The organism is Planktothrix serta PCC 8927, from assembly GCF_900010725.2.
In the GTDB taxonomy this organism is placed as follows: Bacteria; Cyanobacteriota; Cyanobacteriia; order Cyanobacteriales; family Microcoleaceae; genus Planktothrix; species Planktothrix serta.
In genome coordinates this window covers 1-56,029 of the sequence record NZ_LR734826.1, presented here as the reverse complement: position 1 = coordinate 56,029, position 56,029 = coordinate 1, and the positions used below count along the sequence as shown (strand labels likewise).

Here is a 56,029-nt window from a genome sequence, read left to right as displayed (position 1 = left end):
CTGAAGCGCAACAACGGGTTTTTGATATAATTTTGTTAAAGAGGAGATTTAACGATGTTAGCGAGTAAACTGGAAACGTTTCTTAATTCTGAAGAAAATTTACAGGGTTCAGAGGTTCGTTACATTACAGATAAGGTAAGTTGGCAATATTATGAAACCCTATTAACTCAATTACAAGATAGTTTGGAGTTTCGCTTAACTTATTTAGATGGAATTTTAGAAGTTATGTCACCGAGTCGCAATCATGAAAGTATTAAAACCCGAATTGGAACCCTTTTAGAAATCTATTTTTTAGAAACAGATACAGAATATTATCCCACAGGTTCGATGACATTGCGGAACCCAGAACAACGCGGGGGAACTGAACCGGATGAAAGTTATTGTATTGGAATTAATAAAGAAATTCCTGATTTAGCGATAGAAGTTGTGATTACCAGTGGGGGAATTAATCGTTTAGAAGTTTATCAAAGATTGGGAGTGCATGAAGTTTGGTTTTGGCAAAATAATCAGTTTCTAGTTTATCATTTTCGGTCTAAAAATGTAGAACAATTTCAGCAAACATCAGGATATGAATTAATCCATAAAAGTGAAATTCTTCCCCATCTCGATTTAGCTGTATTAGCGGAATCTGTCCAACATCCTAATCCTTTAATAGCTGCAAAAACATTCCGTCAAACATTAAATCAGTAATTATAGCGCTGAAGCGCAACAACGGGTTTTTGATATAATTTTGTTAAAGAGGAGATTTAACGATGTTAGCGAGTAAACTGGAAACGTTTCTTAATTCTGAAGAAAATTTACAAGGTTCAGAGGTTCGTTACATCACAGATAAGGTGAGTTGGCAATATTATGAAACCCTATTAACTCAATTAGAGGATAGTTTGGAGTTTCGTTTAACTTATTTAGATGGAATTTTAGAAGTTATGTCACCGAGTCGCAATCATGAAAGTATTAAAACCCGAATAGGGGATTTATTACTGATTTATTTTTTAGAAACAGATACAGAATATTATCCTACAGGTTCGATGACATTGCGGAACCCCGAACAACGTGGGGGAACTGAACCGGATGAAAGTTATTGTATTGGAATTAATAAAGAAATTCCTGATTTAGCGATAGAAGTTGTGATTACCAGTGGGGGAATTAATCGCTTAGAAGTTTATCAAAGATTGGGAGTGCGTGAGGTTTGGTTTTGGCAAAATAATCAATTTTTGGTTTATCATTTCCGGTCTGAAAATTTTGCACAATTTCAGCAAACATCAGGATATGAATTAATTAACTCTAGCGAACTTCTTCCCCATCTCGATTTAGCTGTATTAGCGGAATCTGTACAACATCCTAATCCTTTAATGGCCGCAAAAACCTTTCGTCAAACCTTAAATCAGCCTAAAAAATGGTAGAGACGCGCCAGGGCGCGTCTCTACGGGGATGGAATGAATCTATTGTTGACTCAATTCAAATTTTAATAACGTTTTACCGTGAATCACGGCTCCAATGGTAACAATGTCGTTTTGAATTTGATAAATGATTCGATAGGTGTAAGCAAATTGTTCACGGATGTTCTCATCGCCAAATTCTTGAACCATGATTCCATCTTCAGGAGATGAACTCAAGTTGCGCGTAACCTCAATGATTCTCTGGACAACCGCCGCCGCATAAGAAATTGAATCCCGTGCAATGTAAGCAGCAATTGCATCAATATCATCAATGGCTTGAGGCGACCAAACTACTTGATAACCCATTTACTTAATAAACCTTCTGCTTCCTCTTGTATGAGATTCCTGGTGTTTTCGTGAATCGTAAGTCCATGACGAACTTTTTCGATTACATAAAGATGGTATTGCACATCTTCCAGAGAACAATTATCTGGTAGGTTCTTCAACAAAGATTCTACTTCCTTTTTGGTTGTACTCATAATTTTTTTGGGTTTTTTTTATAGTTATTATAGTTTTCAATAACTGAAGCACCCGAAAGATACCGTTGACCCCGACTTGATTAGGGGATAAAGTCGTCAAAATAGAATATAAATTAGATTTCCCCCTGGGGACTGCCCAAAGGGACTCGAATGCTTCAGTCATTGTTAAATCCAGCGTATAGTCTTGCCAAACCGATAATATCAGATTTATCGGCTTGGGTGTCACTCTAAACCGTTACTCAATTCAGAAATTGCTGTAACTAGAAATAGCCTGTTGCATCCGTGTAATTACATCCCCAACAGGAATAGCGCCTAACTCTCCATCCGCGCGAGTTCTAATATTCAAGCAATTGGACTCAACTTCCTTGGCTCCGACTACCGCCATCACAGGAATCTTATGTTTCTCAGCATTGCGAATTAATTTCCCTAAGCGTTCATTACTAATATCGGCTTCAGCACGAACCCCAAGCGACCGTAATTTGAGAGCAATCTCTTGAGCAAAGGGTAAGAAATCCTGACTTACAGGTAATAACCGAAACTGCACTGGGGCTAACCAGATGGGGAAATCTCCGGCATATTCCTCGATTAATATTCCCACTAATCGTTCCAAAGAGCCAAAGGGCGCACGATGAATCATCACCGGACGTTGACGAGTCCCATCTTCGGCCACATATTCTAAATCAAAACGTTCCGGTAAATTATAGTCAACCTGAACGGTTCCCAATTGCCATTCCCGTTCTAAAGCATCTTGGAAGATAAAGTCTAATTTCGGGCCATAGAATGCGGCTTCTCCGATACCCTCAAAATAGTTCATTCCCAAGGTTTCCACCGCCTGACGAATAGCCGTTTCTGATTTATCCCAGATGTCATCAGAGCCAATATATTTATCAGAACTAGGGTCACGGAAACTTAATCGGGCCTTAAAGTTCTTCAGTTGTAGACTGTTGAACACTGAAAGAATCAAATCTACAACTTTGATAAATTCATCATTCAACTGTTCCGGGGTGACAAATAAATGGGAATCATCGACTGTAAACCCTCGAACCCGGGTTAACCCGCCTAATTCTCCTGATTGTTCATAACGATAAACTGTCCCAAACTCCGCTAAACGCATGGGAAGTTCTCGATAGGAACGTAATTCACTTTTATAAATTTGGATATGAAAAGGACAGTTCATCGGTTTGAGGACAAACCCCAGTTCATTTTCCTTAGCTTCCTCATCTTCGGCCATCATCGGGAACATATCTTCTTTATATTTCTGCCAATGTCCCGATGTTTTAAATAAATCGACCCGGCCAATATGGGGAGTCGTTACCTCTAAATAACCCCGCTTGAGTTGTTCTTGTTTGAGGAAATTCTCTAAGGTATTCCGTAATAGGGTTCCTTTCGGTGTCCATAAGGGTAATCCTGGCCCGACTAAATCCGAAAAGATAAATAAGCCTAACTCTTTCCCTAAACGGCGATGGTCACGTCGGAGGGCTTCTTCCTTGCGGCGTTTATATTCGGCTAATTGTTCGGGAGTTTCCCAAGCTGTCCCATAAATCCGTTGCAGTTGGGCTTTGGTTTCATCCCCTCGCCAGTAAGCACCCGCTACACTTTCGAGTTCAATCGCATTCGGGTCAATCTCAAGGGTATTCTCAACGTGTGGCCCTGCACACAAATCCCACCATTGATCACCTAGATGATACAAGGTAATCGGTTCCTGTAAGCCTTCGAGGATTTCCAGTTTATAGGATTCTCCTATTTTCTGGATGCGTTGTTGGGCTTCTTCCCGACTGACTTCTTCCCGAATTACGGGGAGTTTCCGCTTGATAATCTTAGCCATTTCCTTGTGGATGGCTTTTAAATCCTTCTCGGTAAAGGGTTCAGGACTATCAAAGTCATAATAAAACCCATTTTCAATCCAGGGGCCTATGGTGACTTGTGCCTTGGGAAACAGTTTCTGTACCGCCATTGCCATAACGTGGGAAGCTGTATGGCGAATCCGCTTTAAGGCTTCAGATTCACTGGTTTTGGGCAAATGGACTTTTTTCTCTAATGGTTCTTGAGAACCATCGGACTCTGCTATAGACATTGATTAAAATTACAACACTACAATAAAAGTTTATTGATCCAATTGTACAGAAGATGGGAATTGTTGGCGGTTCACTTTTAACGGTTGACGGTTGACGGTTGACACCCGACACCCGACACCCCTAAAACTTTTATTAAAAAAAATATTAAGAATTGTAAAGAGTGTTAATATTATCTGAAGTCAAGTTTTAATCAAACAATCCATGCTAAGTCCCAACTTGCCTGAAGAATCCGAACTTCTGAAAACGATATTACAACCGTTGTTAGAGGATTTTGAATACTGGTTTCAACGGTCACGGCATCTTTTGGAAACAGAGGAGATGTCCTTTTTGACTCAGCCACAACAGTCTGACCTCCTAAACCGGATTAGAGAAGCCCAACAGGAAGTCGGTGCTGCTAAAACTCTGTTTCAGGTAACGGAGGGAAAAGTTGGAATTGAAATGACTGTATTAATGCCTTGGCATAAACTCTTAACGGAATGTTGGCAAGTCGCGGCTCGCTTTCGCATCGAACAAGCCAATCAAGTTAAAAATTAAGCTTAGAGGGTAAATCCCCGGAAAAACAAGTTCTATTGGGGCAAATCTAATCTTTATTCCCTCTAAGTTAATATTTGCCAATCCGATAGATATTTTACAGAAGTTTTTCCCCTCAAGCTTGATCATGAGTCAAACATTGATCGAGTTTTTTTAACCAAAAGGTTCGATTCAATCAGAGAGTATGTCAAAATCTAAGTGAAGGAACTTTTCACCTCCCCCCGGCTAAACCTTTAAAATAACAAAACCCTTGCTGGCATGAAAACAGCTTCACATTAACTGCACAACCCCTACCCCTTAAGGAGATAAAAATGTTACACTTGGTTTACATCCTGGCTTTTACCGTTATAGCTTTTCTGGCTGTTCGTAACTTAATTCACAGTCTTTTAACAGTGGGTCTGGAATCCCAGAAACTTCACGAACCTCGCAATTATGGCGGGTCAATGAACTCAGGGCGAACGCAGAAAATGCTCCATCCCGAACTGCTAGATGAAACCGGAAATTTAATTAATGAACCTTTGTTAGTGATGCGATCTTTGTCCGTTCAAGATGCGCGAAATCAATTAGATAATTTATATAAATCCTCTCCGGGTTATGTAGATGATACTCGTGATGAAGAATAAAAACAATTAAAAATTAGGCAGGAAGAATTAAGAATTGCCAGGGTTGACAAGAGATTATTAAGATTGCAATACTTACAATAATTCATCATTGTTAGCCTCTTCAAACCATCTTTTTTACAAATCTTAATCCCCCCTGTTCATAAAAGAAAGATGGGAGTGTGGAAACGAGCGCGTCTTCAGACCTGAGAGGAAACACGACTCAAGGGAATTTATTCCCCTTGAGTCTTATTGAATCATGATACCATAAAGAGAAATTAACAAAGCTGTGATGGTCGAATCAATGGCTAAAGCTAATAAGACAATGGGAGTACAGCAAGTTTTACTTTCTCCCGACCCTGAAACCCGTGCCTTACTAGAATATCTTTGTCAACAATCAGGTAAATTGTACAACACAGGAATTTATTTTGCCCGTCAAACCCTTTTTAAGACAGGTAAATTATTAACAGGAAAGTTTAATTTAGCTTTTGAGCCATCGGTAGCTAAGTCTTTATTAGCACAATCAATGCCATCAACGCCGATGCAACAAACCTTGATGTCGGTAACAGAATCTTTCAAATCTTTTAAAAATTTGAGAGATTTGTATACAAAAGGTCAATTACATTTTCGACCTAAACCCCCCGGCTATCTCAAAGGTTGTAAATTGTTCAAGGTTGCCTATCCTAATTCGGGAGGACAAAGACCAACAATAATTAATGGTCAACTTAGATTCTCTTTAGGATTAACGGTTAAAAGATGGTTTGGAGTATCTGAATTTTTCTTACCTATGCCATCAAATGTTGACTATTCAAAAGTTAAAGAGTTTACTATTCTTCCCAAAAATGGTGCTTTTTATTTGGAAATATCTTATGAAGTAGAAAAACAGAAACATGAATTAGATAGTAATCAAGCCTTGTCTATTGATTTAGGAACTGCTGATAATTTAGCAGCTTGTGTTGATACCTTGGGAAATTCCTTTCTAATTGATGCCAGGGCAATGAAAGCTATGAATCAACTTTGGAATAAAAAAGTATCAACACGCAAAGAAGGTAAATCTCAAGGATATTGGGATAATTGGTTAGACCGTATAACTCGTAAACGCAATCACCAAATGCGTGATGGTGTTAATAAAGCAGCTAAACAAGTGATCAACCATTGCCTCAAATATGGTATTGGAACTTTAGTAATGGGTTGGAATGAAGGGTTTAAAATTAATGCTAATCTAGGTAATTTGAATAATCAAAAATTTGTTCAAATGCCTTTGGGCAAACTAAAATCCCGTGTAAAACAACTTTGTGATTTACACGGGATTAGGTTTANGGGACAGAAGCTCTGCAATTGTCGCCTCCTCCAGTCCCTTTAAATCAGGAATTAGTGGAAAAAGCGATCGCCCAGACTCAAACTCTGATCCAACGTCTGGCCACAGAATCCCCTACTCAGAATAGCCGTTTAGAAGCCCTGCAACAGCAAACGGATCAACTCAACACTCACCTGCAACGAACAGATCTGCGGATCGCCGTTACGGGTAACAAAGGTGTGGGAAAAACGGCTTTGTTACAAAGGTTACAGTCGGACTGGCTGACTCAACACCCTCAGACCTTAAGTTTGACAGAAGTTTCAGTTGCAGAACTAGATTCTTCTCTCCCCAATTTATTAACGGTGGCGGATATAGTTCTATTTATAACTGCCGCCGATTTAACTGACCCCGAATTTAAAATCCTCTCTGGACTGATAGCAAATCATCATCGAGTTATTTTAGTTTGGAATAAGCAAGATCAATATTTAATTGGCGATCAACCTGTAATTTTACAACAGTTAAAAACCACGTTAACTGGGGTGTTATCTTCGGATGATATTGTTGCGATCGCAGCCTCTCCGAATCCGGTGAAAGTCCGTCAACATCAAGAGGATGGGACTGTTCAAGAATGGCTAGAACCGCAATTACCGATCCTGGATTCTTTAACAAAACACCTCGATTCTATTGTAAGTCAAGAACAGCAAGTCTTAGTATTAGCAACAACCTATCGAGAAGCGTTAGGATTGCGACAGGAAGCCAAAGAAATTGTTAATCAAATGCGTCGAGAACAGGCGTTACCTCTGATTGAACAATATCAATGGATTGCAGCAGCCGCAACGGTGGCGAATCCAGTTCCAGCTTTAGATATGTTAGCAACGGCGGCGGTTAATGCCCAATTAGTCATGGATTTAGGGGCGATTTATCAACAAAAATTCTCCCTTCAACAAGGTCAAGAAGTTGCAACAACAATCAGCACTCAGATGTTGAAATTAGGGCTTGTGGAAATCTCCACCCAAACCTTAACCTCGTTATTAAAAAGTAATACTGTAACGTTTATTGCTGGAAGTCTGGTTCAGGGGGTGAGTGCAGCCTATTTAACCCGAATTGCGGGGTTGAGTTTAATTGAGTATTTCCAAGCGCAGGAAATTCAATTAGAAGCCACTGATAATCCCAGTCTGAATTGGGATAATCTCAAGAAAACCCTACAAACGGTCTTTCAGCAAAATCAACAGGCGAGTTTATTACAGTCCTTTGTTAAACAGGCCATCAATTATCTATCGGTACAATTCAAACCGAAGCAAACCGTTGAATCCTCGGCATCTTAGGTCATGTCTGTCTCGTGTTCCCCAGTCCTCAAAAAAAAGTTTGAGAACTGGGTTTACATTTCTGAAGTTTATGCTATAGTTAGAAATCGTGACAGACAACGCGGGTGTAGTTTAGTGGTAAAACTATAGCCTTCCAAGCTATTAATGCGGGTTCGATTCCCGCCACCCGCTTACCAAAACACCACCTATAGGCAAGAACTGAAACCTCTACGCTGTTTAAAGCATAGGGGTTTCTAAGTCCTGAGAGTATAGCTACTTTAATGCCTTTTTTTACCGTTCAAAAATCGTTCAAAAAATTTTTTGCACGGTATAGGGCTACGCGCATACGTTAGGACAATTTCTAAAGGCAGCATCCACGTTTGATTTGATTAGCATCCTGAATCAATCACTAAAACTTCCCGGCCGTAAGTCATAAATTGCAGCATCCCCTAAATAACGCCGTCGGATTTCATCAGAGGATGTATCACACCATTTGGCAACAACACTTTCAGAGCGATTGTGTAAGATAATCTGTTCAGTAATAAAGGTATCTCGTCCACACCGAGGCGTTAAGTTTCGGTCGGGAAATAAAGGGTCAACAACTTTATTCCAAGCTTTATTACTAAAGTTTCCATAGCTAATTTTTAACCCTTTTGGACTAGGAAACACCCAAGCATTAGGGTCTGGATTTTCCGGTTTAATGCTGTTTAATAATTCCTCTAATTCACTGTACAGAGGGAATTTACCATCGCGTCCAGTTTTTGTAATCCGTCCAGGAATGTGTAAAAGACCAGATTTAACCATACTCCATCGGTACTGACAAATCTCTTCCGGTCGTCTACCAATCAAAAATAACCCTTTAACAAACGGGTAGTAATAACTGTATGAGTAACCCGTATAACCTCGTCCGTTCCAGTTGCCTCTGTGGTTTTGGAACGCTTCAAATATTTTCTGTTTTTCCTCTAAAGATAACGCCATCGGTGCTGATTCAGTTTCATAATGATGGGTTAACTCTTGAGGCATTCCCTCAAACGGACTACTGGTTAAACTAATCCTTTTATGTTTAATGGCAAACTTAACAGCCGCGTTGATATGGGTTAAACACCGTTTAGTCATAGACTCTGTAGTGTTGTCTAAGAACCACTGCCGAACTGCTAAAGCGTCAAATTCTGTTACTGAACAGTTGTGAATATAATCTCCTAACTTTTCCATATAATCCATCGTTGATTTAGTCCCATCTTCCCCTTTTTTCCAACTCGGTTTTTTATAGTCAAAATATAAGTCCCAACATTGCTGTAAGGACAATTCAGGTTTTTTTATTGACTGAATAATGGTTAACTGTGGCTGTTGAGCATTAATCATCTTTAGATATCTTTCAAAGCTAAAGTCAAAAATCCCATTAGCAATATCTATTTCAATTTGCTTGACTACGTTTGCAGCTTTAACCCGAAATTCCAGCGAATCAGGACAGCGTAAGTGAATGTATCGTTGTTGGCCGTTATATAAACTTCTTGGCAATGACAATTTTAAACGGCCACGGTCACTGGTAATTCCTACCTGGCCCTTACGACGTTGGGGGTTCTCTTGCATGGTATTTGACTCGCATTTGACTCGTAATGGTAGACAGGATAACAGACTTTTAAATCTTCAACACCAACTGTCAAAAGTTTTTGCGCCAATTATAGTCTAGGCTGGAAGGCTATTAATGCGGGTGGCGGGAATCGAACTCGCTTTTACCAAATGCTAAATATAGACAATTACTGAGACCTCTGCACTACATAATGAAGTGATCAGCTTCTGGTCATGGCTTTCTGATTCTGTGGTTTCGAGGCTTGCACTTGGGTTTAGGGTTAAAATAAACTCGCTATAGCATATTGATTTTTTAACAGTTCTCCATCTTGATTAATCTTAACGACCCCTATCAGGGAATTTTGAACTATGACAAGCCCCACTTTAGGTAGAGACACCGATCAATCTCAATCTCCTTCATCTTGGCCAGATGTCCCGTCCCAGTCATTGCCCTTTTGGGTACGTCGATGGGGAGCGCTGGTTGCGGAAGTTTCCTTAGTGGCAGTGAGTGGGTTAATTCCCTTTACCCTGGGTGTTGTCTCTAACCGCAGTTCTCAACCTGTTCCCCTCAATCCCGTTGTCCGAGTGACATCCCAAACCGTTGCGGCAACTTTGGGGATTCCGGTGCGCGATCGCAGTCCTAAAGTCGCCCCCTTAACCAATCTATTCTGGTCAGGTGCGTTACTTCTGCCGATGGTGGTGGGAGGATGGCAACTCTATCTTTTAGCCAAACGGGGCCAAACCTTGCCCAAATTGTGGTTTGGGGTGCAAGTGGTCAATCCCAATGGTTCTCCCCCTGGATGGGGACGGGCGATCAGTCGAGAATTCATCGGACGTTGGGGGATGACCTTGGGGATCGCTTATGGTCTTTGGCAAGTCACGGGTGCTTATCCGAATTTATTAATTTTAGGGGCTTTATCCGGTGTAACGTTACTGGGAGATGCTCTGATTGCCAAACGATTTCAAGGTCGGACTGGACATGATTTATTAGCAGGAACTTCTGTACAAGAAGCCCCACCTATTTTAGTGTTTAATCCCTTTACAAATTATGATTGGGTCGCAGAAGATGATGGGGTTCATGCCATTGTTATTACCCCAGAAACAGGCAAGCAGGAGTTTAATTTATGGGCGTGGATGCGTCAACATCCGGGTTTAACTCTAATTATTGTTAGTAGTGCTAGTTTAGCGGCAGTATTAGGAACGTTTGTGGGGACTCAAATTTATATTCAAAATCAAGCAAACCGTCGGGAATTTCAACAACAGGATAATGAAGTTTTTCTAGCTTTAGTCAGTAAATTGTCCCCTAACGCTTCTACGGATGTTGCTCAAAAACGAGGGGCAATTTTAGCATTAGGCGCGATTAAAGATCCTCGTGCGATTCCTTTATTAGTAGATTTATTGGCTCAGGAAGGAAACCCTGTATTAATTGATGTTACTCAACAAGCTTTAGTGAGTACAGGCCCGGAAGCTTTACCCCATTTAAGACGATTAAATCAAGCTCTAAAAAATGATTTAGATTCGATGCAATTTGGGGCAGAGAATCAAGAAAAACAGTTAACAGGACGGCGACAACAAGCCACCCAACGAGCGATCGCTAAAATCCTTAAAGTCTATGGAGGATTTATTCATAATACCGATTTAAGTCGGATTGATTTAGGACAAAATACAACCCCACCTGTTCAATTTACTCTAGTTTTAGAACAAACCGATTTATCGGGAATTAACTTTAGAAATACTAATCTCACTAAAGCTAGTTTAAAAAATAGTCGTTTTGCTAGTGCAGGGGAAGATGGACGACTGGAAACCTTTGATGATTGGGTTTCAGATTTAAGTGGGGCTGATTTAACGGAGGCTGATTTAACCGGAGCTTTCTTGAGTAATACGTTGTTAAAATACAGCAATTTTTTAAAGGCAAATCTCAATAAAGCCAATTTATCCTCATCGGATTTAACCGGAGCTAATTTCAGCAAGGCTCAATTATTGGGATCAAATTTACAAGGGGCTAACCTAACTGATGCCAAATTCACAGGAGCAGAATTAGCCAGTGCTAATTTGTCTAATACGAATTTAAAAACCGCTCGTTTCAGTGAAGCGAAAGCCCCAGGTGCTAATTTTCAATCGAGCAATTTAAAACAAGCTAACTTCAAAAATACTGATGTATCTGCTGTTAATTTTACCGGAGCAAATTTACAAGAAGCAGACTTGACTTCAGCTAAACTCACAGGTTCTAACTTTAAAAATGCTCGCTTGCAAGATGCTAATTTAAAAAATGCAAATTTAAGTTTAGTTAATTTTCAAGGAGCAAAATTAGACGGAACAAATTTTAAAGGTGCTATCTTTGTTTCTTCTCAACAAAATAAACCGGATCAATTTATTACGACATCAGAAGATATGTCCAAATCTAACCGTCTCAAAAAGGTAGATTTTAGCAACGCAATTAATTTGGATAATAACCAAATTCAATACATTTGCGCTCAAGGTGGTATTCACCCTGACTGTCCACCGCCAGAAGGTAAGAAATAGGGAAGCAGAATTAATTGTAGGGGCGGGGTTTCCCCGTCCGTACCAGTCAACCGTCAACCGTCAAACCCATTCAGTGGTAAGCTAAGGATTGGCCTAAAAACTTTTTTAAACTTTTAGTAACGTTAAGATGACCGAATCGACCCAAATTCCCTATCTGTTGCGTGCTGCTCGTGGTGAAAAACTGGATCGTCCCCCCGTGTGGATGATGCGACAGGCGGGTCGCTATATGAAAGCATATCGTGATCTACGGGAAAAATATCCTTCCTTCCGCGAGCGCTCCGAAAAAACGGATATCGCTGTTGAAATTTCCCTACAACCTTTCCGCGCTTTTCAACCGGATGGCGTGATTTTATTTTCTGATATTCTAACGCCTCTGCCTGGAATTGGCATTAATTTCGATATTATCGAAAGTAAAGGGCCGATTATTACTCCTCCAATTCGCAGTTTAGAACAAGTTGAAAAACTGCATCCCATTGAACCGGAAGAAACCCTGCCTTTTATTCGGGAAATTCTCCAAACTTTACGTCGGGAAGTGGGAAATCAAGCCACTGTATTAGGGTTTGTTGGTGCTCCTTGGACGTTAGCGGCTTATGCAATTGAAGGCAAGAGTTCTAAAGATTATGCTATTATTAAAAAAATGGCATTTTCTGAACCTGCAATTTTGCATAAATTCTTAGAAAAAGTTGCAGATGCGATCGCTGTTTATGTGCGTTATCAAATTGATTCTGGCGCTCAAGTGATTCAAATGTTTGATTCTTGGGCGGGTCAATTAAGCCCTCAAGATTATGAAGTTTTTGCCCTTCCCTATCAAAAACGAGTGGTTGATCAAGTTAAACAAACCCATCCTGATACACCCTTAATTCTTTATATTAATGGTAGTTCGGGATTATTAGAACGAATGGCTAAAACCGGGTTTGATTTTGTTAGTGTTGACTGGATGGTTGATATGGCGGATGCGCGTCAACGGATGGGTCAAAATATTGGGGTGCAAGGAAATCTTGATCCTTGTATTTTATTTGGCTCAAAAGAGATGATCCGCGATCGCATTTTAGACACCATTAAAAAAGCCGGAAATCAAGGTCATATCCTGAATTTAGGGCATGGTGTTCTGCAAAATACCCCAGAAGAAAACGTTGCCTATTTCTTTGAAACGGCAAAACAAGCGGATAAATTATTGAGCGTGAACGCTTAATTTGTTGTTGCGCTTCAGCGCATCAAGGGCGGGGTTTTCCCGCCCCTAAAAATCCAATTTCGGGAGTTTTTGGTAGGGTTAATTTTCTAAAAAAAACACAAAGGCACGAAGACACAAAGAGGATATATTCAAGATTTATAGCGGTTGTAGGGGCGGGTTTGAGTCAATTTTTAATACCCACCAACAGATTATCTAAACCCGCCCATTATCACGGTAGGAGGAATTATTAATAATATGAAAAAGCGAATTTTTATTACGGGTGCTAGTGGTTGTATTGGTCATTATATTGTCGAGAAATTGATGCAAAATACGGATGATGAATTATTTCTATTAGTTAGAAATCCCGATAAATTAGGATTTGATTATAAGAGTCGTCCTAATGTTAATATTATTGTAGGTAATTTAAGAGACATCAATCAATTTCAAGATTTATTATCTACCATTAATAGTGCTATTTTAATTGCTACAGCTTGGGGCGGATATCAAGAGGTTTTAGAAATTAATGTTAAGGCGAATTTAGAGTTAGTTAAACTATTAAATCCTCAAATTTGTGAGCAAATTTTATATTTTTCAACGGCTAGTATTTTAGGTCAAAATAACAATTTATTACCCGAAGCGGGAGAAATTGGGACGGATTATATTAGAACAAAATATGAATGTTTACAGGAATTATTAGAAATTGCCCCTAGTTTACCTCCTTTGAGGGTCTTATTTCCGACTTTAGTTTTAGGAGGAGACGCTAATAAACCCTATTCTCATTTATCCGGGGGTATTGCTGATGTTGTTAAATGGATAAATTTAATTCGTTGGTTTCAAGCGGATGCGAGTTTTCATTTTATTCATTCGGCCGATATTGCAGAAGTCATCTATTATTTAGTGAATCATCCTCCTAAATTTCAAGAAACAGAACAATTTGTTTTAGGAAATCCAGCAATTACCTTAAATCAAGCTATAGAAACCGCTTGTCAATATTACAAAAAACCCATTTATTTCCGGTTTAATTTATCGCAGAGTTTGGCTAACTTTTTTATCTGGTTATTTAGAATTGAAATGGCAGAATGGGATAGATTTTGCCTTAATTATCGTCATTTTACTTATCAAAATCCGGTTCATCCTGCGGTTTATAACTTACCCGCCTACTGTTCAAATTTTACAGACGTTTTAAACTTAAGTCAGGTTAAAAATTAGGGGTTTAGGATGCCNTGGAGACTCCCTACCCAAATACGGTGAAAAACCGATGGGGTGGAAAGCATCTGGAAACAGAATTAAGCGTGGTCTTTATCGGACATTTGATGGTTTTGTTGTTAATGCTGACCTAAATGGGGCAGCTAATATTCTGAGAAAAGTATCGGGAAGATTGGGTATATCGCTTGATCAACTCAGTAGACGATCTTTGGCAATCGTAGCGAGAATTAAATTAAATTAATTCTGTCCGCAGAATCTCAGTGTCTTCAGACCTGAGAGTGTCAATTTAATTTTAATCAATGGGGGATTTTTTAATCCATCAAGGGAATTAAACTCTAGTTTAATCCGTTAGGGGCCAGGTTTCCTCTCACGTCTGAAGATACGCTCGTTTCCACTCTCCTATCTTTTTATGATGATTTTCAGTTAAATTAGGAATTATCAGCTTGCGATTCTATCTATGTTGTTAAATAAAAAAGATACATCGATAGTGACCTTAACGTTATTGTTATCAATAGCGACCAGTCCCGTCTCCTGGGCTGCTTCCCGATGGAACTCTAACTCTAGCGTCACTTCTGCTGCTACGCTTCCAGAGTCGTCGTTGCGGTCTCAAAAACAGGTTAGGAATATTAATATTGATCAACAACGCTTGAATGATCACGAGCAATGGGATTTCAAGCTGAAACCGATGTCAAATTCTGGGGTAGGGTTCAATTCTCAAGAACAGATCCTCTTGAGCAAGATTGATTCTCCTTCACCCCAACCTAACACGAAAAAGGACAGTTTAGTCGGGCAATCCTCTCAAGTACAGCAAGCAACAATTCCGGCGACGGAAAGGGAAATCCCGATTTGGTTGTGGTGGTTACTGCCTCTTATTCCGTTTTTAGGATTATGGATTAGTTTACAACTTAAAACTCAACGTTCTAAGTCGGAGACTCAACAATCCAATAGCGATCGCATTCCTCCTCCATTATCTACAAAATCTGATGTTCTAACGGAGTTACCTCAGAGTTCTTCGAGTCCAGTATTAGGGGGAGAAATAGATTTCAAGGAGTCTATAGAATCTCTGAAAACTCCAGTCTCGGCTACTGTTCATTCTGTTTCTGTTCCTCGTACTGTTCTTGCCAAACGGACTCAGATAGAAACGGTTCAATTAGAAGAAAATTTACAACCAAAAGCAGAATTTTTCAGTCCAGCAACGTCTACTGAGAAGCAATTTTATCCGATTGAAGAAAGGGTTATTCAGGAAGTTTCTGAAGCGGTATTAATTGAGGAAATTGATGAAACTGAAGCTGAAGCCGTAATTACGGAATTTTTAACAACAAAAACACCCGTTGAGGATTTAACAGGATCGGAAATACCCATTTCAAAAATAGTAGAGTCAGAACCGGATATTTCAATTAAATCTACTATTGTAGAACCCGTTATTGAGGAAGAATCTCTAACTATTGTCACGGTTGATGAGAATTTAACGGAATTAGAAATACCCGTTTCAGAAATAGTAGAACCGGAACCGGATATTTCAATTAAATCTACTATTGTAGAACCCGTTATTGAGGAAGAATCTCCAACTATTGTCACGGTTGATGAGAATTTAACGGAATTAGAAATACCCGTTTCAGAAATAGTAGAACCGGAACCGGATATTGCAATTCAATCTACTATTGTAGAACCGATTATTGAGGAAGAATCTCCAACTATTGTCACGGTTGATGAGAAGTTAACGGAATTAGAAATCCCCGTTTCAAAAATAGTAGAATCAGAGCCGGATATTTCAATTAAATCTACTATTGTAGAACCCGTTATTGAGGAAGAATCTCTAACTATTGTCACGGTTGATGAGAAGTTAACGGAATTAGAAATACCCGTTTCAGAAATAGTAGAACCGGAACAAAAGCAAGTAGAATTAGAATTAGGAATTGCTCATCAAGATGTTCGTTCAGAAACGGATGTAGCGGCGACTAAATTTAACCTCGGAAGAGAGATAAAATTTGAACCCTCTCTTGCAGATGTAGACCAAGGACTTCCAACACTACCCAATGGTTATGGCCAGAGTCAGATTTTCCTGCTACCCCGTGATCCAAATTGGGCCTATGCCTATTGGGATATTCCCAACGAACATAAAGAACATTTACGTCACCAAGGCGGAAAATACCTGGTTTTGCGGGTTTATGACGTCACCGGAATTGATCTCGACTCCCATCCCCCATTGTCCCTGCAAGAATATGAATGTGACGAGATGACGCGAGAATGGTATATCTCCATTCCCATGAGTGATCGAGATTATATTGCCGAATTGGGTTATTTGACGACCGATGGACGTTGGTTAGTCTTAGTTCGATCTAATCATATTCGGATTCCCCCCATTTATCCGACAGATTGGGAAAACGATCAATTCATTAAAGTGCCTTGGGACGAAGACCTGAGAGGAAAAACCCAGTTTAGACTCTAACTCTACTCTCGCTATTTCGGACATTGGACAGGCTGTTAGCTTTCGCTGACAGCCTAATTTTTGGCAACTGAAGACGGGATAGTTCAAACCTGCTAAACTTTTAATAAAATGGGAAAATCTAACTCAATCAGGACAGTATCAATCGTTTGCTGTAGCTTCAGCATCAGAGACCCTAGATGAGTATCTCGACTTCGGTATTAATGGAATTGGTGCAGTTTTTGCCCAGTTTAAAACCCCAAATTTATTTTAAATCCTCCTTAACGGCTCTATCTCATGCGATGGAGGATCAAGTTTTAGCGGGAACTGACCAACCTCTGGTTATTGCTACCTTTCAACGAGAACGATTTTATCTTCAAGAAGCTCACCGTTACCGTAGAATTTCCGCCATCACGCCCCAGGTGTATGTAATGGCGGCACCCGAAACGGAATTTAAAAACTCCTCTGGTGTTCATGAAATGGTGGCATTTTCTTCAAAAGAGCAACTGAGTCGAGAATGGAATTTATTGGTTTTAGGACAACACTATTCAACCTGTTTAGTCTGTATTGAACGGGAAGATTTAGTCCAAAATTCTGATATGCCAGAACAGTTATTAATGGATCAAGCTCGTCCCTTTGAAGGAATTTGGACATCGGATCGTCAAGTCTGTCTTAAAGTTGCAGAACTTCTCTTAGAACGGGTTTTATATTACCGTCCTGAATTAGCTGAAAAAGTAGAACAAGCTTTTAATCTTTATGGCATTCGTTCAGGAACTAAAAAAAGCAAAAAATCTTCAACTCGCACCCCATCAAATAGCGTTTCTAAAGGTTGTTCTTCTTCCCTCAATGATCCGTTTGCTCATCGTTTAGTCACCTATTTACAAGCAGGTCAACATAAACTTTTACGAGTCTATCGTTCTTTAGCGGCTAAAGAACGAAAAGAACGTTTAGTTAATTCTATTACGGCAACAATTCGCCAATCTCTAAATCCTCAAGAAGTGATTAAAGTGGCAACACAACAGTTAGGGGAAGCAATGGGAGCTTGTCGTTGCTTAATTTATCGCTGCAAAGCAACGGATAATTCTGCTAAAATTTCTAATGAATATTTATGTGGTGATGTGATTTCTCTGATGGGAAAAACTTGGATTTTGCGAGAAAATCCTTTATTTCAAGAAGTGGTTAAATGCCGAGAACGAGTTTATATTAGTGAAGTTGATAAAATTGATTTAGACTGGATTACAACAACTCAGAATGGAACTGCTAAATCTCAAGAATCCTTCAAGAAAATTTCTCAAAAATGGGAAATTAAAGGCTGGTTAATGATTCCTATTTTATATCAAGGTCAACTCTTGGGAATGGTGGAATTACATCAATGTAATTGTAATCATTCGGTTTGGGAAGCAGATGATTTGTCAATGGTAGATGCGATCGCAACTCAACTGGGTGCTGCTATTATTCAAGCGGAAACCTATGCAAATTTAGAAGACTTAAACCAACAATTAGAAGCCTTAGAACGCACTCGCAGTAATTTAATTGCCATTACCGGACATGAATTGCGAACTCCCTTATCGACAATTTTAATTTGTTTAGAAAGTTTGAATCAAGAGCCGGATATGCCTGTAGAAATGCGAAAAATTATGTTAGATACAGCCTTAACTGATGCCGAAAGATTAAGAAAATTAGTCCAAGATTTTTTAAAATTATCCCATTTAGAAAGTGGCCGAGTCGATTGGAATCCTGAATCATTAAGGTTAAAAGAATGTATTGATTTAGCTATTAGTGGCATTCGCACCCACAATTCTAAAAATCAAGTTCCGGGTATTGAAACAAAAGTTCCCTCGGATTTGCCTTTAGTTCAAGCCGATGGCGAATGGTTAGTAGAATTACTTTCCAAACTATTAGATAATGCCTGTAAATTTACGAATTCTGATGGTAAAGTCACTATTAAAGCTGAATGTAATGGTGATCAAATGATAGAAGTGACGATCTCCGATACTGGACGGGGAATCGAACCGAATCGTTTAGACGCAGTATTTGAACGATTTTATCAAGAAGAAGGGTCACTGCGTCGAAGTGTGGGTGGAACGGGCTTAGGATTAGCGATCGGCAAACAAATTGTTAACGGCTGGGGCGGGAGAATTTGGGCAGATTCCTCTGGTAAAAATCAAGGCAGTCAGTTCCATTTTACGATTCCTTATATTGAAAGTGATTGAGTGATCTTCAATTTTGCAAAATTGATTAGAAAAAATTAATTTCTAGTCAGATATAATGGGATGAAGTAGACTCAAAACCCGGTTTCTCAAACAATACCTTCGCCATTTTTTTCTGTAGAAGCAACCACAAAGACACAAAGACACAAAGGAAGAGATTAAGGGGGTATAGTTCAAGAAACCGAATTTTTGAGTCTCCTTTGTTTAGGACACAGAAACAACCTGTTCAACGCTTTCATTCCCCAGTCTATCCACCGCACGAATTGCATAATTTCCGGGTTGAACTCTTACAGATGTTGTAGCTTGATCTACAACTTTAACTAACTGCCAACCGTTAGAAAATTGTTGATAAATAGACCAAGAACGAATATCACTCGCGGAAGAAGGGCTCCAAGAAATGATTCCAGAATTCGATTGAATAATTGTTGGAGTTTCTGGGGGTTGATTATCTAACCAAGGCATCGGGGGAACTAAGGCTGGAGTTGGATAAACCGCACTTTTGAAAATCTCATTTACACCCTGACGATTATCCCGGAATATCTTCATACTAAAAAAGATATTTCCTAAAGACAATTGGGGGTACTTTTGTCGAGAAATTGCTATCTGTCGTTGCAGTTCAGAAATCGGCCATTCGTTCTCAATACGATAGAGAGAATTTCCGGTATAAATATGACGGCGTTGGGGATTATGTTGTAACCACCAATCTAATAATACTGGATAACTTTGTTGAGGCGGATCAATTTTCCAATACAATTGGGGTGATAAATAATCCATCCAGCCTTGTTCTATCCATAATTTAACATCGGCGTAGAGAGAATCATATTGATCTAATCCTACCGTTCCGGGCGCTGCGCCAGGGCGATAAATTCCAAAGGGACTAATACCAAATTTAACATAAGGTTTTGTCGCTTTAATACCATCATGAATGCGTTTAATCATCAGATTAACGTTTTGACGTCGCCAATCTTTTAACCCTAATGTTCCGCCCGCAGCGCGATAGGAATTATAGGTTTGACTATCAGGAAAAGGAATTCCTTCTTTAGGATAAGGATAGAAATAATCATCTAAATGGATGCCATCAACATCATAACGTTGTACCACATCCATAATTACATTAAACGTTTGATCTTGAACTTCCCGCGCACCGGGCTCCATCCAAACTAAATCCCCATATTGATAAGTATATTGGGGGAATTTTGAAGCCATGTGATTAGGAGCAAAGGGAGCATTTCCTCTTAATCTAGCGCGATAAGGATTAAACCAAGCGTGTAATTCAATATTGCGTTTATGAGCTTCTTCTATCGCAAATTGTAGCGGATCATAATAGGGATTTGGGGGAGTTCCTTGAGATCCTGTTAACCACGCACTCCAAGGTTCTAAACTGGAACTATACAACGCATCGCCATTGGGACGAACTTGCAGAATTAACGCATTTAAGTTTAATTCTTGCATCCGGTTTAAGATGGCAATCAGTTCAAATTTTTGTTGATCAACGGATAAATTAGATTTAGACGGCCAATCAATATTGGCAACGGTGGCGACCCAAACTCCTCGAAATTCTCGTTGATGACTAATCGCACTCGCAGGATTAACAATTCCCTGGGCTAATAAATTTTCCGATGATTCTTGTCTGAATGTGGCAATATTAACGGAAGTGGAAAGCACGGGAAATTGAATTAAGGTTAATCCTAGAAAAACGCAACAGCAGCATAAGGCTAAATATCGTTGAAAACGGGTAATTTTTCCAATTCTAATTCTTTGAATTTGACTGTGAACTGAACGAGTTAAAGATTTTAACCTTTTGATTTTCATAGACCAAAAACGATTCTGTTGTTGAATGGAGTTCCAATTCATTAATATCAGTTACCAGTTATGAAATCGTTGACAGTGATCATTAATTAGTCAAGTCTTAATTTAACTTCTTTCACTGATAACTGATGACTGATGACTGATGACTGATTAATAGCTTAACGAAGAAGGGGACATCTGACAAGGGCTGTTATCCTAACCCTAGGGAAAAATTAATATCTTTCGTGAGTCAATCTAGGTAAATTTTCGGTACAATACCTAAGTACAACTTGGTCAAGGAAAAAAGCATGAGCGAGGTTAAAATAGGGATTATTGGCGGAAGTGGATTATATAAGATGGAGGCGTTTACTGATGTGGAAGAAGTTCGCCTTGATACTCCTTATGGTCATCCTTCCGACGCGATTTTAGTGGGAACATTAGAAGGAATGCGAGTCGCATTCCTCGCCCGACATGGACGAACTCATAAATTTTTACCCACCGAATTACCCTATCGGGCTAATATTTACGCGCTTAAAAGTTTAGGGGTAGAGTATATTATTTCGGCTTCGGCTGTTGGATCTTTAAAAGAAGATGTCAAACCCTTAGATTTAGTAGTTCCTGATCAATTTATTGATCGAACTCGTCAACGGGTTTCTACCTTTTTTGGTGAGGGTGTTGTGGCTCATATTACCTTTGGTGATCCCTTTTGTTCTGAATTATCAAAAGTTTTGGGAGAAGCCATTTCAGCCTTAAATTTACCCGATATTGATTATCATTTATCGGGAACTTATATCTGTATGGAGGGGCCAGCTTTTTCTACAAAAGCCGAATCTAATTTATATCGCAGTTGGGGCGGAACAATTATCGGAATGACGAATTTAACCGAAGCAAAATTAGCCAGAGAAGCGGAAATTGCTTATACCACTTTAGCCTTAGTTACCGATTATGATTGTTGGCATCCCGATCATGATCATGTCAGTGTAGAAATGATCATTCAAAATTTACATAAAAATGCCGTTAATGCTCAAAAAGTGATTCAAGAAACCGTGCGTCGCTTAAAGGATAATTTACCCCCATCAGAAGCTCATTCCGCGTTAAAATATGCCATCTTAACCCCCTTCAATCAAATTCCCCCAGACCGACTGCAACAGTTAGAACTATTTTTAAAAAAATATATCTAAATGTTGGGTGGCGTCAGCCACCTAAGTTATCTACAACTTAATAGCAGAAGTCAAATTTAAAGGATAAATACCTGATGATCGCTCATCCCCAGCCCCAACTAATGACTCCCCAGGAGTACCTGGAATGGGAAGAACAACAACCCCTTAAATATGAATACATGAATGGGCAAGTCTTTGCCATGACCGGGGGAACTCTTTCCCATAACTCTATTGCCTTAAACCTCGCTTCCGCGCTCAAAAATCACCTACGCGGTAAGGGGTGTAAAGTCTTCATGGCAGATGCTAAAGTGGGAGTTTCAAAAAATGGCCCCTTTCACTATCCCGATGTCATGGTCACTTGTGAAAGTCGAGATCAAACGGCTCGCCAGGTTGTCTATCATCCTTGTCTAATTGTAGAAGTATTGTCACCCGGTACAGAACATATTGATCAGGGCAAAAAATTTAGGAATTATCGTCGCATTGACACTTTAAAAGAATATGTTTTGATTGAAGCAGAAACAATGAGCGTAGATTGTTATCGACTCAATGAGAAAGAAAAATGGGAACTCACTGCTTATTCCCCGGAAGAAACTGCTACCAACGAGACAGATTTGGAAGTTCACTTAACCAGCGTTAATTTCTATTGTCCTATTTCTTTGCTGTACGAAGATGTTGTTTTTCCTGGAGACAATAGGGAGGAATTTGTTGACAGTTAAGCCGTTAATTGATATAATAATAAAAATTAACTACCCTTGCACGGATAATCATGTTAGCTACCTCCCCTAACTACACTATTACTTGGGAAAAGTTGCCAGATGATTTTGTGCTCCCTGATGACCCTGTGGATAATATTAATCAACCAGCCCTCGCTGCGGCCTTAACCGAAGGTTTACAACTTGCTGGAAAACTACCGGAAACCGCCCTTACTCCCACAAACTATGGGATTTGTGCGACTATCAATGGTAAATTAGCGATAAAAGCTCCAGATTGGGCTTATATTCACCCTATTACTGTTAGTCGAGAAGAAGTTTTTCGTAGTTATACCCCCCATTTGCAGGGGAATATTCCAGCCCTGGTGCTAGAGTTTTTATCCCATACTGACGGAGGAGAATATTCCGTTAAAGAAACCTATCCTCCGGGAAAATTCTTCTTCTATGAACAGATTTTGAAAGTTCCCAATTATGGAATTTTTGACCTCCAAACTGGAATTTTAGAACTCTACCGTTTGGACGATAACCAACGCTATCGGCTGGAGTCTGCTAATGAACAAGGCTGGTTTTGGATAGATCAAATACAGCTTTTTTTAGGAGTATGGCAAGGAACCCGCGAAAACCGTTCAGGTTACTGGCTGCGTTGGTGGGATGAACAGGGGAATTTGCTATTGTGGGGTGCTGAACGAGTTGAGCAAGAACGTCAACGGGTTGAACAGGAGCGTCAACGAGCCGAGCAGGAGCGTCAACGAGCCGAGCAAGAACGTCAACGGGCTGAGAAATTAATCGCTCAACTTCGTGCTGCTGGTATTGAGCCTGTGGAGTAGTTGAGGATGGGAATTGCTACAGGCTATCGGTTTTTTCCTATCGGGTTAACTGTTATAATTCCGATGCAGTTGATAGCCAAACTAACAAATCTTCTACTGTTTTAAAGTCTAAAACAGCTTCTCCTAAATTCTCTAATTGTTCAGAGTTTAACTGTTGGATACGGGTTTGAGTTTCTGATGAAATTTCACCCAATAATCGAGAAATTATTCGCAGAATTAATGATAATTTACCTTCGATAATTCCTTGCTTAATTCCTTGCTTAATTCCTAAGATTCTGCCATCTTCTATGCCTTTAAGAACAGCCCCGCGTTGGTCTTCAAAAAACATTTCGCGTTTTTCTAGTTTTTCTAATTCGTCTAGGGTTAAATTGGCTCGATTTGCCAGTTCAAAAGCCGTTTGAATTTCGACAATCGATGACAATTCCTCTGGAATTTGTTCCAGTTGAGAAACATTTTTAATAAAATAAGCCCAGCTTTGAGAAAGATTTTCCAGTTGTTCTAATTCTTGATTAAATTTAGGCAATTCTACAAAAATTAACTCGATTTCTCGTTCAGGATACTCGAACTTATTTTCTATTTCTTGGAATATAAAATGGGAGAGAAAATTATCGTTATTTTTAAATAAAATAAAGTCGGTAATTGTTAATGCAATTAGGGGATTTAACTTAGAATATCCCTCTCTGGGTTTGAGTTGAGTAGCGTAGGTTTTAGCCGCATTATAAATAACTCGCTTGCTAAAAGCAGGAACATTAATCACCTGCATTTCAATAATTACTGTTTTATTCCCAGTAATTTTAGCTTTAACATCCAGATAACTATCTTTTAATCCCGTAACACTTCCCGACGCATAAGGATCAATAATTTCTAAGTCTTCAATAGTTGGTTGTCCGTCATAGATCATAGCATTAAGGAAGCTGATCAGGACATTTTTGCTCTGGGGAGAAGCAAAGACTTTTTTGAACCCAAAATCGGTTTTAACACTAATAAAACGCATAGGTAGATATTTTCGATTGGGCTGATTATAGGATATTATAATATAAAAATTATCCGATCTGGAGTTAGGGTCAGCTAGGCCTAATGAGATGCGATCGCCTAGATACTCCCTGGGGTTTTGATCTGATTGTTCCTCAAAACCCCCTAAAAGAGCGATCGCACTCTATCAAACTCACCTATTGGTAGACTAATCTTCCTTCAACTTCGTTATCAAGAAGTTGATGAGAACTTAGATATTCTTCCAGAACTTGTTGAGCAGATGTGGTCACCACCTTGGGAGTCCCTAATTCGTCAGGTGTCATATTGAGACTGATCACTGAATTTTTGTAATGATATTCCTGGAGACAAAGGGTATATTGTGCATCGTCTTGTACAGGGTTTCCATTAATGCTTAAAGACTCTAGTTTTTTCTCAGCCTCATTGTAAATTGCCTGAATGCCTTTGTTTACCTGGAAACAATTTCCTTCACCCGGAATTCTGTTCTCTGGTCTCATAAAGTAGCTAAAGATTTTTTTCATCTGTAGCCCAGTAATTTTCACTTTATAAAGGGACTCATCATAAGGATAAGTTTTTTTCAAATCGCCTAATGTGACCAAAGGCCCTAATTCTGTTCCCCGGATCGAACCACTTCCGATCAAAACAACATCAATCAAATCGGTTTGGGCTAAAACATCGGTGATTAAGTTACCCAATGCAGTTTCGGCTTCACGGCAAGGATGAATCAGTTGACGTGACAATCGACAAATAATTCGGTTATATTTGCGATCAACTTCTTCCTTATAAGTTGCAATAAAGTTTTCCAAAACCGTATCCGGCTCTGCAACTGTGCTATTGATAGGAACCAGTTCCCACTTCCATTCCACAATGCTGTTGGTATCATCATCAACTAAAATATCGAAACGTCCAATTTGATCTGATCCAACTGCTGCTTGTGCGATCAAAATGTTGTTAACTTGCGCTGGTTGTTCTAAAACGGTATGGGAGTGTCCGCCAATGATCATATCTACACCCCATGCCGGATCTAGCATTGCCGCTAGTTTTTTATCTTCTTCAAAACCAATGTGGGTCAGGAGAATTGTGAGGTCAATATCTTCACTTTTGTAAGTATTACAAATTTTACCAACTTCGGCTGCGGCATCTTCCAAACCCACAAATGTACTAATACTTGTGTCTAGTTTTAAAGCTTTTAAAACTTCTTCCGTTACGATGCCGATGAACATGACATCAAATCCATCTACATTCAGGATTATATAGGGGTTCATCAATCGTTTGCCATACTTTTTAATATACAAGTTAGCATTAACGATTGGAAAATTTGCCATCTTTTCCAGAAACAATAAATGCGGGAATCCATAATCCAATTCATGATTACCCAGCGTCACTACATTTGGCGCTAGGTAGTTCATAATTTCTATCGTTGAAAGTCCCTTAAATTCCGTATCAATCATCGACCCTTGGAGCATATCTCCAGAAATCGTATAAAGCACATTTTTCTCTTCTTGACGGACTTTATTGATATATCCAGAAAGCAAGGATAATCCCCCAATTAGATTACCTTCTCCACTTTTCGCTTCTGCGAGAAAGTCTCCGTGCATATCATTTGAATGCAAAATTGTAAATTTTTTTAAACGTTCTGTGGTCATCATTAGTTTTTTCCTGAGTTAGCCAGATATGTTTTTCTGCTATATATGCAGAATATAGAAAATTGTATCATGCTCAACAATAGCTACGAACTTCTTTATAATTAATTTACTTTTACTAATGTTCCTCTTTTCCATAATTTCCTGATCGCCCAAAATTTATAGCTTCTGGGATTGAGTGATCGCTGATTTTACTAAAACTTAACTCATTGAACTCATGTAAAAATATGTTTAGTTTTACTAAGACCTTTGAAACATAGAAATTTAACTTTTGGATGCTATCACCCGTCGATTTCTGAGTCTGTGTTTATCATCTTCTACAGTATATTCTTCTAAATCATCATCTTGGGTGGAAAGGGAGTCTAACTTATCTTGTATTCCTTGCAGGGTTTCTTCCGTGACTTGGAGAGAATCTTGCAGATCATAAACAATGTCTTGAGCTTCTGCAATACGAGCATAAAATTCAGGGATAAAATCATCCTTGAGGGAATCTAAACTTTGGGAAAATCTGCGACTATTTTGAGTAACTTTAAAAAACAAAATTAAAATATTCAAAACGCTGGCAGTCGGAACTAGAACAGCCACTAAAATCCAAGTGGTTAATAAGGGATTAACTCGCCTAATACTGCGAGAAACTTCATTTTCAATTAACTCTCTAACTAAAATGCGATCGCTGCGGGAAGAGGCTTGTAGTTTGGCAAATTTAACCCTATAATTTAAAGAAATAGGATTTATATTTTTTTCAATTAAGCCCTTAAAAGAATTTGATTTAAACTCAAGGTAAGGACTATAAAAAAAACCGAAATAAGCGGAAAATAGCACAACAATTAATTCAGGTATATTCATGTAACTTCAAATATTATGAGTCAAAATTTAACTTTTGGAATTTTTCATCCTGTCGAATGGAATCAAAATCAGCTTCACGTTTAACTAACTTTTTACAAGCCTCAGCATTCAATCTGATTGCCCGTTTTAAATTTTCTAGCGCTAACTCAACTTGTCCCTGAATCGCATAACAACGGGCTTTATTATACCAGATTCGATAAAAATCAGGGCGAATTTTCGCAGCTTGATTATAGGATGAAATCGCCTGATCGTATTTTTGAATTTTTGCCAAAGCAAAGCCTTGATTATTCCAGGCATCCATATAATTCGGTTTAAATTCAATCGCCCGTTGATAGGATAAAATAGCGGCATCATAATGATTGAGTTTTCCTAAAGCCACCCCGCGATTATTCCAAGCATCAGCATAATGATCTCGCAATTGGATGGCTCTTTCATAGGATGCGATCGCTTCATGATAACGTTGTAATCGCGTTAACGCCACACCTCGATTATTCCAAACTTCAGCTAAATCCGGTTTAAACTTTAACGCTTCATTATAGGTTTGAATCGCCGTTTCTAAATCCCCTTCTAAAAAGAGTTTATCTCCTGTTTTTGCCAAATTAACAGCTTGTTTGAGTTGTTCTTCACTGTCAGAAACAGAAGCTTCAACGGAGTCTTGACTGTTAGCAGTTGGCTGTATAATTTCCCCAGACTTTTCTGTTTCTGGGGAAGATGAAAATATAACCGGGATTAAAATTTCCTCGGAATGATTCGCTGGAATTAAGGTTTCAGAAGCCGTCGATATGCCATTACTTTGAGGTAATAATACAGCAACTTCGGGAATAGATTCGGTTTGAATCACAGTCGGTACTCCCGTTTTGGGAGGATGTTCTACCCAAACCGCTTCAATTACTTGTAAAGGAGCTTGAGTTGTGAGGGTTTGTAACGTTTCATGAGCTAAATCATTTTTATTTTGCAATTGATATAAAATTTGTCTAGCTTCTGTGAGTACCCGTTCCATCTCGGTGAGGGTATCCGCTTTTAAACTTTCGATTTCTTGTTCTGCGGATGCCGTTTGTTGAGCTAATTTTTTGAGTAAAAACCAAACTCCACAAGCCGCGATCGTATTCAAAAGCAGCAAAAAGAGTAAAATTAAACTTAATAGCCCTAGATGACGACGGAAGGTATTATCAACTTGAGTTTCAACCAGATCTTGAATGTCTTTTTCCTGTAAAGATGGTTCTGATAAAGGGGGATTTTGAGCCAAGGGAAAGGCAAAGGACTCGGCGGATAAAGCCGTAAAAAATAGTAAAATAGTGACAGCAGCAATCCGGCTGCGTTGAACGAATGACTTGGGTGTAAGCATCGCCTGTGTCCAAAATAGACAAAAGGTGGAGGCGATCGCAAATTTGTGTTTGTTTTTCATAAGATCAGGATGGGAGTTTAGAAACTCAGCGCCTCTTCAGAAAACAGAGTAAACACGACGCAGGGGAGTTGATTCCCCTTGAAGATGGTTCAATAAAGAAAATGCTCTTGGTGCAGTCTATCAAAGATTGGCAAAAAATCAAAGGCACTAGGGAGCGTCAAGCTAGATTAGCTATCAACCGTAACGCTAAAGTTAGAGATTGGCTCAATAAATCTGCTAGATATATTATCGACCATTCTATTAAACAAAGAATTCTGATCTTCTAAAACTTGTAATGTTTGTCTAAATCAAGGGGGGAGCTTACCGCTTGATATTAGAAGTTGGCCGATCGAGCATTGCCAAACTATCGATAATCGTGATATAATCGAGAAAATTCATATTGGAAATCCCCAAGATCAAATTATCAAAGAACAGCAAGAATTAAAAAATAGTATCATGTCTGAGTGGATCGAGATCGGGACTATTGTTGCGGCTCACGGGTTAACGGGTGAAGTGCGGGTTTATCCAAATTCGGATTTTCCTGAACGGTTTATCGAACCGGGTCAGCGCTGGTTATTACAACCTGGACAAACAGAACCTGAACCTGTGGAATTTTTGGGGGGCTATTTAATGCCCAGTAAGGGGATTTATGTCGTTGAAATCGAGGGAATTGAAGATCGGAGTCAGGCGGAAGCGTTACAAGGCTGTCCGTTGTTGGTTACTGACCAAGATCGGCCCTATTTAGAAGCAGATGAATTTTATGTTTTAGATTTGATTGGGTTGGAAGTATTCGACCAAAGAAAAGCAGAAGTGATTGGAAAAATCATAGATGTGATTTCGGCCGGAAATGATTTACTAGAAGTGGAGTTACATTCCCCAACCCCAACCCAAGACACTCTTGTTGCTGACCCCCTCCCCGAACAGATTCACCGTAAAACTAAAAAGAAACGTAAACCCAAACTTCTACCTACTGTTTTGATTCCCTTTGTAAAAGAAATCGTTCCGGTTGTGGATTTAGAACAAAAACGGATTGAAATTACTCCTCCTCCTGGATTAATTGAGGAAACAGTTTAAATTGCAAATATAGCAAGCTTAAATCAGTTGTATAGCCGGGAAAAGTTTAACAGCTTATATTCCATCCCTTAATGTTTGCTACAAATTCCCCCCCTGTAGAGACTAAGCATGGCTAGTCTCTACAGGGGGTTAGAGGGGAACATCTGTAGCATCTATAATGGGATTTCATATTAACTGGGAAAAAAACGCTTTACTGTCTATATTTGCTGCATCAGTCTTTGTTAAACAGTGTGTTTGACAAAGACTGCTATACCTCCCTTTCTGGCTAACTGCTATCAAGCGATAAATTCTGAGGAATTAATTAAGGTACTATCAAAACCCAACAGTTTAACAAGTTCCTCTCCCGTATTGGCAAGTTTAATGATTGTATTGCCACTAACTGTTGTGATTTGCAACTCTTCAAAGATTAATCCGCCTATTAACTGAATCTGATCTTCACCCAGAGTAAAATCATTAATGATATCTACTCCTTGATTCGCTCCAATATAAAAGCGATCGCGTCCTTTACCTCCGATTAAAATATCATTTCCTAAATCTCCAAATAGGTGATCATCCCCTTCTCCTCCATCTAAGACATCATACCCTTGTCCACCATAAAGATTATCATTTCCTAAATCTCCAAACAAGTTATCATTTTCTTGATTTCCAAATAGCAAATCATCATCTTTTCCACCATATAGAATATCTCCAGCAGCACCGCCATGACCTTCATCATCCCCTTGACCTAATGCAATGGTTTGGGCTAGTTTATCTCCCACAACAATATTTTTTCCGGCATCCCCCAAGAGTTGCATTTCCCCCCTTAATAAAGCAACATTAATATTTTGGAGTTGAATAATAGAATTAGGCAAATCCGTACTATCAATCAAGCTAATTTGTTGATTTCCGATTCCTGTTTGCTGTGACAAAGCTACATTGGCTTGCATCAGAATTGGGTCACTACTCGGCAAACCCCCTGGAAATTCGGAGAAAGGAGCAAGCATAGAGAAATCCCATGGGGTATTGGCATCAAACCGAGTTAAAATTTGTTGAGCCAATTGATTGAGTTCAGGAGATTCAGTTCCTAGAGTTTCTTGAAGATCTGTTTGTAAATTTTGCAAGGTGCGATTATTTTCCGTCAACATTGCACCACCAATCTTTTCAGGGACAGAAACTTCAAAGCTTTCTCGATTGAAATGTTCAAATATTTCCTGATTCGTCGCGTTGGCGTTAATCGGTTGTTCAGAAATACTCAATTTCTGGGGAACTTCCAGAGGCAGTACAATACTACCATTGGAATTCAATACATAATAATGCTGAGAAAATGTATCGTCTCCTGGATCTAACAGGGGGATAGAATTAAAATTCTCAGATGCAAGATCATCAACAAAAGATATCACATCATATTGAGGTGCGATTAAGTTTTCTTGATATTCCATGCCCTGACGCTCTCTATTGAACAAACTGCGGACAATTGTGCCACCAGGCCCCATAAACCTGCTACCCGTCAACTTATCACGAACCATGTCACCTAATCTGCTCCGAAAGTATCGGATTTGCCTTTTGTAGCTAAATTCTCTAGCTCGACGTAAAAAAAGTAAACTGTTAAAACGCGACTGACCTAATCGATCTATCACACCAAGTGCTTGAAAACTCATTAATTGGAATACGTTTTCAACATTAGATGAATTTCCTGCTCCTGTTATTGTGTTTCCAAAGATATTATTATTAAATGCCTGAGCAGAAAGATCAACACGGTTGAATGCAGATACAACTGCTCCAAGTGTCTTGACGGGATCGTCAGTGTTATTTGCTGCTAAAGCCACTGGTGTTGGGGTTAGTTGTTTTAGAGTAATGGCCTTGGCGGTAGCAACACCTTGAAGGAAATTTAGAGTTTCTGGCTTGTATGGTGGGCTAAAGTTAGTCAGTTGATCAATGACGGTATTCTGTTGGTTAAAATTGCCCGCTTCATCGGTAACAGTATTGGCTGGAAGTGTAACCGAAACAGTCCCAAATGCGGTCATTCCCTCAACCGCTACCTCATAGATGCTGCCACTACCTCTAATGGTTGCGGTTTTGGGCCTTGCAGTTCCCCCTAACAGGAGATCATTCGCTTCAAACCCCTTAACAGATTCACTAAATGTCACCTTCAAGTAAACAGCATTGTCAGAAGGGGGACGATTTTGCTCAAGGGTAACTGTCGGAGGAGTGGTATCACCAGGAGATAATGGTGTGGGACTCGGTTCTAACGTTGGTGCTGGCGTTGGGGTCGGGGCTAAAATCGGTGAGGGTGTTGGAATCGGTGTTGAAGGAGGAACTGCCACTAGCCAAGGGAAAAAGGTTTGTAGTTGTTCTTGAGTTAAACCTTGGGTAACTTCTGACCATTGTTGGGGTGTGACTGCTTGCAACTGTTCAGGGCCTAAAGCAGGAATAAATACCTGTAACTGTTGAGGTGTTGTATTTTGGGTAAACGCTTGCCATTGTTCAGGAGTTAGGGCTTGCCATTGTTGGGGCGTTAAAGTTTGGGTTAAGGTTTTTAACTCTTCAGGACTTAAAATTTGCAGGAAGCTTGTCCACTGCGTGGGAGTCACCGCCGCAAACTGTTCAGGAGTTAACCCTGTAAGAAAGTTTATAATTTCTTCTCCAGTTTGGGGAATCGGCGTGGGTGTGGGACTAGGTGCTATTGTCGGTGTTGGCGTTGGCGTTGGACTNGGACTAGGTTCTAACGTTGGTGTGGGCGTTGGTGTTGGTGCTGGCGTTATAACCTCAACTGTATAAGTTTCACCCGTATTAAAGGCTGTTGTTAAAGCATTTCCAGCAATATCTTTAATTGTCGGAGTTGCTGAGGTATCCAGTCGTAATGTTCCGTTTCCACTAATATTATTGACGGTGACATTAACACTATTTCCCGTTACCGCAGAAACACTGGCAATTGTACCGTTTACTGTTCCTGTTGGGGCGATGATAAAATCACTAATGTCTAAATCTTTCACCCCTTCACTAAAATTAACTTGATAAACAACAGTATTTCCATTGGTAATTTCTGTGAGCGGAGTTTGACGAATAATGCTACTAACTGTTGGTTGAATTCCGTCAACTGTATAAGTTTCACCTGTATTAAAGGCTGTTGTTAAGGCGTTTCCAGCAATATCTTTAATTGTCGGAGTCGCTGAGGTATCCAGTCGTAATGTTCCGCTTCCACTAATATTATTGACAGTGACATTAACACTATTTCCCGTTACCGCAGAAACACTGGCAATTGTACCGTTTACTGTTCCTATTGGGGTGATGATAAAATCACTAATGTCTAAATCTTTCACCCCTTCACTAAAATTAACTTGATAAACAACAGTATTCTCATTGGTAATTTCTGTTATTGGAGTTTGACGAATAATGCTACTAACTGTTGGTGTGACTGCATCTACCTTAATGGCTGTGGTATCCGTCACATTATTGAGGGTTAAATTAACGTTATTTCCCCCACTATCTTTAACAGTTGCATCCCCCGTTAAGGTTAACGCTGTTCCTGTAACGGGGCCATTATTATCCTCTTTTCCTAAACCAATATTGTAACGAAAAATATGCTGAGTATTCGCTGCTCCTGTCCCTAATAAAGTCGCATTAACAATTCCGCCTGTATCTAAGGTAACGGGAATATTAACATTTCCTGTGCCTTTATTAATCGTGACAGGTTGAGTAAATGTCACCACAAAATCAAGGTTATCTCCCGCTTTTAAGGTAATCGCAGGAGGAGCTTGAACTTTACTAATTTCTACCGCAGAAGCAATCAATGAAAAAGGAAAGTTAAACGGGTTTTCGTCTCCATCATTATTACTAAAAGATAATTCTCCTTGTAGTGTTCCGATTTGATTAGGTGTGAGGGTAATATCAACAGTTGTACTCCCATTAGGAGCAAGTGTAGTGGGGGTAAAATTTCCTAATCCGGTGATACCTATTCCGGTAAAAGTTATCGGATTAGTTAATAGTAAATCCCCTAATCCGGTATTTTTAATCGTGAAGGTTTTAGTAAGACTTCCTCCCAGGGATGTCTGACCAAAATTAATAGCTGTTGAGGTTCCATCAATAATATTGCTAGTTCCGTCTAAGACTTCTATTTCGGGGGCGACATATTCAAACGCACCAATATCAACAGTATTATTAATAATTCGGTCAAATCCAACGCCTCGTTGGTCGGTTGTTAATCCGGTCGCATTGGTATTATTTCCTGTATCAATCCCTGGGCTTCCTGCTAATAAAGCATGGGTAAAACTTAATCCGCCATTATCTTGTAAAGGGCCTAATTTAGCATCTAAAGGATTGGTGGCTGTTCCCACTAAGCTACTGGTTGGAAATGTGGTTTCAACACTGCTATTATCTCCGATTAAATTTCCACCCCCATCTGTCCAAGTTCCTCCGGCTATATCGGGAGTTTTAATATCTGTTGATAAGTCTTGATTTCCGGCAATTAGTGTGTTTTTAAGGGTAGCTGTTCCAGTATTTTGAAAAATTGCTCCACCACTATCAAAAGAGTTATTATTACTGGTATTAGTATCGGCTTTGTTGTTCGTAAAGGTACTATTAGTAATGGATAAGTTGCCAATATTATGAATAGCACCGCCACTATCTTCTACACTGTTACCCGAAAAGGTACTATTATTAATCGTAGCGGTACTGCTGTAGTAAATAAAAATTGCCCCACCGCCATATCCTCCCTCGCCTGTGACTTTGTTATTGGTAAAGGTACTATTATTAACCGTAAGGTTGCCTAGACTACTACTAACATAAATTGCTCCTCCCCGTTCGTCTGCTTCCCCATTACTGAAGCTGAGGTTATTTAGGGTGAGGTCACTATTGGAGGGAACATAAAAGAAACGGAAAGCAGGTGCTGTGGTGCTTCGTTCAATAATAGCCCCATTCCCGTTCAGGGTCAGTTTTCCACCAACGGTTATATCCGTAGGAGTGGGTAAACCGTTAGCATCACTAGCAAAACCATCGGAGGTGTTGTTATCAACCGTTGTTAAGCTGTAGACTCCTTTTGTTAAATTAATAACATCGTCTTCTACTGTGGTGTTAGCCGTGTTAATGGCTGTTTTTAGCTCATCAACGGTACTGACGTTATAAGTCCCTAATATTGCTGGATAAGCAGTAATTTTTTCTTGATCAAACGGAAATGGCGTGGTAATTTTTCCTAAGATGACATCTAGGTTCCAACTTCCCCCCAAGGGAGTATAACCAACTTTTTGACGCGAAGCCGCTAGGTTAACTCCTAGATAGTTATGAAGACGAGACAGAAACCCACCGTTATCCGATGCGAGTTCACAACTATAGATTAAAACATCGGTATTTTCTGTAAAAGTTTGTCGCCAAGTTTTCAGTTGGGGTGCATATTTTTCAATATTATTGGCGTTTAAGGTCGTATTCCCTAAATGCAGTGTTCCTGAACTTCCATGGGTGAGCAGATGAACAGCTTTTAAATTTTTATAGCCTGATAAAATATTGGTAATTTGTTGAATTCCATCTTCATTTTTTGAGAGGATAATAAAATCAACATCTTCACCCATTGCGTCTAATAATTGGGGGATATTCGGAACGGATGAATCAATGATCAGTAATATATTGTCCGTGAGGGCTGAACTTAGGTCAAAATTAACGATATTCATGATCAATCCTTTATTTTCTATTACCTGGAATGGTTTGGGTTTAGCCTGAATAGGTTGGAAAGTTAGGGAGGTTTGTTGATTGTAAAACCTACCCTTCGGCTGAAGAAGTCAAAAGATGATAGGAGATTGCACCTAGTTGATGTGATACTAGGAAAGGACGATTTTTAAGGGTTTTATACACAATTTTGAAATTGCTTTTGGCTTCTATTAGAGAATACCCTGATTTAACATTACTAACTTTAGTATAACCGACCAATTCTTTGTTTCTCAGAAGTGTTGAAAATTATTACAAAACTTTACATTTAAAGAAATAGTAATCCTGTAACGGTGTTAAATTTGGCTCTTTTGTACTTATACTTATACATCCCACGCTTAAAAAACATGGGCTTTGAATACGGTTATTGTAAGGCTTATAGAAACAGACAAGCTAGTAGCTTTTAGGATTGCTATATATTCCTAGAATTCCCCAAGCATTTTTTCTATTTTCATAACTGTCTCTGATGCAACTAACATGATTTTGAGCAAAACGATACAATGCGGTGTGATAGACTCTTATCTTGCTGTCTGAGATCTTGCCATGACTGACCTAATTAACGATTCACTAGAAAACCTACCCCGCGAGGTTAGGGTGAACCAACTTCGCAATTTGATCGAAACCCTGCATATTGCTGATGAAATTGCTACCAAGGGCTACTTAATCAGTAGTTCTGAACTGGCTGATCTCATGGATATTAATGCCAGTGCTGTGACCAGTCGAGGGGATAACTGGTCATGGCGCAACTGGGAAGTATCCAGAGTGCGGCGAGAAGGTAATCAAATTCTCTGGCAATTAGAACGAGTAGACTAGCCATTTACTGACCGTTGATTGTTTATTGTCGAGTGCTGATTTAGCGATGTTCTGCCCTGTTATAGCACTACGCTATAATGGGGCAAAATATTATTTTCATACCTGACCTTCCGTCTTTTGATGCGATCGCCAAAAATAAATCTCCCATATTTTTCTAAATGTTCCTTATCGGCAAAATATAAAACTTTAGAAACACGATGCAACGTTGGTTGAGCCTTATTCTCTAATAGCTTCAAAATGTAAAGAATAGACTCTATTCCTTTCTCAATATTAAAATCAAATTGGTATTCCATAACAACATTTACCTAATTTACCGATAAACAATGTATTTTTCGGTATTTCTATTATAGCAATACCTAATGAAAGTTTTAAAAGACGTAACAATTAATCATGAATTTTTAGGTTTTAATTCTTTTCATAAGTTCTCCCTCGCCATTGAATTTGGGTCTGAGTTGCAGATATCCATAATCGTAATACCGCCACTGCATCAGCTAACGGAGATAACCAAAATACCCAAGGCTGTTTAGCTTGGCTGAAATCGTAAGATAAGGAAATTGCAGCCGTTAATATTAACCGTAGAAATAGTAAAAAACCGTTTAATCCTAATAGCATTGAGCTTAAAATCGGGGGTAAAGAGAGACTAGAGGAAAATAACAGATTAATCAGTAATAAAGGTAAGGGTAAAGCTTGAACTGCTAATAAGAGAAATAAATCTCCCCAGAGTTGAGTTTTAGAACAAGCATCTTTAAGATCGAGCGATCGCCCCCAACCCTCCCAAGTATCTTTTAAGCCATCATACATTCTAACCGTTAACACATTTGCCCCATCTAAAAACCCAACTTTAAACCCTTGTTGAGCAATATTTCGAGCTAAGGTGACATCATCACAAAAGGAATTTTTAGCACTGGAATATCCTCCCACTTTTTCTAATACCGAACGCCGACATAAAAAACATTGACCATTTGCCATGACTCGTTCGGGTTTTTGGGGTGATAAATCCGGTGATCCAAACCGATAAACTAAAGTCATTAATAGGGCAGGTTGTAACCACAATTCCCCCGGATATTTGAGAATAAACTTACAAGATAAGGATAATAAATCATATTGATTTGCGATCGCAGTTTTCACCACACTAGCGACTAAACCCGGTTGCGGTAGAGTATCCGCATCAATGCCTAAAATCCATTCACTCTTTTCTGAACTCTTTAAAAAACCCGTATTTAACGCCCAAGGACGACCTACCCAGTCGGGGGGTAAAGGATCATCTAAAATTAATCTAAATCTGGGATCAGATTCCGCAAATTGTTTAACAATATCTTGAGTTCCATCTTGGGAATGACTATCGACAATTAAGATTTCTCGAACTTCATAACTTTGTCGAGTTAACCCTTCTAAACAAGGAGTTACCCGTGCGGCTTCATTCAAGGTTGGAACCACAATACTAACAGTTCCAAAGTGTTCTAAAGTGGGAGATTCAGGCTGTAAAGGCGGAACTCGAATTGCCCCTTTAACCAACCGAGATAATAGAATAATAATTGCGGGAATTTGGAATAGTAATATAACAGAAAATAATAATAAAACCCAGAAATTAGTCTGTGAAAAATTAGCAATTGTTAATAAGATTGGATGCAACATTAAAATTAGTTTCAATTAAGGAAAGGGAGTTTTGAAGAAAACACAAAGACACAAAGACACAAAGAAGAATGATCAAGGAGGTATTAAACTCCATCTTGAATACTTATCAAGCCCGCCTTTCTTAGTGTCTTCGTGCCTTTGTGGTTGATTCTACAGTTCAAAGGTATTGTTACTTCACAACAGCTTCAACGGTCGTTGGCGTGATATTATCATTTGATAATAAACTTTCCATGTCCTCCAAAGAGGGTTTAGCATTCCACCAAAAAATGATGGCAGGAATCACCCCGAATAAAATACTTAAAGTTGTTGGAAATAGGAAACGAGCATCTAATTGTACAACGGTAATCGCGGCACCAAATAAGAAATTAGTCAGATAAACAATCAGGGGTACAGTTAATTGAGAACGAGATAAAACAATCGGAGTTCGCCGCCATAAAAACGCCCCAATGCTCATAAATAACAAGCCTGTTCCCATCCAACCGACTAAATTTCGATAGGGCATTCCAAAAAATTCACCCACTTCTTGAAATTGCCAAAAGGGAAAAGCAGCTTGACTCATGGCGGGGTCTAATACTAAATCCCAAGCGGTGAGTAAAACCGCGCCTAATGCTAAAGCAGCGAGTTGATGTAACCAACGACTCCCCATCGTTACTTTTAAACCAACACGGGCTAACAAATAGCAGGTTAAACCCATATAAAACCACGATAAGGGAATGGTGAAGGGAACTAACCCAGCAATTTTATAGCCTAAACCACTCAAATATTGATAATGACCAAAGGGAAATCCGGTACTGGTTCCTAAGAGTTCACTGGATAAGGATAACAATATTGATGGAATCATAAAGGCTAAGGTTGTCCCTAGGCCTAAAGTGCGATACCCATATAAGGCAAGGGTCGCCGCCCCAAACACAATGTATGTTATACCTCCTGCTGTCATCCCCCAGGTAAACAACTTCATCCCCATCGGAGGTAAATTAGCGACGAGTTCAGGGTTCGGTAGAATAAACAATAACCCAGCTAGTCCAAATAGCGTTGAGACAACGTGAGCCGTGAGGCAAAATCGTTCTGCAATTGACTTGTGCTTCATAGGACTCCTTGAGAAAGTATTAAGACACGCCAAGCGTTCTTCTGAATTTTACAAATCTTTAAATAAGGATATACCTTTTTGTGCTAGATCGGATGTACTCTACACTTCAGAATCTCAATGGGATAAGTCTTGTTAATCCTTTGAGTCCTCTAGGGGTTGATTTTGTAATTTAACTTAACTTAACAATTGTAGAAGATCCGTGCTGCGGTAGGATGAAAGTGCAAATCGGACATTTACAAGGGGAAGTGGTGTAATGGCAGCAGGTTTGAGCCTAGTAACAACAGCCGCATTCGTTTTACTGGGTTTAGGAACATTAGCCCTAGAAATTCAATATCGTCTGCGTCCGGGGAATAAACTAGAACTGACGCAGGGAGAGTGGAGCCTCGATTTATCTGACTCTACCCATTATGTGTTGAGAGGGGAAATGGAATTCCGTAACCTCACCCCAAACCTAGAGATTATGTTACCGGAAGTCACAGCCCAACTTAACCTACTCTCTAAAGCGAGTTTAGACGGTATTAAACACAGCATTAAAGTGATTCCCGCCCATATTGATGCTCCCGGTCGGGAAGATAACTATTGGTTTGGGTATATTGTTAAAGTTAAAAAAACAACTCGGATTAAAGTTTTAGTCGAAATTGAAGGACAAGATCTCCGCGCCTTACAATCAGCTTGGGTGAAGGTAGATTATATTACCTACGGGCCAGAAGGACGCATCCCCAAAGTTCGCCACGTTGTCCTCCCTCTGAAATATCCAGACCCGACTATTATCCCTAATAAACGAGTGGTAGAAGGGGTGGCCGAAGTTTATCCCATTCGTACCCATTTATTAACCCATATTGATGATCCCGTTGAGGTGATTAAAAAGTATGTGCTTCCCCATGCTCAACCGGGGGATATTGTCACCTTGGGAGAAACCCCAGTTGCTTTAATGCAAGGACGATGTTACCATCCCACCCAAATTAAACCGGGATGGGTTGCTAAACGGGTTTGTTATTTCTTCATGCCCACCTCTAGTTTAGCCACCGCCTGCGGAATGCAAACCCTAGTGGATATTGTCGGGCCAGCACGAGTATTATTTGCCATAGTGGTGGGAACCTTAGCCAAACTTTTAGGCAAACCCGGAGTATTTTATCAATTAGCCGGAGAACAAGCTCGACTGATTGACGACGTGACTGGAACCCTACCCCCCTATGATCAATTTATTGTTCTAGGGCCAGATGATCCCCAAAACGTTGTGAATACTTTACAAAAAGAAACTGGGTTAGGAGCGGCAATTGTAGACGTGAACGATTTAAAAGCCGTTAAAATATTAGCAGCAACCTCCGGTCTTTCCACTGATTTGATTAAACAAGCCTTAAGGAGTAATCCCGCCGGAAATGCCGATGAGCAAACCCCCCTGGTGCTAATTCGTCCTTTATAAAATCCGTAGGGGCGGGGTCTCCCCGCCCTGAGTCAGTTATCAGTTATCAGTGTCAGACTTTTAATTGAAAGACACATTGGGGAAAATTAAAGTTAAAAACTAACTCCTATAACTCCCTGGATATAAGGATTTTAACTTTAAAAACTTTAAGTTGATTTAAGCCTAATAGCACCTATTTCGTCATTAAAAACCCAGTCTAAATGTGAATTAAAAGCCAATTCCAGAAGACTCAAAATTAATTTTTACTGATAACTGAGTTTGGGCGGGGAGACCCCGCCCCTACGGATAACTGATACCCCCTTTACCTGAGTTCATCCAATGAATTTATTTCTCTCCCAAAATCAAAATCAATTTAATATTCGCCAATTTCAATACCGCGACTTAGAAGCCATTGAACAGCTATATCGTCAAGCCGATGATCAAGCTGACTCTGGCACAGCCTCAACTCAGGAGCCAGAACAATTGCGGCGTTGGTATGGGTTGCTCAAATTTTTAAGCTGGTTCCCCAACCCCTGCCAAAACCTGTTTAACGCCTATATTGCCGAACAGTTCGGTCAAGTGTTAGGGATGATCAAAGTCGCTCCCTTCAACACCACCCGTAGTACCTGGCGTATTGAACGAATATTTGTAGATCGGCTAAACGATCAAAGTAGTATCGGATCACAACTGTTACGCTATTGTTTTGAAACTTTGTGGGAAGCCCGAACCTGGCTATTAGAAGTCAATGTTAATAATAGCGGTTTGATGGCTCTTTATCGGCAAAATGGCTTTCAACCCTTAGCTCAGATCACCTATTGGGTTGTCGAACCGGAACTCCTGCAAACCTTAGCCACTTCTCAACCCGATTTACCCAACCTTCTCCCCGTCAGCAATGCGGATGCTCAACTATTGTATCAACTCGATACCGTTTCCATGCCTCCTCTATTGCGACAAGTCTTTGATCGGCACATTTTAGATTTTAAAACCAGCTTTATTCAAGCGGTTGTGGATGCCATCAAACAATGGTTGAGCCAGACCGAACAAGTTAGTGGCTATGTATTTGAACCCCAACGTAAAGCGGCTATTGGCTATTTCCAAGTGCAGTTATCGCGTGATGGCCGTCAACCGCACGTTGCGGAGTTAACCGTTCATCCTGCCTATACCTGGCTTTACCCCGAACTATTATCTCAGATGGCTCATTTAGCCCAGGAATTTAGCCCCCAGTCCCTGAGACTGGCATCCGCCGACTATCAACCGGAACGAGAAGCTTATTTAGAAAAAATTGGGGCTGCACGGGTAGAACATACTCTATTAATGTCTCGTTCGGTTTGGCATAAATTACGCGAATCAAAATCCTCCTTAGAGGGGTTGCAATTATCCGACGTCCTACCCAGTTGGCAACCTGCCCATAAACCCGTACCGACTCGAATGTCCTGGTTAGGGCCAACGGTACAACATCCTTCCCCGGCTCAAAAATCCTCTGTTGGGGATGGAATTTCAGAAGGGCCAGAATTAGAGGCTAAAAATTTAACTCAGAAGCCCTCAGATGTACCGTCTGATCCCCGTGAATAATGGAACAACAGACAAAATCCGCTTTTATTTCCGCTTTGGGATTAGATATTGGTCGCAAACGCATTGGCGTCGCCGGGTGTGATGGTACAGGCTTAATTGCTACGGGACTGACCACCATCCTGCGACGTTCCTTTGCTCAAGATATTGAGCAATTTCAAGAACTGGTACAGCAACGACAGGTACAGATCTTAGTAGCGGGACTGCCTTACAATCTCAACGGTTCCTTGGGATCTCAAGCCAAACAAACCCAAAACTATGCTCAACGATTAGCGAATGCTTTAAAGTTACCCCTAGAATATATCGATGAACGGCTAACATCCTATCAAGCCGAACAATTAATGATTTCCGAAAATATTTCCCCTTCTCGCAACAAAAGCATGATTGACCGTAAAGCCGCCGCCATAATTTTACAACAATGGTTAGATCACAGACGCAGAGGAGAGTAAGGGGAGCAGGGGATGAGGGGACATGGGGACATGGGGAGCCGGAGGAGAAGGGGAGAGGTGGCGGTAGTAAGCTATTACGCATCTAAATCCAGTACAAAGACGGGCAGGATGCCCATCCCACAAGAAGAGCCGAAAAACTGACTGTCAAATACAGCTTACGAGCGTCCTCGCTCGTCAACAGCCAACAGCCAACAGCCAACAGTCAACAGCCAACAGTCAACAGTCAACAGTCAACCAATTTGATGATATCCTGGTGTTGCAAAGGGTTGAGCGTATCCCTTGGGGGAGTTGTTTCATCCCCTAGGAACTTCTCCCTAATACCGTTTGCTGCGGCTAAAAATAGTACGATATACATGATGTTCCCATCTAAATTTCCCCAAGACAATGGACGTTCTGAGGAAGAACACGTCACCCTGACCGATGAACAAGGGCGATCGCTGATTTGCACCTTACAATCCTCAATTCAGTTAGAGGGTCAAGATTATGGATTGCTTCTCCCTGTAGACACGCCCATCGAAATTTTGACTTGGAATGACGAGGATGATGATGATGAATCCGCAGTTCCTGTAGAATCAGAAGCGGAACTTGAAAGAATTTTTGAGACGGCTAGAGCAGTTTTAGCAGAACAAAATTTGACGCTGAAACGAACGGGAATCACCCTCACGGTATCAGGAGATTTGCCAGATTTTCCAGAGGAAGGAGAACCCAATTTGGATCTCAATTCTTCCCAACCTGACCCCGAAGAATTTGAGGAATTGCTGTGGTTAGCAAGTTTCTATTACGAAGAACAAGAATACGGCATTTACACCCCAGCCGATCCGTTTTTTATTCTGGCTAAAGCCGATGAACAGGGAGAATTTAAACAACTATCCCCGGAAGAATTTCGGAGTTTAGAACCCCTTTTACCGATGATTGAAGATCAGCTTTTTGATGCGTTGGATTAACAAATTCGGCTGGTTTTGACTCTATATTTTAGATCAGATCTTCCCCTAGAGGTAGATTCAGGGGGCTTCAGTTACAGGTAAGATCAAGTTTTGATTTGGGAGAGGCGACTTGGGAATTGCAAACACTAAGCAAAAGAAACCTCAAAATAGACAAACCATGAAACGGTTTTCTAAGGGATTTTTTTATCTTCTCATCCTCCCAATCATCTGGGGGTTCTTTGGATGGCAAGGTTGGATGTGGTGGAGTTGGGCGAGTGCGGCTCCCCAGGGTGAACAACAGGTTAACGGCTCCGTTGAGAGTGGAAATAGCGTCAAAATCCTGATTCCTCCTGGAACCTCCAGTCAGCAAATTGGGGAAGATTTGAAGGCGGCGGGATTAATTCGTTCCGATTTGGCTTGGAGATTGTGGGCGCGGTGGTTAATCTTTCAAGATCCTCAAGGGGATTTTAAAGCCGGAACCTATTCCCTGGCCCCCAGTCAATCCTTGAGCGAAGTGGCTTCTAAAATCTGGAAGGGGGAGGTGATGACTCTTAGTTTCACTATTCCCGAAGGATGGTCAATTCAACAGATGGCTGAATATTTTGAACAACAAGGATTTTTCTCGGCTGAGGAATTTATCGCCGCCAGTCGTCAAATTCCCGTTCAGGATTATGCTTGGCTCCCTCAAAATTTGCCTTTACTTGAAGGCTTTTTATTTCCCGATACCTATCAAGTGGAAGCTACCGAAGTCACACCCCAAGCTGTTATTCGCCAAATGTTGAATCGCTTTCAGGAACAAGCGTTACCGATCTATCAACAAGCTCAATCGCAACAGAATTTGAGTATCAATCAATGGGTGACATTAGCGAGTATTGTGGAAAAAGAAGCCGTTGTTCCTGAAGAACGCCATCGCATTTCTGGAGTATTTCATAACCGTTTACAAAAGGGGATTCAACTGGCGGCTGATCCGACGGTAGAATATGGTTTGGGAATTCGGCAAACCGTTGATCAACCCCTAACCTTTAAACAAGTGGAAACTCCGTCTCCTTACAATACTTATATTAATGTGGGTTTACCACCAACTGCCATCGCTAGTCCGGGTTTAGCTAGTTTAAAAGCAACTTTAACCCCGGAAAAAACAGATTATCTGTATTTTATGGCGCGATATGATGGTACTCATATTTTCAGTCGCACAGAAGCGGAACATCAAGCAGCGATCGCAGAAGTTGAACGCAATCTTTCGACTCAATAGGGGGAATTTTTCGGAATTCAGACTTTTCTATTGATGGAAAATAACTGCTTTCTTCTGATTTCTCACCCCCCCATGACATCTTCGGTGGGAGAATTTCTCCAAGTTGTCCCGTTTTCAAGTAAAATCAAGGGGCTAAAATTTTACTATTATTATGTCTTGGGGGAAACTCTTACAACCTGATTTAGTCCTAGGAAATTCCGTTGTCCATTTGACACCGGAGTTATTGCAACAGCACCAAATTAAGGGAATGGTGCTAGATGTGGATGAAACCTTAGTTCCGATTACAGAAAAGTCTGTTTCAGAAGATCTTAAAGGTTGGATCGATACCCTCAGACCCCATGTCAGTCTATGGTTGGTGAGTAACAATATTAGTCAAGCTCGGATTGGCAGTATTGCGGATACCCTGAATTTACCTTACATTAGCGGTGCTGCTAAACCCTCTCGCCGTAAACTTAAGCGGGCTGTTGAAGCGATGGATTTACCTGTGGAACGGGTGGCAATGGTGGGCGATCGCTTATTTACCGATGTATTGGCGGGAAACCGTTTAGGGATGTTTACGATCTTAGTCGAACCGATGGTTGATCCTGATATGATGCCCCCAGTTAATTCTGTGCGAAATCTTGAAGTCTGGATCTCTAAGCTGTTAGGGGCAACCCTACAGGAATAGAAGGTAAATCGGTTTTTCTGTATCGAAAAAGACTCAAAATCTAAAGAAATAATTATGAAATTTCAGCAGGTTAAATTTTTATGGGATTATAATCAGCAAATAATAAACCGGGTCAGCCAATATAAAGACCCTGATCATATCAATTTTTAAATTCCTAAGTAAAACGCCAGCCTTCCCAACTTCGGGGGGGTTGGCGTTTTACAGTCAGCCATCAACCCTCAACCGTCAACCGTCAACCGTCAACACCTTCTATGTCTCAAACGCTAGTTGTCAAAATTGGTACATCAAGTTTAACCCAGTCGGCGACTGGACATTTAGCGTTATCCACCTTAGCGACCTTAGTAGAAACCTTAACCCATTTGCGATATCAGGGTTATCGAGTGGTTTTAGTGTCTTCCGGTGCGGTGGGAGTGGGACGCGATCGCTTAGGATTAACTGAACGTCCCCGCACCATAGCTTTAAAACAAGCGGTGGCGGCTGTGGGTCAAGGTCGTTTGATGCGGGTTTATGATGATTTATTTAGTTCTTTAAAACAACCCATTGCTCAAGTTTTATTAACCAGGGGAGACTTAGTACAACGCAATGGTTATGTTAATGCTTATAATACCTTTCAACAACTCTTAAAATTAGGGGTAATTCCGATTGTTAATGAAAATGATACTGTTGCTGTAGATGAACTTAAATTTGGCGATAATGATACCCTTTCGGCATTAGTTGCCAGTTTAGTCGAGGCAGATTGGTTATTTTTATTAACAGATGTTGATCAATTATATTCGGCTGATCCCCGTGAAAATCCTAACGCCCAGCCGATTAGTTTAATTACTAATATGGAACAACTGGAAGAATTTCAAGTACAAACGGGAGAGTCTCGGAGTGGGTGGGGAACCGGAGGGATGATTACTAAAATTGAAGCGGCGCGAATTGCCACCGGATCAGGAGTGAGAACAGTAATTACAGAGGGAAAATACCCCCAAAATTTAGAAAAAATTCTCCAAGGGGAAGCCATTGGAACCCAATTTGAACCCCAAATTAGACCCGTTAATGCGCGCAAACATTGGATTGCTCATGTATTAATTCCGATGGGAAAACTGTATTTAGATGCGGGGGCTGTAAAAGCAATTTATCAAGGCGGAAAATCCCTATTAGCGGCAGGAATTACTAAAGTTGAAGGCGGATTTAATATTCAAGATTCGGTACAAATTTGTGATTTAAACGGGCAGGAAATTGCGAGGGGATTAGTTAATTATAGCAGTGGAGAATTGCAAAGAATTAAGGGTTTACATTCCGATAAAATTCCTGAAATATTAGGGTATGAAGGAGTAGAAACCGTTGTTCATCGAGATAACTTAGTGATCAGGGAACAGGGAACAGGGAACAGGGAACAGAGAATAGAGGGGGAAAGAAAATAGGGAATAGGAAGATGTCAAAGTATGATCAAATATATGCCATTGTCTATCAAATTCCTAGGGGAAAAGTTGCCACTTATGGACAAATAGCAGAACTCGCTAACTTGGGTCAGCAGGCGCGTTTAGTGGGTTATGCTTTGTATAAAATTCCTTTAGAAACTTCCGATATTCCTTGGCATCGAGTGATTAACGCCAAGGGAGAAATATCCCATTCATTATGGCGTAAAGGTACAGACTATCTTCAGCGATCGCGATTAGAAACAGAAGGAATTCAATTCAACGCTCAAAATAAAATTAATCTTACCCAATATCTTTGGAAACCTCAAATTGAGGGGTTTGACCCCGATCAGCCTGAGAATGATAAATTGTAGCCCAAATTGTAGCCTAATTTCAATCTGAAGTCGAAGATTAATTCTTTCCTATTGAAAGAAAAACCGATCTATACCTTTAGACTATTGTGTATCCTAACTTTGTGTGGGGTTGCTGCTACTCCCCCCAATGAGATCGCTGAGATTGTCTACCTGGAGTTTTCTTCTGGCTAATTTTTTGATACAGTTCTAAAGTAAAACCCTAAACTCAGGAGAAAAACTGGACTATAATCTCTGATTGGAGAATTAACTCTACCGCAAGTATTAATCAGGACGTAAACATGGCTGAAATCACTAAAGAAGAAATGCGAGAGCGTTTAGGTAATATCGACCAAATTCGTGATATTATCTTTGGATCACAACTCCGAGACTATAACAGTCGGTTTGAAAAGATTGAGTCTGATCTGGGATTGCTCCAGCAAGATATCCAAGATCGAGTTGAACAACTGAAAACAATTTTAACCGCAGAAATCAAGTCTTCTGTAGAAAATTTAGACAAGAAAATCAAAACTCTGGGTTTAAATTCCCAGGAAGAATTAACAGATTTACGGCAACAAGGGGATCGACTCAATCGTAAATTTTCCAGTAGTATTGAAGCCTTAGATGAAGCTTTGGATCAGCAAACAACTTCCTTGCGAGAAGAATTAGGACAAACTCGTGATCAATTACAAGAAGAAGTTCGCAATCTCAAAAATCAAGTTTTAGAAGAACTTGATCGGCGCTTTTCTTTATTAACAGAAGTTAAAGTCTCACGGGATGATATGGCTGAAGTTCTGTTTGAAGTCGGAATGAGATTAAAAGGGACTGAATTCGCACCTGCAATTAAGCAAGCCGCTGAAGAAAAAACCGGAGGTTTTGCTCTCCCTGAACACCATCTATAATAGGGTCAAAATATGACCTTTTCTGAGGATGATTTAAGTCACAGCGATCAACAACAGGGGATAACATCTCAACAAAATTCATCAGAGGATGTTGAGAGTGATCCCCTAGAATTGTTGATTAATTTATTAATGGATTTAAACGGTTTTAATCAACCTGATTCCGATCCGTCCTCTTCCTTATCCTTAGAACAGGAAAAACCCCTCGATCCTGTTGCACCTAATCCTACCCCGACATCTGATTCGTTGCCCTCTATAACCCTCTTACCAGAGGATGATGTGTTTTTGCGACTGCTTCCGTTGCTGGAAAAACCCCCCTCTGGTGCAATGGATGTTGAATACTCGGTGAGTAATAATGAGGAAAATTCACCTGCTATTTCATCCGGTCAAGTTGAATCTAAATCGAGTTTTGAACCCTCTGGGGATGTTTCTGATTCCCTTAATACTCTTGAAGAAATTAATACCAGTCAAACCCTTGATCAAAGAGAGGTTAACTCCAGATTAAATTCTGTTAATTTAGAGAAATCTCCTCCTAAAAATCCTGTATCAAAACCTTTATTAAAATCTTCTAATTTATCAAATCAATCATTAGAAAAAAGTGCTTTAAAGTCAGCTTCAAATCCGAATGATCCGTTAGAAAAATTACAAGAGTTAATGTTTGGAGGAAACCTCAGTGATGATTTAGAAAATTTCAAAAACCATCTCTTAGATTCTGAATTGCCCGAAGTTCGAGATCTGGTAGCTCAGATTAATCAACAACTGAATCAGATTGAATTTCAAATTTATGAACCCCAACAATTAATTGAACTGTTACTTCCTACTATTGGTCAACTTTTAAACCTGAAAGTAAATGAGTCGAAAGAGGAGTTAATTCAGGCATTTATTCCGATTATTGATGAGATCATTCTAAGGAAAAGTCAAACGGATCGACAAGCGATGAGTGCAGCAATTGCTGATTTAATTCCCGAAGCGATTAAACAACAAATTCAAAACTCTCCTAAAGAGATTGCTCAAGCCATTGGGCCAGAAATAGGGGCGGCAATTCGAGAACAAATTAAAGTTGATCGTAATGAAGTTGCTGAAGCGTTAGCTCCCACCATTGGGCGCACGATTAAAGAACAAGTCAGTTTAGAACGAGATGCGATGGTAGATGCCTTATATCCGGTGATTGGGAGTACGATTAGTCGCTATTTAGGAGAAGCGATTCAAGAAATTAATCAAAAAGTTAATAGTGCTTTTAGTGTTCAAGGCATTCAACGCAAAATTAAATCAAAAGTTCAAGGGGTGTCAGAAGCGGAACTGATTTTACAAGAAGTGAGTGATTTTGTAGTGCAAGCGGTATTTTTAATTCATAAAGGTTCGGGTTTAATTATTGCCGAAATCAAACAACCCGATCAAGCACAAATGGAAGCCGAAATGATAGCTGGAATGCTAACAGCAATTCGCAGTTTTGTGAATGATTGTATTGTTCAAACAGGAGAAGTTTCTGAACTGAATGAAATTGAATATGGAGATTGTAAAATCATCATAGAAGTTGCTGGATATTGTTACTTAGCGATTGTGGTAAAAGGAGAACCTCCGAAGGCATTTCTTAAAAAAATTCGCCAAACAATGGTAACTTTGATTGTAAAATATAGTCAGCCCATTGAGGAATTTAATGGCGATCCAGAGTCAGTCCCTGAAGGAATTCCTTGTCAGCTTGAAGCCTTGATCCGTGTTGGAAGTGATCAGAAAATTGGTCAAAAGCCAACAACTCTTTTAATTATGGTTTCGGTGCTATTAAGTTTGATTTTAATTCCTTGGGGAATTTATCAATACCGCCAGATGAATTTGCGTCAATTAGAAACGACATTAAGCAAACTATTAGCGTCAGAACCTGAATTGGCAATTTATCCATTACAAGTTAAAGCCCAAGGAAAAATATTAGAATTAGGCGGGAAAGTTCCTAGCACTAGATTAAAAGAAAAAGTAACAGCGATCGCTCAAACAACGGCGCCTAATTTTAAAATTGATAATCAAATTATTGCGGTTAAAGTTCCTCCTGATCCGATGCAAACAGCCGCAGAAGTGCAACGAATGACGACCCTGCTCAATCAAATAAGTGGGATTTCAATTTCGGCGGATTATCAATCGCCTCAAGTTACTTTAAAAGGAAAAGTGATTAAATCTGAAGATATTGGGAAAATTACCCAAGCTTTTAAAAAAATAGCAGGGGTGAATTCTGTGGTTGCTAATTTAACAGTACAACCGCTTCCAATTGCTTCTCGCATTTATTTTAACTTTGGTTCGGCTGAATTAGCATTAAAAGATTTACGCGGTAAACTTCGGCCTCTGGCTCAATATTTGAAGCGATATCCCGATCTAAAATTACGGATTATTGGTTATAGTCATCAACAGGAAAAATCTCGAAAACATCCTAATTTAGCCCTAGAACGCGCTCAAACCATTCAAAATATTTTAGAGGATTTGGGGATTGATCGGCGACGGATGGAAACAGTGGGAAAAACAGAACGTCCTGGGGGAGTTGATGAAAATCAAGAACCTTGGTTGAGTCAAACCGTTTTGTTTGAGATAATACCTTTACAATCTAAAGACAATAACCCTGGAAAACCATGATTTCTAAAAAAATTTGCTTAGTCGGTGATTTTGGAGTGGGAAAAACCAGTCTGATCCGCAGGTTTGTGGATCGTCAGTTTAGCGATCAATATTTGTCTACAGTTGGGGTAAAAATTTCTCGAAAAACCGTTGATCTGGCGGAATTTACTTCAGAAAAAACGGGATCTGTACAATTGTTAATTTGGGATATTGAAGGCCATACTAAATTTAAAGCGATCGCGCCAAGTTATTTACAAGGAGCGAGTGGTGTGGTGATTGTTGCAGATGTAACCCGTCAGGAAACAATAGAACGACTTCCTGAACACATTGATTTGTTTTTCTCCGTCAATCCCAAAGGATTCATTGTAATCGCGTTTAATAAAATTGATTTGGTTGATGCAACTGAACTTGAACGCATGATTAAATTAGCTCCTAATTTTAAGCAGCGTGAGCAAATTTTATCCAGTTATCAAACTTCTGCGAAAACAGGAGATCATGTAGATACGATTTTCTGTGAGTTATCTCAGCAGTTTATCTCGTCTTAAAGAATCTAGTTAAGTTGTGCATTTGTTCTGGGATAGGCTATGAATACGCTTTTAAAAAAAATCTTGACACCAAAACAAATTGAATATTTGACAATTAATTCTGAGTTTGTCATTGTAGAGATTTCTTGGGGAGTGGCTAGATTTTCAGATTCGCCAGAGCAAGTGCAATCAGGATCAGATGTGTTTATCGCTTTTCCTGAGTTAATTGGATTAGAAGAAACTTTTAGGAAAATTCTATATAACCAAGTGAATCAATTTGAATTGAAAGGAATTTCCAGAACAATCAGCCGTGAAAATAGTATTTATTTTGATATTTATGTTTTAAGAAATCCTGAAAATTTTCCTCATAATCAAGAATTATTGATTTTATTGGAGGATACTACAGAATTGCTGGTAAAGGAACAAAAAATCACTCAAGTTGCTAAAGAATATGGATTAGCTTTAAGTTCTTTAGAAAAAACAAAAATTTATTTAGATAAAATTATTAATTCCATGACAGATATTTTAATTGTCACGGATAATAGAGGCGTGATCAAAATTACCAATCAATCTACAACGGTTTCATTAAGCTATTCAAAGGAAGAATTACTGCAACAATCTATTTTAATTATTTTTGAAGATGATAAATTTAAAAATGGGAGGCAAATTTCTGAATTTTTATCTTCTTCTGATCTAGTTATACCGATAGAAATTATCTGTAAGACTAAAACCGGAACCTATTTTCCCGTCTCTTTTTCCTGTGCAGCCCTAAATTTTGATCCGAATGATACCCAGGAATTTGTTTGGATTGGTCGGGATATGAGTGAACAGAAACGGGTAGAATTTAAGTTTCGTCAACAAGCCGAACGCGATCGCGTTTTAAAAACAATCACACAACGGATTCACCAGTCTTTAAGTTTACAAGAAACCCTGCAAACCATTGTAATTGAAGTTCGTAATTTTTTGAAAGCAGATCGGGTTTTAATTTATCGATTTTACTCCTCAGAAGCAGGGCAAGTGATTGCAGAATCTGTTAGCCAGGCTTGCATTTCCACACTAGATAAACGCATTTTAACTCAGGATTTTAACGCGCTCTTATTATCTCATTTTCAATCAGGAAAAATTGATGCGATCGATAATCTTTATTTAATGCCAATTGACCTCGACTATCTCCGTCCTTTGCTGCAATTAAAAGTTAAAGCGAGTTTAGTTGTACCGATTCTGATTTATAATTCTTCCCAACAGTTCGATCCGACCAATCAACTTTGGGGATTATTAATGGCCCATCAATGTCAGCAACCTCGACATTGGGAAGTCTGGGAAGTGAACTTATTAGAAGAATTAGCTGTACAGATTGCTATTGCTCTGCAACAGGCTGAACTTTATGAGCAGTTGCAAATTGTCAATCAAGAATTAGAGCAGTTAGCGATTCTGGATGGGTTAACAGGTCTGTCAAACCGTCGTCATTTTGATCGGGTACTTTATCAAGAATGGAATCGTTCCAGACGGGAAGAAACAGCAATCTCACTATTTTTACTAGATATTGATTATTTTAAACAATACAATGATACCTATGGGCATTTAGCGGGGGATTTTTGCTTACAGCAAGTAGCTCAAGTTTTACGGAATGTCATTCAACGGAATACTGATTTAGTCGCTCGTTATGGAGGAGAAGAATTTGCCATAATTTTACCCAATACCAATATCAGTAACAGTGTTCACCTGGCGGAAAAAATTTGTCAACAAGTTGAAGCTTTGCAGATTCCCCATCTCAATTCAGAGGTGAGTGATTATGTAACCATTAGCATTGGAGTAGCGAGTCTGATTCCCATGGAACATCTCACTCCTCAAGCCCTGCTTCATAGTGCAGATCAAGCTCTGTACCAAGCGAAACAAAACGGGCGAAATTGCATTATTATTGCATCTCCTTAATGGTTTCTGATTTTGATTGCCTTTCCCGATCAACGAAGTTTTTCTAGCCCTAAAATAAAAAGTTTTTGTCTCTATTATTTATTCAGAAATTATGAATGATTTGTTTAAGCATTTTTTAAGAGTTCGTAATATGGATTATCTGGTAATCAATCCTCACTTGAGAATTCTTGAATTCTCGGAAGGCGTTCTCCGTTTTAGCGAAGGTTCAGAAGGCTTAAAAATGGGAGAAGATATACAAGATTATTTTCCTGAATTGATTGGGACAGAAGAAATTATTGATGCCATTATTCAGGGGAATCACGATTATTTTGAGTTAAATTCTATGAGTCGGCAAATCGATGAAACAGCCTTGACTTATTTTAATATTTACTTCCTGGGAATTTCGAGAGAAGGAGAGCCTGTCCCCGAATTAATCTTGCTTTTTGAAGATGTGACAAAACGGATGGAATTAGAACAAGCTTTAGTTCAAGAAACCAATGAGTCTCGTTTGCTCTTAAATGCCTATTCCCATTCTCAACAGTATATTGATCGAATTATTACCTCAATGGAGGATATCTTAATTGTTACCAATCAACAGGGAATCATTAAAAAGGTTAATCTTGCCACCTTATCTTTATTAGGATATAGCCAAGCTGATTTAATTAATGCACCGATCTCCTCTTTTGTAGAAGATGATAGTTTTTTACAAGAATATTTAACAGAATCTTACCTTAAAAAAGAAGATTTTTTATTTAAAAATCTGGAATTAACCTGCAAAAAGAAACAGGCGGATAAAGTTATTCTAGAATTTTCGATTTCTACCCTAACAACAGATACGGATGATGCCCTAGATTTCATTTATGTCGGTCGGGATGTTACGGCACGAAAACGCGCGCAACAACGGATGTTAACTCAATATCAAATATCTCGAATTCTCTCGGAAGCCCCGAATATTCATGAAGGTCTGCTGCAAATTTTACGCTCAACTTGTGAAAGTTTAGGATGGGTTTTGGGAGAAGTTTGGATGCTAGAAAATTTTTTAGAAGAACCCTTGCTTTTAGGAGGTGAACCCTCTCAAAATTCTGCGAGTGAAATTCATTCTATTGAGCCAAAACTTCGGTGTATTGAACTGTGGGTAAACCCAGCCTTGAATCAGCCTGAAATTCAAGATTTTTATCAACAAATCAAACTGGGTTTTAATGTCGGTTTACCGGGTCTAGTCTGGAGTAGTGGTTTTGCTCATTGGATTGATGATGTCATGGTGAATGATCACTGTATTCAAAAATATATTGCCCAAAAATTAGGATTACACGCCGCGTTTGGGTTTCCAATTAAAGATGGAAAAGAAGTGTTAGGAGTGATGACTTTTTTAAGTCAAGAAATCTGTTCTCCCGATCCTGAACTCATGCAAACGATGACAGCAATTGGTAGTCAATTAGGTCAGTTTATCCAACGACAACTGACTGAAATTGCTCTGCACCATCAACAGCAACAAACAGAACGGTTACTGTTAAATATTCTACCCGAACCTATTGCCAATCGCCTCAAAAAAGAAACTAAAACGATAGCAGAACATTTTGCAGAAGTCACCGTTTTATTTGCTGATATTGTTGGGTTTACGCAAATTTCATCTTCCTTAAGTCCGATTGATTTAGTCAATTTACTTAATGAATTATTCTCAGCTTTTGATCGGTTAACTGAAAAATACGGCTTAGAAAAAATTAAAACCATTGGGGATGCTTATATGGTGGTGGGGGGATTACCTTATCATCGTTCTGATCATGCGATTGCGATCGCAGAAATGGCATTAGATATGCAAAATGCCATTATTGAGTTTAATCAAATTCATCATAAAGCCTTTAGTTTGCGAATTGGAATTCACAGTGGGCCCGTTGTAGCTGGAGTGATTGGGATTAAAAAATTCCTCTATGATTTGTGGGGAGATACGGTAAATATTGCCAGTCGAATGGAATCTCACGGGTTAGCAGGACGAATTCAAATGAGTGAAGATACTTATTATCTTTTACCGGATCAATATATTGTCGCTAAACGAGGAACTATTTCAATTAAAGGAAAAGGTGGAATGAATACTTATTTTTTATTAGCGCGGAAAGGGGAAGATTATACCTCTATTCTGGAGAAAATTTTGCCTCTAAAAAATCAACGCACAAACGGCGCAACTCAGCATTTAGTTGAAGTTCTCCATAATAAACTTCGAGAAAACTCTCCCCTAGAATCCTCGGAATTTTCTGAATTTGAAGATAGCTCACCCGATTTAGGATAAAATAGTAAAACCCCTAGCAAGTGACGATTTCCTGAACCCTTAAACTTTTAAATGACGTTAGCAGAATCTTGGACAAATCAGTGGCGTTTCCAACTGGAAAACGATTACCCTAACCATAGCCCAAACAGACGAGAAAGCATTATTCGTTGGTTACTTGGAGAACATTCTAAAACCTTAGATTCTCTCCCCTCTGACCAACAGGAACGAATAAAATTAGGGTTAAACTTTCGCTATCATATTCTAAAACAGCGCTATTTAGAGGTGTCTTCCGAAACAGCCTATCGCAATTTAATGCAACGATTAGGAAGTTTAATGATTTTACGCCAAAAAGTTCGGCTGTGGGTTGCTACCAGTCGAGATCGTCAGCGTCAAGTCGTGGATGTTTTACAGGAAGTCGTTCAGGAAATGTTGAATAGCGATCGCTATTTACAACAACAAATACAATGGATTTCTCAATGTACCTCCGATCGGCAATTAAGCAATGCTTTATTATTAACAACCGTAGAAGAATATTGTTTGCGTCCGATTCGGAATCAACCCCTATTAGTCTATCGATTTGTTAACTATTTATGTCGCACTCAACGGGGAGGATTAACCCAAGTTCCTACCGGAGAATGGATTAAACAGTTATCTGATGAAATCCTCTCCGATGAAACAGATGAAACCATTAGTTTATTGGATAATCAAGCGGTTTCTCGCTATCAAGATGACCAATATTTTCAAGCGCAACAAAACCAACGGTTAACGGTTCAAACTGAATTTGAAGCTTATTTAATTAAAAATGTTGACCCCATTGCGGCGGAATGGTTAAGATTATATTTACAAGGATTATCCCAAGAAGCGATCGCTCAAACGTTAAATTTACCGATTAAACAAATCTATCGACTGCGCGAAAAAGTAAGTTATCATGCGATTAAAAATTTCACCTTAAAACAAAATCCTGAATTAGTCACCAGTTGGTTAGGAACCTCTTTATCGGAACATCGTTTAGGATTAAATTCCGACCAATGGCAAAAATTTTGGCAAAGTTTAACCCCGACCCAACAGCAAATTATTCAACGTTTAAAAGCCGGAGAAACCCTAGAAACAATTGCTCAAGCTTTAAACGTTAAACTCACTCAAATTCAACAGGAATGGACAACAATATATTTAATGGCTCAAACTATTCGCAATCAATCATAATCGATAAAATCTGATCTCTGAATTCCCGATTTAGAGCCCTAACAGCTTAACACTAGAAATCTTGTGATCCCAACCTTTAAGTTGAGATTAGGTTATAGCGCTACGCATTACAGTTAGGACATTTCTAAATCTTGAAACCCTTTCACTTCTTACTGTTCCCTGTT

The 56,029-nt window shown here is 39.5% G+C and carries 42 protein-coding genes, 1 tRNA gene and 1 pseudogene; 31 read left to right on the top strand and 13 right to left on the bottom strand.

The features are described 5' to 3' along the window. The first annotated feature begins 54 nt into the window (after nt 1-54). Complete coding sequence (locus tag PL8927_RS01890; RefSeq protein WP_083616990.1) at nt 55-690, top strand: Uma2 family endonuclease; 636 nt, start codon at nt 55-57, stop codon at nt 688-690. Nucleotides 691-752: 62 nt separating this feature from the next. Beyond that, on the top strand, nt 753-1,400 hold the full coding sequence (locus PL8927_RS01885; RefSeq protein WP_083616988.1) for a Uma2 family endonuclease: 648 nt from the start codon (nt 753-755) through the stop codon (nt 1,398-1,400). Nucleotides 1,401-1,439: 39 nt separating this feature from the next. Here PL8927_RS01885 and PL8927_RS01880 read toward each other — a convergent pair whose 3' ends face one another. The 3 genes from PL8927_RS01880 to thrS form a co-directional block, all read right to left on the bottom strand. Continuing rightward, nucleotides 1,440-1,742, bottom strand: coding sequence for a type II toxin-antitoxin system RelE/ParE family toxin (locus PL8927_RS01880; protein ID WP_083616986.1), 303 nt, complete (start codon nt 1,740-1,742; stop codon nt 1,440-1,442). Then, nucleotides 1,727-1,915 (bottom strand): hypothetical protein, encoded by a 189-nt coding sequence (locus tag PL8927_RS01875; RefSeq protein ID WP_083616985.1) that lies wholly within the window; start codon nt 1,913-1,915, stop codon nt 1,727-1,729. Before PL8927_RS01875 ends, PL8927_RS01880 begins: the two co-directional genes overlap by 16 nt. Before the next feature lie 244 nt (nt 1,916-2,159). After that, entirely contained in the window at nt 2,160-3,989 is a 1,830-nt protein-coding gene (gene thrS, locus PL8927_RS01870) for a threonine--tRNA ligase (RefSeq protein ID WP_083616982.1), read from the bottom strand. A gap of 202 nt (nt 3,990-4,191) precedes the next feature. Between thrS and PL8927_RS01865 the strand changes: the two genes are divergently transcribed. From PL8927_RS01865 to PL8927_RS01845, 5 genes are all read left to right on the top strand, one after another. Continuing rightward, nucleotides 4,192-4,524, top strand: a complete 333-nt coding sequence (locus PL8927_RS01865) for a DUF2605 domain-containing protein (protein WP_083616980.1) — start codon at nt 4,192-4,194, stop codon at nt 4,522-4,524. A gap of 308 nt (nt 4,525-4,832) precedes the next feature. After that, nucleotides 4,833-5,144 (top strand): DUF2973 domain-containing protein, encoded by a 312-nt coding sequence (locus PL8927_RS01860; protein WP_083616979.1) that lies wholly within the window; start codon nt 4,833-4,835, stop codon nt 5,142-5,144. Between the two features lie 268 nt (nt 5,145-5,412). Continuing rightward, nucleotides 5,413-6,483: an RNA-guided endonuclease InsQ/TnpB family protein gene (locus PL8927_RS01855; RefSeq protein WP_456319732.1), complete on the top strand. Its 1,071-nt coding sequence runs from the start codon at nt 5,413-5,415 to the stop codon at nt 6,481-6,483. Next, complete coding sequence (locus PL8927_RS01850; RefSeq protein ID WP_083616977.1) at nt 6,459-7,742, top strand: slr1306 family protein; 1,284 nt, start codon at nt 6,459-6,461, stop codon at nt 7,740-7,742. Before PL8927_RS01855 ends, PL8927_RS01850 begins: the two co-directional genes overlap by 25 nt. Nucleotides 7,743-7,842: 100 nt before the next feature. Next, nucleotides 7,843-7,913: transfer RNA gene (locus PL8927_RS01845), tRNA-Gly, on the top strand. A gap of 210 nt (nt 7,914-8,123) precedes the next feature. Here PL8927_RS01845 and PL8927_RS01840 read toward each other — a convergent pair. Beyond that, nucleotides 8,124-9,311 carry a site-specific integrase gene (locus PL8927_RS01840; RefSeq protein WP_083616976.1) on the bottom strand — a complete coding sequence of 396 codons (1,188 nt, stop codon included), beginning with the start codon at nt 9,309-9,311 and terminating at the stop codon, nt 8,124-8,126. 348 nt (nt 9,312-9,659) lie between these two features. On the opposite strand from PL8927_RS01840, the gene PL8927_RS01835 reads away from it, so the two are divergent. The 5 genes from PL8927_RS01835 to PL8927_RS01815 all read left to right on the top strand — a co-directional run bounded on the left by PL8927_RS01835 (nt 9,660) and on the right by PL8927_RS01815 (nt 18,828). Then, the gene (locus PL8927_RS01835; protein ID WP_083616974.1) at nt 9,660-11,813 is read left to right on the top strand and encodes a pentapeptide repeat-containing protein; all 2,154 of its coding nucleotides are present in this window, start codon (nt 9,660-9,662) and stop codon (nt 11,811-11,813) included. Between the two features lie 127 nt (nt 11,814-11,940). Then, complete coding sequence (gene hemE, locus PL8927_RS01830) at nt 11,941-13,005, top strand: uroporphyrinogen decarboxylase (RefSeq protein ID WP_083616973.1); 1,065 nt, start codon at nt 11,941-11,943, stop codon at nt 13,003-13,005. A gap of 234 nt (nt 13,006-13,239) precedes the next feature. Beyond that, nucleotides 13,240-14,193 carry an NAD-dependent epimerase/dehydratase family protein gene (locus PL8927_RS01825; protein ID WP_083616971.1) on the top strand — a complete coding sequence of 318 codons (954 nt, stop codon included), beginning with the start codon at nt 13,240-13,242 and terminating at the stop codon, nt 14,191-14,193. Between the two features lie 484 nt (nt 14,194-14,677). After that, complete coding sequence (locus tag PL8927_RS01820; protein WP_197047285.1) at nt 14,678-16,639, top strand: DUF4912 domain-containing protein; 1,962 nt, start codon at nt 14,678-14,680, stop codon at nt 16,637-16,639. A 176-nt stretch (nt 16,640-16,815) separates the two neighbouring features. Beyond that, nucleotides 16,816-18,828, top strand: a complete 2,013-nt coding sequence (locus PL8927_RS01815; protein WP_083616968.1) for a DICT sensory domain-containing protein — start codon at nt 16,816-16,818, stop codon at nt 18,826-18,828. Between the two features lie 201 nt (nt 18,829-19,029). On the opposite strand, the gene PL8927_RS01810 is transcribed toward PL8927_RS01815, so the two are convergent. Next, nucleotides 19,030-20,679: a glycoside hydrolase family 10 protein gene (locus PL8927_RS01810; protein ID WP_083616966.1), complete on the bottom strand. Its 1,650-nt coding sequence runs from the start codon at nt 20,677-20,679 to the stop codon at nt 19,030-19,032. A 242-nt stretch (nt 20,680-20,921) separates the two neighbouring features. Between PL8927_RS01810 and PL8927_RS01805 the strand changes: the two genes are divergently transcribed. From PL8927_RS01805 to PL8927_RS01795, 3 genes are all read left to right on the top strand, one after another. Continuing rightward, nucleotides 20,922-21,794 carry an S-methyl-5'-thioadenosine phosphorylase gene (locus tag PL8927_RS01805; protein ID WP_083616964.1) on the top strand — a complete coding sequence of 291 codons (873 nt, stop codon included), beginning with the start codon at nt 20,922-20,924 and terminating at the stop codon, nt 21,792-21,794. Nucleotides 21,795-21,868: 74 nt separating this feature from the next. Continuing rightward, nucleotides 21,869-22,489 (top strand): Uma2 family endonuclease, encoded by a 621-nt coding sequence (locus PL8927_RS01800; RefSeq protein ID WP_083616962.1) that lies wholly within the window; start codon nt 21,869-21,871, stop codon nt 22,487-22,489. A 50-nt stretch (nt 22,490-22,539) separates the two neighbouring features. After that, nucleotides 22,540-23,310 (top strand): Uma2 family endonuclease, encoded by a 771-nt coding sequence (locus PL8927_RS01795; RefSeq protein WP_083616960.1) that lies wholly within the window; start codon nt 22,540-22,542, stop codon nt 23,308-23,310. 52 nt (nt 23,311-23,362) lie between these two features. Here PL8927_RS01795 and PL8927_RS01790 read toward each other — a convergent pair whose 3' ends face one another. From PL8927_RS01790 to PL8927_RS01775, 4 genes are all read right to left on the bottom strand, one after another. Further along, nucleotides 23,363-24,304, bottom strand: coding sequence for an Rpn family recombination-promoting nuclease/putative transposase (locus PL8927_RS01790; RefSeq protein WP_083616959.1), 942 nt, complete (start codon nt 24,302-24,304; stop codon nt 23,363-23,365). A 175-nt stretch (nt 24,305-24,479) separates the two neighbouring features. Next, nucleotides 24,480-25,949, bottom strand: a complete 1,470-nt coding sequence (locus PL8927_RS01785; protein WP_083616957.1) for a bifunctional metallophosphatase/5'-nucleotidase — start codon at nt 25,947-25,949, stop codon at nt 24,480-24,482. 258 nt (nt 25,950-26,207) lie between these two features. Next, nucleotides 26,208-26,789 carry a hypothetical protein gene (locus PL8927_RS01780; protein ID WP_083616955.1) on the bottom strand — a complete coding sequence of 194 codons (582 nt, stop codon included), beginning with the start codon at nt 26,787-26,789 and terminating at the stop codon, nt 26,208-26,210. Nucleotides 26,790-26,802: 13 nt separating this feature from the next. Continuing rightward, nucleotides 26,803-28,194, bottom strand: a complete 1,392-nt coding sequence (locus PL8927_RS01775) for a tetratricopeptide repeat protein (protein WP_231505883.1) — start codon at nt 28,192-28,194, stop codon at nt 26,803-26,805. A 435-nt stretch (nt 28,195-28,629) separates the two neighbouring features. Between PL8927_RS01775 and rimM the strand changes: the two genes are divergently transcribed. Continuing rightward, on the top strand, nt 28,630-29,247 hold the full coding sequence (gene rimM / locus PL8927_RS01770; RefSeq protein WP_083616954.1) for a ribosome maturation factor RimM: 618 nt from the start codon (nt 28,630-28,632) through the stop codon (nt 29,245-29,247). A 275-nt stretch (nt 29,248-29,522) separates the two neighbouring features. Here rimM and PL8927_RS28310 read toward each other — a convergent pair whose 3' ends face one another. Continuing rightward, on the bottom strand, nt 29,523-34,886 hold the full coding sequence (locus tag PL8927_RS28310; RefSeq protein ID WP_083616952.1) for a DUF4347 domain-containing protein: 5,364 nt from the start codon (nt 34,884-34,886) through the stop codon (nt 29,523-29,525). 577 nt (nt 34,887-35,463) lie between these two features. Between PL8927_RS28310 and PL8927_RS01760 the strand changes: the two genes are divergently transcribed. Continuing rightward, entirely contained in the window at nt 35,464-35,733 is a 270-nt protein-coding gene (locus PL8927_RS01760; protein WP_083616950.1) for a hypothetical protein, read from the top strand. Between the two features lie 59 nt (nt 35,734-35,792). Here PL8927_RS01760 and PL8927_RS01755 read toward each other — a convergent pair whose 3' ends face one another. The 3 genes from PL8927_RS01755 to cruF all read right to left on the bottom strand — a co-directional run bounded on the left by PL8927_RS01755 (nt 35,793) and on the right by cruF (nt 38,455). Continuing rightward, entirely contained in the window at nt 35,793-36,026 is a 234-nt protein-coding gene (locus tag PL8927_RS01755; RefSeq protein ID WP_083616948.1) for a Panacea domain-containing protein, read from the bottom strand. Between the two features lie 112 nt (nt 36,027-36,138). Then, nucleotides 36,139-37,368 carry a 2'-O-glycosyltransferase CruG gene (gene cruG / locus PL8927_RS01750; protein WP_156093066.1) on the bottom strand — a complete coding sequence of 410 codons (1,230 nt, stop codon included), beginning with the start codon at nt 37,366-37,368 and terminating at the stop codon, nt 36,139-36,141. 169 nt (nt 37,369-37,537) lie between these two features. After that, nucleotides 37,538-38,455, bottom strand: a complete 918-nt coding sequence (gene cruF, locus PL8927_RS01745) for a gamma-carotene 1'-hydroxylase CruF (RefSeq protein ID WP_083616946.1) — start codon at nt 38,453-38,455, stop codon at nt 37,538-37,540. Between the two features lie 253 nt (nt 38,456-38,708). On the opposite strand from cruF, the gene PL8927_RS01740 reads away from it, so the two are divergent. From PL8927_RS01740 to PL8927_RS01675, 14 genes and pseudogenes are all read left to right on the top strand, one after another. Then, nucleotides 38,709-39,878: a F420-0:Gamma-glutamyl ligase gene (locus tag PL8927_RS01740; protein ID WP_083616944.1), complete on the top strand. Its 1,170-nt coding sequence runs from the start codon at nt 38,709-38,711 to the stop codon at nt 39,876-39,878. A 318-nt stretch (nt 39,879-40,196) separates the two neighbouring features. After that, nucleotides 40,197-41,429 carry a GNAT family N-acetyltransferase gene (locus PL8927_RS01735; protein ID WP_083616942.1) on the top strand — a complete coding sequence of 411 codons (1,233 nt, stop codon included), beginning with the start codon at nt 40,197-40,199 and terminating at the stop codon, nt 41,427-41,429. Next, nucleotides 41,429-41,875: a Holliday junction resolvase RuvX gene (ruvX, locus tag PL8927_RS01730; protein WP_083616939.1), complete on the top strand. Its 447-nt coding sequence runs from the start codon at nt 41,429-41,431 to the stop codon at nt 41,873-41,875. Before PL8927_RS01735 ends, ruvX begins: the two co-directional genes overlap by 1 nt. 356 nt (nt 41,876-42,231) lie before the next feature. Further along, the gene (locus tag PL8927_RS01725) at nt 42,232-42,819 is read left to right on the top strand and encodes a DUF3727 domain-containing protein (RefSeq protein ID WP_083616937.1); all 588 of its coding nucleotides are present in this window, start codon (nt 42,232-42,234) and stop codon (nt 42,817-42,819) included. Nucleotides 42,820-42,976: 157 nt separating this feature from the next. Then, nucleotides 42,977-44,050, top strand: coding sequence for an endolytic transglycosylase MltG (gene mltG, locus PL8927_RS01720; protein WP_083617118.1), 1,074 nt, complete (start codon nt 42,977-42,979; stop codon nt 44,048-44,050). 151 nt (nt 44,051-44,201) lie between these two features. Continuing rightward, nucleotides 44,202-44,717, top strand: a complete 516-nt coding sequence (locus tag PL8927_RS01715) for a YqeG family HAD IIIA-type phosphatase (RefSeq protein ID WP_083616935.1) — start codon at nt 44,202-44,204, stop codon at nt 44,715-44,717. A gap of 251 nt (nt 44,718-44,968) precedes the next feature. After that, nucleotides 44,969-46,126 (top strand): glutamate 5-kinase, encoded by a 1,158-nt coding sequence (proB, locus tag PL8927_RS01710; protein ID WP_083616933.1) that lies wholly within the window; start codon nt 44,969-44,971, stop codon nt 46,124-46,126. Between the two features lie 11 nt (nt 46,127-46,137). Then, on the top strand, nt 46,138-46,494 hold the full coding sequence (locus PL8927_RS01705) for an MGMT family protein (protein ID WP_083616931.1): 357 nt from the start codon (nt 46,138-46,140) through the stop codon (nt 46,492-46,494). 278 nt (nt 46,495-46,772) lie between these two features. Further along, the gene (locus PL8927_RS01700; RefSeq protein ID WP_083616929.1) at nt 46,773-47,372 is read left to right on the top strand and encodes a hypothetical protein; all 600 of its coding nucleotides are present in this window, start codon (nt 46,773-46,775) and stop codon (nt 47,370-47,372) included. A 12-nt stretch (nt 47,373-47,384) separates the two neighbouring features. Next, nucleotides 47,385-49,985, top strand: coding sequence for an OmpA family protein (locus PL8927_RS01695; RefSeq protein WP_083616927.1), 2,601 nt, complete (start codon nt 47,385-47,387; stop codon nt 49,983-49,985). After that, entirely contained in the window at nt 49,982-50,509 is a 528-nt protein-coding gene (locus PL8927_RS01690) for a Rab family GTPase (protein ID WP_083616923.1), read from the top strand. The genes PL8927_RS01695 and PL8927_RS01690 overlap by 4 nt, the downstream gene beginning before the upstream one ends. 39 nt (nt 50,510-50,548) lie before the next feature. After that, nucleotides 50,549-52,420 (top strand): sensor domain-containing diguanylate cyclase, encoded by a 1,872-nt coding sequence (locus PL8927_RS01685; protein WP_083616921.1) that lies wholly within the window; start codon nt 50,549-50,551, stop codon nt 52,418-52,420. A 91-nt stretch (nt 52,421-52,511) separates the two neighbouring features. Further along, nucleotides 52,512-54,512: pseudogene (locus PL8927_RS01680) on the top strand (adenylate/guanylate cyclase domain-containing protein); the annotation flags it as partial. A 222-nt stretch (nt 54,513-54,734) separates the two neighbouring features. Then, nucleotides 54,735-55,865, top strand: a complete 1,131-nt coding sequence (locus PL8927_RS01675) for a HetZ-related protein 2 (RefSeq protein ID WP_083616917.1) — start codon at nt 54,735-54,737, stop codon at nt 55,863-55,865. The last annotated feature ends 164 nt before the right edge of the window (nt 55,866-56,029 follow it).

Coding starts and splice junctions, on each gene's coding strand:
- PL8927_RS01690 (WP_083616923.1), top strand. CDS start 49,982: ATGATTTCTAAAAAAATTTGCTTAGTCGGTGATTTTGGAGTGGGAAAA.
- thrS (WP_083616982.1), bottom strand. CDS start 3,989: ATGTCTATAGCAGAGTCCGATGGTTCTCAAGAACCATTAGAGAAAAAA.
- PL8927_RS01860 (WP_083616979.1), top strand. CDS start 4,833: ATGTTACACTTGGTTTACATCCTGGCTTTTACCGTTATAGCTTTTCTG.
- PL8927_RS01890 (WP_083616990.1), top strand. CDS start 55: ATGTTAGCGAGTAAACTGGAAACGTTTCTTAATTCTGAAGAAAATTTA.
- PL8927_RS01795 (WP_083616960.1), top strand. CDS start 22,540: ATGTTAGCTACCTCCCCTAACTACACTATTACTTGGGAAAAGTTGCCA.
- PL8927_RS01700 (WP_083616929.1), top strand. CDS start 46,773: ATGGCTGAAATCACTAAAGAAGAAATGCGAGAGCGTTTAGGTAATATC.
- PL8927_RS01785 (WP_083616957.1), bottom strand. CDS start 25,949: ATGATGACCACAGAACGTTTAAAAAAATTTACAATTTTGCATTCAAAT.
- mltG (WP_083617118.1), top strand. CDS start 42,977: ATGAAACGGTTTTCTAAGGGATTTTTTTATCTTCTCATCCTCCCAATC.
- PL8927_RS01865 (WP_083616980.1), top strand. CDS start 4,192: ATGCTAAGTCCCAACTTGCCTGAAGAATCCGAACTTCTGAAAACGATA.
- PL8927_RS01780 (WP_083616955.1), bottom strand. CDS start 26,789: ATGAATATACCTGAATTAATTGTTGTGCTATTTTCCGCTTATTTCGGT.
- PL8927_RS01885 (WP_083616988.1), top strand. CDS start 753: ATGTTAGCGAGTAAACTGGAAACGTTTCTTAATTCTGAAGAAAATTTA.
- PL8927_RS01805 (WP_083616964.1), top strand. CDS start 20,922: ATGAGCGAGGTTAAAATAGGGATTATTGGCGGAAGTGGATTATATAAG.
- PL8927_RS01775 (WP_231505883.1), bottom strand. CDS start 28,194: ATGAAAAACAAACACAAATTTGCGATCGCCTCCACCTTTTGTCTATTT.
- hemE (WP_083616973.1), top strand. CDS start 11,941: ATGACCGAATCGACCCAAATTCCCTATCTGTTGCGTGCTGCTCGTGGT.
- PL8927_RS01815 (WP_083616968.1), top strand. CDS start 16,816: ATGAGTATCTCGACTTCGGTATTAATGGAATTGGTGCAGTTTTTGCCC.
- PL8927_RS01790 (WP_083616959.1), bottom strand. CDS start 24,304: ATGCGTTTTATTAGTGTTAAAACCGATTTTGGGTTCAAAAAAGTCTTT.
- rimM (WP_083616954.1), top strand. CDS start 28,630: ATGTCTGAGTGGATCGAGATCGGGACTATTGTTGCGGCTCACGGGTTA.
- PL8927_RS01705 (WP_083616931.1), top strand. CDS start 46,138: ATGTCAAAGTATGATCAAATATATGCCATTGTCTATCAAATTCCTAGG.
- PL8927_RS01695 (WP_083616927.1), top strand. CDS start 47,385: ATGACCTTTTCTGAGGATGATTTAAGTCACAGCGATCAACAACAGGGG.
- PL8927_RS01835 (WP_083616974.1), top strand. CDS start 9,660: ATGACAAGCCCCACTTTAGGTAGAGACACCGATCAATCTCAATCTCCT.
- PL8927_RS01800 (WP_083616962.1), top strand. CDS start 21,869: ATGATCGCTCATCCCCAGCCCCAACTAATGACTCCCCAGGAGTACCTG.
- PL8927_RS01875 (WP_083616985.1), bottom strand. CDS start 1,915: ATGAGTACAACCAAAAAGGAAGTAGAATCTTTGTTGAAGAACCTACCA.
- cruG (WP_156093066.1), bottom strand. CDS start 37,368: ATGTTGCATCCAATCTTATTAACAATTGCTAATTTTTCACAGACTAAT.
- PL8927_RS01740 (WP_083616944.1), top strand. CDS start 38,709: ATGGCAGCAGGTTTGAGCCTAGTAACAACAGCCGCATTCGTTTTACTG.
- PL8927_RS01735 (WP_083616942.1), top strand. CDS start 40,197: ATGAATTTATTTCTCTCCCAAAATCAAAATCAATTTAATATTCGCCAA.
- proB (WP_083616933.1), top strand. CDS start 44,969: ATGTCTCAAACGCTAGTTGTCAAAATTGGTACATCAAGTTTAACCCAG.
- PL8927_RS01715 (WP_083616935.1), top strand. CDS start 44,202: ATGTCTTGGGGGAAACTCTTACAACCTGATTTAGTCCTAGGAAATTCC.
- PL8927_RS01760 (WP_083616950.1), top strand. CDS start 35,464: ATGACTGACCTAATTAACGATTCACTAGAAAACCTACCCCGCGAGGTT.
- cruF (WP_083616946.1), bottom strand. CDS start 38,455: ATGAAGCACAAGTCAATTGCAGAACGATTTTGCCTCACGGCTCACGTT.
- ruvX (WP_083616939.1), top strand. CDS start 41,429: ATGGAACAACAGACAAAATCCGCTTTTATTTCCGCTTTGGGATTAGAT.
- PL8927_RS01685 (WP_083616921.1), top strand. CDS start 50,549: ATGAATACGCTTTTAAAAAAAATCTTGACACCAAAACAAATTGAATAT.
- PL8927_RS01825 (WP_083616971.1), top strand. CDS start 13,240: ATGAAAAAGCGAATTTTTATTACGGGTGCTAGTGGTTGTATTGGTCAT.
- PL8927_RS01675 (WP_083616917.1), top strand. CDS start 54,735: ATGACGTTAGCAGAATCTTGGACAAATCAGTGGCGTTTCCAACTGGAA.
- PL8927_RS01880 (WP_083616986.1), bottom strand. CDS start 1,742: ATGGGTTATCAAGTAGTTTGGTCGCCTCAAGCCATTGATGATATTGAT.
- PL8927_RS01840 (WP_083616976.1), bottom strand. CDS start 9,311: ATGCAAGAGAACCCCCAACGTCGTAAGGGCCAGGTAGGAATTACCAGT.
- PL8927_RS01810 (WP_083616966.1), bottom strand. CDS start 20,679: ATGAATTGGAACTCCATTCAACAACAGAATCGTTTTTGGTCTATGAAA.
- PL8927_RS01725 (WP_083616937.1), top strand. CDS start 42,232: ATGTTCCCATCTAAATTTCCCCAAGACAATGGACGTTCTGAGGAAGAA.
- PL8927_RS01755 (WP_083616948.1), bottom strand. CDS start 36,026: ATGGAATACCAATTTGATTTTAATATTGAGAAAGGAATAGAGTCTATT.